Genomic DNA, 56629 nt, shown 5'->3' on the forward strand with positions numbered 1-56629 from the left:
GGACCTGCGGCGCGCCGAATGGCAACTCCCCCGCTGCGCCACGGCTTCTGACCGCTCCCCGTGCCGACCATGTGTACGGGGACGCGAGCCGAAGGCCGGCGCCGTGCCTGAGGCCGGTACGCGGCGCTTCCTGAATGTCGCCTGATGCTGTCACCCATCAGACGCGAGCGGCTCCGCCGGGCGACCCTCCCACTCCCGCTGCCTGGCGGCCAGGGCCCTGGCCAGCATCTTCGCCCGGTAGGGGTTAGCCGTACCGAGGGCCTTCGCCACCGCCACCGCCTCGTCCAACAGGGCCAACCGTCGCTCAGGCAACGCCCGCACCAGGGGCGACGCGCTCGCCTCCACCAGGACGTACGCCAGCTTCGACCCGTACGCCTCCGGCTCGACCTGTGTCAGAAGGCGGTAGATCCACAGCCCCTCTGCCCCGCGCACCACCCGCCGGTTGGCACTGAGCAGCCTGACCCTCGCCAGCACAACCATGTCCTGATCCATCGATCCCCCTACGTCCCGCCACCCCCCGGCCGGTGCACATCACACGGCGAGACAGCACGGCGAACGCACCGACAGCCGATAGAGGCTGCCGACACGTTGGCCGGAGAGTGGATGACGACGAGTCTGGCGCGCGATACCAGCTGCCACAAGGTCGAACGGACGTGCGCTGAGTCCTACCGAAACCGCCTCCGAACAGCCATGATGGACCTGACACTCACTCAAGGATGTCCGCGAACACCACAGCCTGCGCGTGCCGTTCACGCTCCGCGCGCCGCAAGGACGACCAGAGAGCGGGAGCCGAGGGGTTGTCGGCCTCGTTCACCGCGCTCCCACTGAGGCGGTGGATCGCCGACATCACGCACCGGGGCGCCTCCGCGCAGCGGGAAAAGGCTGAGGCACTGGGAACGCGTCCCTCGACAAGGCGCCTCAAGCACGCAGAACAGTGCGTCGCCCGTGAAGGACGGCCCACCGACAGGGGCTTTACGACGGCGGGCGGCGCCTCAGGCTCCCGCCTCCGGGCGTCCGGCAGGTCAGTGGCAGCCGCCGCGGCGGTGGCCCCAGGCCCTCGGGCGCCGCTGCGCCGGCCGCGACACGCCACGGTGGTCGGACAGCACTCAGGCGGAGGCGGAGGCCACGGAAAACGGAGTGGCGATGAGGAAGCGGCCGGTCTCGGCGCGTCGGCGCTGTTCAGCGAGCCACTCGTCCGCCTGGTCGCGGCTGATGGCGCCGCCGCCGCAGGCCGGCTCGGCGAGCCTCTTGAGCAGCGAGAGCCTCGTGGGGTCGGTGATAACGCTGGTATGTACCTCGATCGCGACATCGTCGAAGCCGTCGGCCAGGAGCGGGCTGCGGTACTGACGGGCGGCGCGGGGCGTGCCCAGGAGGTCGGCGCGGTTGATCATTTTCATGTTGTTCAGGGACGACACGGACCCCCGCTCACCTGGTTGCCGTGGGCCCTGGTGCGCGGGGTGGCGGTTGGGCAGGCTAGTTTGCTCGGGTGAGTCTCCTTGATGATGTAGCTGAGCGCGACGGCTGGCGGTGCTGGGTGTGCGACGAACCGGTCGACCCCGACAAGTCGGTGAACGACCCGCAGGGGCCCAGCGTTGACAGCAGGACCGCCGACCGGAAGGCCAAGGTCGCCGAGCGGCTCGCGCACCGCGGGTGCAATTCCCGCAAGGGCGCGGTCAAGGTGGTCATCGCCTGGCCGGACCGCCTGTACGTGGTCGAACCCGCGCCGCTGATCACCGTCGCCGCGAGGCTGGAGCGCAAGGGGGGCCGCGAGATGGTGGGTCGTTGTCCGACCAGGAAGGACGCCCAAGAAGCGGCGGATTGGCTGGTCGACAGGTTCGCCCGACTGACACCGGGGCTGCCGGTGACCGCCGACATCGAGGCGGGGGGCGGCCAGTTCCTCGTCATCCTGGCCACCGGCCGCCGCTGACCTGGCATCACCAGCGCACCCTCGCGTCGATGTGAACCGTCGGCCCACATCGCCTGTCCTGGCACGAGCCGACCCACGGGCGCGCGGCGGGGCGGCTGCCGCCCCGATCCTCGACGGCCTCCCCGGCGACAACGGCCTGCGCGGCCGCGCCCACGGGGCCTCGCTGCTCGGCGCCGGGATGCCGTTCCGGTACATCGCCTCGCTGGAGCTCTCGTAAGGGCGGCGTCGGCCATGCTGTCGGTGAAGGGGGCTGGTCATGCCGCAGAAGAGGAGGACAACAGTGAACTGGACACTTGGCGAGGAGTTCGAGACCCCTGAGGGGATGGTGCGGTGGAAGGTCCTCGGCAGCGGGGACCCGGTCGTGCTGGTGCACGGCACCCCGTATTCCTCGTTTCTCTGGCGGGACATCGCCCCAGCGCTCGCCCGTACCCGCACGGTCTTCGTCTTCGACCACCTCGGCTTCGGCCAGTCGGACCAGCGTGAGGGCCAAGACCTCAGCCTGGCGGCTCACGGGAGAAACTTCGCCCGGCTCCTCGACCACTGGGAGCTGTCCGGCCCCAGCGTCGTCGCCCACGACATCGGCGGGGCCGTGGCGCTCCGCACGCTGCTGCTGGAGGAGCGGAAGTACCGGGACCTGACCCTCTTCGACGCAGTGAGCGGCGGTGAGTGGGAGCGAGGACTCTTCCGGCTCATCCTGGAGCACGCGGACGTCTTCCAGCAGCTTCCGGACTACGCGCACGAAGCACTGGTCGCCAGCCATCTGCGGCACGCGACGCACACCGGCTTCCGGCCGGGGGTCCTCGACGCCTTTCTCGCGCCGTGGCGGGGGGCCGAAGGGCAGGCCGCGTTCTACCGCCAGTACAGCCAGATCAGGCAGGCGGACACCGCCGCGTACGAGAACCTGCTGGGCACCATGTCGCTTCCGGTGCGCATCATCTGGGGCCGCGAGGACCGCATCCTGCCGCCGAAGTACGCGGAGTGGCTGCACGCGCGCATCCCGCACGCCGAGTTGCACTGGATCGACGGGGCGGGTCACCTCCTCCAGGAGGACGCGCCAGGCCGGCTGTCCGCCTACCTTGCCGCCGGGTTTCCCTCCGACAGGTGAGAAGGGACAGCGAGCGGCGCGGGGCCGGCCACTCAACGGGGGGCGGCGCGAGCGTCTGCCGGTCGACGAACGCCGGGCGACGGATGGCGCGGGCGCGAGGAGGCAGGCGGCCGGGTGGTCAGGGGGTCTCTGTCATCATGAGGCCCGGATGCGTGACCACCGGGAGGCGCCATGGCGCGGGAAACAGGACGACGCGGGACGTCCGCCGCGCCGCGCAGCATGGACGTGGCCCGGCTGGCAGGCGTCTCGCAGAAGACGGTGTCCAGGGTCTTCAACAACGAGGCCTACGTCTCCGCGGAGGTGCGCGGACGCGTGCTCGCGGCCGCCGAGGAACTCGGCTACCGGCGCAACAACGCGGCTCGCGCCCTGGCCTCGGGCCGGACACGTTCCATCGGCGTGGTGACGCTGGGCACCGCTCTGTACGGACCCGCGTCGTTGCTCATGGGTGTCGAGCGAGCCGTCCGGGACACGGGATACGCGCTGCGTGTGGTCAACACCGTGGAGGGCGACCCGACGGGCATCGCCGGCGCCGTTGACTCGCTCCTGGACCAGGGTGTCGACGGCATCGTCATCTCCGAGCCGATCGACGAGAGCGGGAACGGGGGCGGGGCCGGGGACGGGGACGGGGACGGGGACGGGTCGAAGGTCTCCGTTCACGTCGACGTACCGGTCCTCGTCTGCGGCGCGCCACCGCCGTTCGCCGCGCCCAAGGTGCTGGCCGCGGGGGTCGGCGCCGACCTGATGGCGCGCACGGTCACCGAGCACCTGCTCGGCCTGGGACACCTCACCGTCCATCACCTCGCCGGCCCGCAGCGGTGGTACGCCGCCCGGGACCGGCTCGACGGATGGCGGGCGGCGCTGGCGGCTCACGACCGGCGCGAGCCGCCGCTGATCGAGGGCGACTGGTCGGCCGCCTCCGGCTACGCCGCGGGCCGTGAACTGGCCTGCGACCCCGACGTGACGGCGGTCTTCGCAGCCAACGACGACATGGCCATCGGCCTGATCCGCGCACTGACCGAGGCCGGCCGACGCGTTCCGGGAGACGTGAGCGTCGTGGGTTTCGACGACATCCCCGTCGCCGCCTATGTCACCCCTCCCCTGACGACGGTGCGCCAGCCGTTCGACGCGGTGGCCCAGGACGGCCTCAAACGCCTCGTGCACGCCATCGAGAACCCGCGAGCCGCCCCCTTGGCGGCGAGTGAACCACCGGTCGACCTCATCGTCCGCGCCTCGACCGCACCTCCGCCGACGGGCCGTGGCGCTCCCGCCGACCACTGAGCGGTGCCGGTCGGCGAGCGCCGTCGCGTCTGTCCGGGCACGATCCGTGTCACCCGGTCTCCAGCTGTCGTCCTACCGGACGAGTTCCCAGTCCTGGGAACCGTCCGTGAGCGCGGTCTGCAGGGTCAGCTGCGCCCCGGCGGTCGCACCGGTCAGGTACAGGCCGGTGTTCTTGACGGACTGGAGCTTGTAGAACCCGTCGGCGCTCCTGACGAGGTTCCAGCTGCCGGTGTCGTTGTTGTCGACCCACTGGCCGATCTTCTGGCCGGCCGTGGCGTTGCCGGTCCAGATCGCCGCCGCGCGGCCGCCCGACTTGTTCAGCAGGCTCACGCCGCCGGTCGGTTCGGTCGTCAGGTGCCAGTACTGGGTGTCCGCGTTGCCCGCCGAGCCCGGGGCCTCGAGCCGGACGTCGGGCACGTCGGCGTTGCCGATGATCGCGTCGTTGGTCTTGTTCCCGGTGCCGATCACCTGGTCGGTCTTGCGGTTGACCAACTGGTGGTAGGGGCCGTCGGAGTGGCCGAGGTCGACCTCGGCGTAGGCGATCGTGGAGGTGCCCTGGTTGTTGAGGATCGCGATGCGGCCGGTGCCGTCGACGTACTGGAGGTTGCGGCTGTAGCCGGCCGGTGAGGTCGTCTGGTACTCCTTCCACGTGCTGTCGCCGCGCCCGCTGTCGTTGACCCAGACGTTGCCGCTGCCGGCCGCGTTGTAGACCAGGCGACCGCCGGGAAGCCGGATGAGGACCGGGCTGCCGCCCGTCGCCAGGGGGTGGGAACCGGCGTCGAGCGGCAGGGTGTCGACACCCGTGCCGGTGGCGGAGCCGGTGTAGAACTTCAGCGGGTCGTCGGCGAGCACGTACCTGGTGTTGGCTCCTCCGCCCCAGTACTCGAAGGTCAGCAGCCAGCTGCCGTCGGTCGTGCGGACGACGTTCGCCATCCCCGGCCGCCCGCCGCCGATCTCCGTCTTGCCGCCGCCCATGTCCTGGATCGCTCCCGCGATGTCGACCACGGGCGCACTCCACGCCGCGCTGAGGCCGTCCCAGGTCTTGTGGGCGAGGATCTGGCCCTGCGAGTCCGCGGCGGTGTCGTTGGCGGGGTCGAGGGTCGGGACACCGGTGGTGGCGTTGAAGCCGGTGTAGTCGTTCTCGTCGGAGTAGTAGCAGACGAGGCGCCCCTTGTGGACCATCAGGTACGGCTCCCAGACGGGGTCCACCTGGTGGTGGGTGTTCGCCTCGGCGATGTTCTGGCCGACCGCGCCGGCACTGCCGCCCTGCCAGCCGCCGGTCGCGACGACGTTCTCGACCTTCCACGTCGTGCCTTCGTCGGTGCTGGAGTACAGGGCGATCGCGAGGTCCTTGCGGTCGCCGTCGTTGGTCGGCGTCCAGTTCGGGTCGGCCGCCTTGTGCTCCCTGTAGTAGTGGTCGTCGCCCGACACGACGCTCGCGAGCAGCAGCGTGCCCTGCTTCAGCTTCCCGACGTCCTGCGGAAGGACGTACAGGTACGGGTTGGTCCAGTTGCTGGTGTACTTCGCGTACTGGGGGTCGCCGGAGAGATACGCCGGAGCCCTGACCTCCGACAGCGGCTGCCACGTCGTTCCGTGGTCGTCGCTCCTGTAGACGGGGAGGGTCTGTTTGTCGGCGCTCCCGGTCGCCGTCACGACCGTGGACTTCTCGAACGACGCGACCAGACGTCCGCTCGGCAGTTCGGCCGACTTCGGGTAGACCGCGCAGTTGCCCCGGCCCTTCAGACACGGCTCGCCGCCGAGCTGGTACATGATCCCGCCCGTCGGGTCGTACGCCTGCGCGTGGACCATGGGTATCGCGAGGATCGCGGATGTCGCGGTGAAGACACCGAATGCTCGTCCGAGCGTTCTTCGTGGCATTGCCCCTCCTCGGGGGATGGATCAGGAACGGTTGGCTGCTTCGGGGCCCGGCGCGCCGTCGGCGTCGGCGTCGGTGGAGACGAGTACGCGTACGTCCCAGGGGCCGAGGTCCAGCGCCGAGCCCGAGTGGACCGAGGTGCCCGTCAGGGCATCGGAGAGGTCCGCCGGGGCGGGAACGCTCACGGGCTCCCAGCTCCAGTTGTGGACGATGTGCACCCGGCGCCCGTCGGTCGAAGTACCCGTGGTCGCGGTGACGGAGGCGGGCAGGTCGCGCCACCCGCTGCCGGCGGCCGGGGCCAGCCACTCGGCCAGCGTCCGGGCCAGTTCGCGGCCGGGCACCGTGCCGACGCAGGTGACGCGGCCCTCGCCGTGGCGCCGCGTGGTGACGGCGGGCGAGCGGCCGTGGTGCGGATGCTCGTACTGGGCGAGGACGTCGGCGTCGACGACCGTGAGGCCCTCGATCCACCGCGTCGCCGTGGCGTTCTCGGGGACGTCGAGCGGCCCGCCGGGCACGGCGCGCACCGGGATGTGGCCCGTGAGGTTGCTGAACTCGTCGTACCGGACACCGGCGGCGAGGACGAGACGCCCGGGTGTCGGCTCGTGGCGGGCCCGGGCCTCGTGGTCGGCATAGGCGGTGCGCGGGCCGAGGACCAGGTGGCCACCTGCCCGGGCGTAGGCCTCCAGCCAGTCGAGCGTGCCGTCGTCGACGACGTACAGGGCGGGGGCGACGAGGACGGGGTGGCGCTGTACCGCCTCCTCGGGCGTCATTCCCCTCTGCTCGCCGCGCGGGTCGTGCAGTTGGCGGGCGTGGACGATGCGGACCTGGCGGCCGGCGTCGAACGCGCCGCGGTAGAAGGGGTCGAAGAACCGGTGGTAGGCGGTGGCGTCCGGTTCGCCGTCGGCGGTCGCGAGGGGCGGGTACTTCTGCATCAGCCACTTGCTCGGCATCGAGTAGACCATCGTGATGTCGGCGTCCGGCTCGAGGCCGGCGACGAGCGGGCCCGCCGCCTCGAACTCCGCTCCGAGAAGGGCGAGTTCGGCGTACGTACGGCCGGGCTGCCCGCTGTGCGGAAGGACGCCGCCCCAGTAGGTCTCCGCGCCGAAGCGCAGGGTCTGCCACTGCCAGTACTCGATCATGCGGGCGCCGCGGCCGACGAGGGCCCAGGCTGCCTGACGCCACTGGCCGTCGTAGCCGGGCCGGTTGTCCCACGGGTAGCCGATGCTCTGGGCGTTGGTCTCGGTGACCAGGAACGGCTCCTGGCGGGAGGAGAACATCCAGTCGGCGGTCTGGTACATCGACCAGACGCCGGTGCTCTTCCACTTCTGCTCGTGGTCGTCGGGGGTGGGGTCGGGCAGGAGCAGGCCGTCCTGCATGTCGTAGTACGGGTTGCCGGAGGCGATGTCGAGGCCGTCCGACAGCTCGTCGTCCTCCACCCCTTGGCGGGTGTAGGAGATACAGGTGGTGACGAAGTGCTCGGGGTGGGCGTACTCGCGGACGATGTCGGCCTGCCAGCCGATGAACTCGGTGACCTGCCGGGCCTGGAACTCCCGCCAGGCGACGTCGTACTGGGGCTGTTCGTTGCCGTCAGGCGTCCACAGGTCGGCCCAGGTCGACAGCCGGTGCGACCAGTAGACCAGACCCCATTCGCGGTTCAGGGTCTCGACGTCGCCGTACTTCTCCCGCAGATGGTCCACGAAGCGCTGGAAGACACCGCGGTTGTGGAAGAGGTGCAGGCCGGGCTCGTTGTCCACCTGCCATCCGATCACCGCCGGGTGGTCGGCGTACCGGGCCACCATCGCGCGGATCACCCGCTCGGCGTGGAACCGGAAGGCGGGGTGGGTGAAGTCGGCCTCCTGCCGGGCGCCCCAGCCGATGCGCTCACCGGTGCGCCGCTCGCCGGTGATCTCCGGGTACTGGCGGGCGAGCCACGGCGGTACGGCGTACGTCGGGGTGCCGATGATGACGGAGATGCCACGCTCGTGGGCGCCGTCGAGGACGGGCCGCAGCCAGTCGAGGTCGAACCGGCCGTTCTCCGGTTCCCAGGTCGACCAGACCGACTCGCCCACCCGGATCACGGTGAAGTGCGCCTCGGCCATCAGGTCCAGGTCGGTCTTGAGCCGTTCGTCGGGCTGCACATGAGGGTCGTAGGCGGGCGTGTACTCGTGGTAGTAAGCGGCGCCGAAGAGGACGCGGGCAGGCAGAGCCGCCATGAGGGGGAACCTCCGAGGAGACGGGAGTGGAACGAGGACCGGGCGCTACTGCTTGACGCCACCGGCGGCCAGGCCGCTCTGCCAGTACCGCTGGAGCATCAGGAACGCCACGACGAGCGGAATGATCGAGATCAGGGAGCCGGTCACGACCAGCGCGAGCATGTCGCTGCTGGAGCCCGCTCCGCCGTTCTGCGCCCGGGCGGCCCAGGAGGAGAGCCCGACCGTGATCGGGTACAGGTCCGGGTCGTTGAGCATGATCAGCGGCAGGAAGTAGTTGTTCCAGGTCGCCACCAGCGTGAACAGCAGGACCGTCACCAGGCCGGGGCCGAGCAGCCGGAGAACGATCCGGAAGAAGATCCGCAGCTCGCCGGCCCCGTCGATACGGGCGGCCTCCAGGAGGCTGTCGGGTACGGCGTCCTCGGCGTAGACCCGCATCAGATAGAGGCCGAACGGGTTGACGAGGGAGGGCAGGATGACCGCCCAGGGGGTGTTGACCAGGCCCGCCTTCGCGAAGAGCAGGTAGGTGGGGATCGCCAGCGCGGTGGCCGGGACCATGACGGCGCCCACGACGAGGTTGAAGGCGGCTCGGTCGCCGCGGAAGCGGAACTTGGCGAACCCGTACCCGCCCGCCGCCGCGAGCAGCGCGGCTCCGAAGGCGCTGACACCCGCGTACACGGCCGTGTTGAGCAGCCAGTGCACGAAGACCCCGTTGTCCTGGGTGAAGGTCTCCCGCACGTTCGTCAGCAGCTGCGGGGCGTGCGAGAACCACAGGCCGAAGCTGTTGAACAGGTCCTGGGTGCTCTTGGTCGAGGCGATCAGCAGCCACAGCAGCGGCAGGAGGAAGTAGGCGAGGGCGGCCAGCATCGCGATGGTCAGCGGGGTGCTGCGGCGGGCCGACGGGGAGCGGCGCCGCTTCGGGGGTGTCGCGGGAGCCACGCCCGCCGAGGAGGCGGCGGAGGCCGTCGGAACGGTGGTCGTCACGAGGTCCTCCTGCGGTTCGCGGTGAGCAGGACGGCATAAGAGACGATCACGATGACGAGGCCGAGCAGGAAGGACACCGTGGCCGCGTAGTTGACCTGCTGGCCGGTGAAAGCGAGCGTGTAGGCGTAGAGGTTGGCGGTGTAGGAGCTGCTGATCACGTCCGGGGCGACCTTCATCAGCAGGTTCGGCTCGTTGAACAGCTGGAAGCTGCCGATCACCGAGAACAGCAGGGTGAGCATCAGCGCCGACCTGAGGGCCGGCAGTTTGATGGACCAGGCGATCCGCCAGGCGCCGGCCCCGTCCATGGCCGCCGCCTCGTACAGCTCGGTGGGGATGGTGCGCAGGACGGCGTACAGGATGATCATGTTGTAGCCGACGAACTCCCAGGTCACGATGTTCGCCAGGCTGCCGAGCATCCAGCCGTCGCTGAGGAAGTCCGGTGCGGGCAGGCCGAGTTCGCGGCTGAACTGGGCGAAGGGGCCGAAGTCCGGCCCGTACAGATAACCCCACATGAGTGCGGCGACCACGCTCGGGACGGCGTACGGGACGAAGATGCCCAGCCGGATCACCCGGGCCAGCCGCAGCAGACCGCTGTCGAGGGCCAGGGCGAACGCCAGCGCCAGCAGCAGCATCACGGGGACCTGGATCACGAAGAACAGCGCGACGCGTCCGACGCCGTGGATGAGCTGGGGGTCATCCAGGGCCCTGACGTAGTTGTCGAGCCCGACGAACGCCGTTCCGCCGACCAGGCGTTCCTGGAAGAGGCTCAGGTAGGCGGCGTAGCCGAGCGGGGCGAGGAAGAGCAGGAGGAACAGCACCATGAAGGGAGCGACGAACAGTGGCCCTGCCGACCGGCGGCGGCGCAGGCCGCCGCGCCGGGGGCGGGTGGGCCCGTCTCGGCGCCGCCCCCTGGGGGAGGCCGCGGTTGTGGCAGTCATCATCGAGCCTTTCCGAGGGAGGGGACGGTGCTTGCGGGCGGCCCCGCGCCGCTGGGCGGAGCCCGATGTGCCGTCAGGACGTGTGGACCGTGAAGCCCTGGGTCTTGGCGTACGTGGTGAGCCGCGACTGCCAGGTGCCGAGCGCGCGAATGGTGTCGGTCCTGTCGGCGAGGGACTTGCCTACGGTCTCCGTCCAGTCCGTCGCCGCCTGGTCGAGGAACGGCGGCCACTGGAACGTCGTGTTGACCGTGCTGCCGATGCCGGCGAAGACCTGGTTGACCTTCTGGCCGCCGTAGAACGGGGATTCCTGGCCGACGAAGGACTTGTCCGCGAGCAGTGCCTTGGTCGCGGGGAAGAAGAACTGCTCGTCGGCGAACATCTTCGCGCTGGCCGGGTCGGTGTTGAGGAACTGCGCGAACACCGCCGCCGCGATCGGGTTCTTGCTCGCCCGGATGACCGCGGTCGTCGAACCGCCCCAGTTGCCCGAGCGGGGCTTGGCGGCGTCCCACTGCGGCAGCGGGGCCGCCCGCCACTTGCCGGCGGTGGACTTGGCCGACCCGGAGAGGAAGACCGGCCCCCAGGCGGCGGTGAGCCAGGTGGCGTACTTGCCCTTGTCCAGCCCGGCGTACCAGGAGTCGGTGAAGTCCGGCTCGACCCCGATGACTCCCTCCTTGGCGAGGGTCCCCCAGTACTCGCCGAGCATCTTGGAGACCTTGTCGTCGACGCTGACGGTGATGTCGCTCTTGCCGGACATCACGTACGGCTTGGCGTCCGCCTGCCAGAGCAGTCCGTGCCAGGCCGCGGCCTGGTTGGCGGCGAGGTTGGTCAGGTAGACGTCCGGGTCGGCCTTGTGCAGCTTGCGGGCCGCCGCGGCGAACTCGTCCCAGGTGCCCGGCACTTCGATGCCGTGCCGGTCGAAGATGTCCTGCCGGTACAGCATGCCCATCGGGCCGGTGTCCTGGGGGATCGCCCAGACCTCGCCCTTGCTGCCGCTGACCTGGCTCCAGGTCCAGTCGACGAACCGGTCCTTCAGCGCGGACGCCCCGTACGGTCGCAGGTCCAGCAGGCTGTTGGTGATCGTGAAGGTGGGGATGGCCTGGTACTCGATCTGCACCATGTCCGGTGCGCCGCTGCCTGCCTTCAGAGCCGTACGGAGCTTCGTGTACTGGGGGGTCCCCTGGCCGGCGTTGACCACCTTGATCTTGACGGCCGGGTACTTCGCCTCGAAGAGCGCGACCTCCTTGTCGATGTTCGGGACCCAGGTCCAGAACGTCAGCTCGGTCGGCGTCTTCATCGCCTTGTCGATGTCGGCCTGGCCGACCGGCTCGGCGGAGGTCCCGCCGCTCGTGTCGTCTCCGCCGCCGCAGGCGGAGAGCGCGGTCGCCAGTGTCAGGGCCCCGGTCGCGGCGAGGAAGCCACGACGGTTCAGGTGGGCCGAGGAGGGGGCTGTGAAGAATCTGGACATGGTGGACTCCGCAGGGGTGCCTAGGGGATGCGCGCGCTGGGCGGCGGCGTGCTGAAGGGATGCCAGGAGGTGGATTCGGGCGTGAGGGGCGGGGCACGGTAGGGCGAGTGCGTTGCTCGCGGAACCAGGACCGAGCACGTCACGCTCGCCGACCGAAGGGGGCCGGCGCCGGTGAGGGCGTGAGACGGGGGCGGAGGCCTGGGCGGTGATCGGCTCATGGGGGCGCCCGGGCCGCGGCGCCGAGTGAGTGGGTGCGACGACCACGTACCGGGGGTCGGCTGGCGCACTCACGGGCGGCGGTCGAAGCGGGTGGCGTGGTGGACGAACTGCCGGTGGACGGACTCCTGGTGGACGAACTGCCGGTGGACGGACTCGTGGTGGGCGAACTCCTGGTGGGGGAACTGCTGGTGGGGGAACTGCTGGTGGACGGAACTCCCCTCGGGGTGGGGGGGAACGGTTTGACGGGGACTCAGGCCGTGGTGCGCCGGGATTCCGGGATCGTCCGGAACGGCGGGGGCGCGGTCGACGCCCGGACGACGAGGTCAACCGGCGGGTCCTGCTCCGGGATCGGGTCCGCGTCCGGATTCTCGATGGCGTGCACGAGCCGCTTGAGGCCGTCCTGCGCCATCGCCTCGAACGACTGCCGCACCGTCGTCAGAGGGGGAGACACGTAGGCCGCGACCGGGACGTCGTCGAGACCGACGACACTGATGTCCTCCGGTACGCGCCGGCCGGCTTCCAGCAGCGCGCGGATCAGACCGATGGCCATGTCGTCGTTGGCGGCGAAGACGGCCGTCACGCTGTCGTCGGCGGCCAGTCGGCGACCGGCCGCGTAACCGGAGGCGGCCGACCAGTCGCCCGTGATGACAGGCGGTTCTCGTCTGCCGTGCGCGGCCAGCGTCGCTCGCCATCCTTCCAGGCGGTCCCTGGCGGCGAACCAGCGTCGGGGACCGGCGAGGTGGTGGACGGTCGTGTGTCCCAGTTCGAGCAGGTGCTCCGTGCCGGCCCGCGCCTGCCGGTGGGCGACGAGGCCCGCGGCCACCACCCGGGAGGCGGCGAACGGCGGCGGTGCGCCGAGGACCAGAACCGGCACGTCGACGCGGACGGAGAGGTCCGCGCCGTTCTCCTCGTCGATCGGCTCGGAGATGACGATGCCGTCCACGCCCTGGTCGAGGAGCGAGTCGACGGCACCGGCGACACCCGAGGCGTCGCCCTCCATCGTGTTGACCACGCGGAGCGCGTAACCGGTGTCCCGGACCGTGCGCTCGATACCCATCAGCAGGGACGCGGGACCGTACAGCGCCGTCCCGAGTGTCACCACCCCGATGGACCGGGTCCGCCCGGAGGCCAGCGCACGGGCGGCGTGATTCAGCCGGTATCCGAGTTCTTCGGCGGCTTCCAGGACACGGCGGCGCACGCCGTCGGAGACGTACTGCTCACCGTTCATGACCCGGGACACCGTCTTCTGCGAGACGCCCGCCAGCTGCGCCACATCAAGGCTGCGTGGTGCGGTGCCGGCGCTGCGGCTTGTCAGTCGTGCCATGGGTGTCTCCCGGTCTCGGGCAGCCGGCGGCTTGGCCTGTTCTCGTCTGACTGCGCTGCCATGACTGCGCAGACATATCTACGCACTGGGCCGAGACACGTCAAGGGTTCGCGCAACATCCCCGTCATCGGCGAACGTGCCGATCGCGCCGGAGAGACCGGTTGCTAGCATCCGGCAACGTGAACGACAGCGTGTACGTGGGCAACGCAGGCAAGGACGCGCCGCTGGACAAGGGGTGGCTTCTCGGCCACTTCAAGGACGTCGGCGATCCGCGTCACAGCGACACCGTAGAGATCAAATGGGGCGTCCACCCCCGCGGTGACGAGCGATCGGAGTGGGTGCGGGGCGAGGAACGCACCGCGCTCCTGGTGCTCGTCAGTGGCCGCTTCCGCGTGGAACTGCCCGGCCGCAGCGTACTTCTGGAAGAGCAGGGTGATTACGTGGTCTGGGGGCACGGGGTCGACCACTCGTGGTTCGCCGAGGAGGAGTCGGTGGTACTGACGGTTCGATGGCCGTCCGTGCCCGGCTACGCAGTGGCCGAGAACGGCCAGGAACGCGTCCAAGGCTGAGCACGCGAGTTTCGCTTTCCTGCTCTCGTAGCGCGTACGTCTGCGCGCCGGGAATCATCGTGTCGACCGAGTCGATGAACTCCATCACTTTTGCCTTGAAGGCCGGGTTGGTGGTCTCGGTTCGCTCGACCTGGTCACGCCCCGTCGCACGGCCGATCCCCCCCCGACCGGACCCGTCGCGAGAAGTCGCTTTCCGATGAGTAATACTCTCCTGATGAACTCAGGCATTACGCCCAGAGGCGGGCCGATCACGATACGCCGGGCCGTGGCGCGGGACGCCAAACGGCTCACGCGGCTCGTGCGTGGCTCACGCGCGTACGAAGGTCAGTACGCGCCCATGGTCGCGGACTACCGGGTGGGTCCCGACTACATCGAGACCCACCGCGTCTTCGTGGCCCTCGCCGCCGACGAGCGGCCCGGCCCTGTCCTCGGGTTCTACTCGCTCGTCCTCGCGCCACCGGAGCTCGACCTGCTGTTCGTGGCGGACGGAGCTCAGGGACGTGGCATCGGACGGCTGCTCGTGGCACATATGAAGTCCGAGGCCCGCGCCGCCGAGCTCGACCGCGTCCTGGTGGTGTCGCATCCTCCCGCCGAGGGCTTCTACCGCAGCGAGGGTGCGGTACGCACCGGGACCGCGTCCGCGAACCCTCCGGCCGTGGCATGGGACCGCCCCGAGTTCGAGTTCCTCATCCCACCCGAGGTGGCGGGGTCGCACGGCAGCGCATTCGAGTGATTCGAGTGAGCTGACGACGCTGCCGGCTCGGCGACCCCATCGGATGGATCTGGCCGACGCCGGATGGCCGGCGGCCCGCCGGCGCACGTCCAGGGTGCGCGGCTCTTCGTCTGTCAGTACGGTGGCGTCCTGGTGTTCGACCTCCGACAGGGTGGGGCTCCGGAAGTCGTCGGCGTTGGATCAACGGGCGGTGGAGGCGGCATGGCCGGCAAGGACGCGGCGCGGCTGCCGCGCAAGGCGTACGAGAAGGAACTGCTGCGGCTGCAGACGGAGTTGGTGAAGCTCCAGGAGTGGGTGCGGGCCAGCGGCACCCGGCTGGTGGTGGTCTTCGAGGGACGGGACGCGGCGGGCAAGGGCGGGACGATCAAGCGGGTCGCCGAGCACCTCAACCCCCGTGTCGCGCGGATCGCGGCGCTCCCGAAGCCGACCGAGCGCGAACGCACCCAGTGGTACTTCCAGCGGTACGCGGAGCATCTGCCGGCGGCCGGGGAGATCGTGCTGTTCGACCGGTCCTGGTACAACCGCGCCGGGGTCGAGCACGTCATGGGCTTCTGCACGAAGGAGGAGCACCAGCTCTTCCTCCGCCAGTGTCCGATCTTCGAACGCATGCTGGTCGAGGCCGGGGTCCTGCTGCGCAAGTACTGGTTCTCGGTGAGCGACACCGAGCAGCAGGAGCGGTTCCGGCGCCGGCTGGAGGACCCGCTGCGGCGGTGGAAGCTCTCGCCGATGGACCTGGAGTCGATCACCCACTGGGAGGCCTACTCCCGCGCCAAGGACGAGATGCTGGTGCACACCGACATCTCCGAGGCGCCCTGGTACGTCGTCGAGAGCGACGACAAGCGCCGGGCGAGGCTGAACATGATCGCCCATCTGCTGTCGTCCGTGCCGTACCGCGAGGTGCCGCCGCCCGTGCTGGAGCTCCCGGAGCGGCCACCGTCCACCGGCTACCAGCGCCCGCCGCGGGATCTCCAGACCTACGTTCCCGACCACGCGGCGAGCCTCTGAGCCGCCGGGCATCCCTCTCGCCCCCGCTCGGCCACGACCGTGACGGCACAGGCTCGGCGGTACGGCGCCGCGTGCGAGACGCGCCCCGGCTGAGCCCGAGCCCGCCGACGTCGGCTACGAGAGTCATCGGGAGTGAGCGGGGGTGGGTGGGTCAGTCAGCCATGGTCGGTGTCTGAGACCCCCCTCACGCCGGTCGCGCAGACCGCGCGGCGACGGATGCCGTAGGTCCATGTCGGGGAGGGACCGAACGGCCCTGCTTTCCAAGGACGTTGAGGCGATTGCGGCACGCCGGGCACCCGGGCTCTCGCCGTAGCTCTCGCGTCCGGTGGATCATGAGGGCAGACGACGGAAGGCGGCACATGTCCAAGGCCTCGGGCAGACACGTCCCGCAGTGGCGCCGGCTGGTGCCCGGTCTCGTCGCGCTCCTCGGCTACCGGCGCGCGTGGCTGACGGGCGATCTGCTCGCCGGGGTGACCGTGGCCGCTTATCTGGTGCCGCAGGTCATGGCCTACGCGGGCGTGGCCGGGCTGCCGCCGGTAGCCGGTCTGTGGGCGATCCTCCCGGCCCTCGCGCTGTACGCGGTGTTCGGTTCCTCGCGGCTGCTGTCGGTCGGCCCCGAGTCCACGACCGCCCTCATGACGGCCGCCGTGGTCGCACCGCTCGCCGCCGGGGACACCGGGCGTTACGCGTCGCTGGCGGCGGCGCTCGCCGTCACGGTCGGGCTGCTCTGTCTGGTCGCCCGGGCGGTGCGGCTGGGCTTCCTCGCGGACCTGCTGTCGCGGCCCGTCCTGATCGGCTATCTCGCGGGCGTGGCGCTCATCATGATGGTGGACCAGCTGCCCAAACTCACCGGCGTGCGGACGACGGGCGCGGAGTTCTTTCCCCAGATGTGGTCCTTCCTCGTCCACCTGCCCGACGCGGACCCGGCGACCGTCGTCTTCTCCGCCGTCGTCCTCCTGTTCCTCTTCGTGACGGCCCGTCACGCCCGCGCCGTGCCCGGCCCGCTGGTCGCCTTCGTCCTCGGGACCGCCGCGGTGGTGGTCTTCGACCTCGACGGGCGGTACGGGCTCAAGGTGATCGGCGAGGTTCCGAGCGGTCTGCCGAGCCCTGCCGTCCCGGACCTGAGCGAGCTGCCGCACCTCGTGCTGCCGGCGCTCGGCGTGCTGCTGGTCGCCTACACCGACTTCATCCTCACCGCGCGGGCGTTCGCCGGCCACGACGACGAAGGCCCCGGGCTCGACGCCGACCAGGAGTTCCTCGCCCTGGGCGCGGCCAATCTGGGCGCCGGGGCACTGCACGGCTTCCCGGTGAGCAGCAGCGCCAGCCGCACCGCCCTCGCCTCCTCGGCGGGCGCCCGCAGCCAGGCGTATTCGCTGGTGGCCGGAGTGGTGGTGCTCGCCGTGCTGCTCTTCCTGAGCTCGCTGCTGGCGCGGACTCCCTCCGCGGTGCTCGGCGCGCTCGTCGTCTACGCGGCGGTCCGCATGATCGACCTCACCGGCTTCCGGCGGCTCGCCTCCTTCCGCCACCGGGAACTGCTCCTGGCGCTCGGCTGTCTCGCCGGCGTGCTCGCCCTCGACATCCTGTACGGGGTGATCGTGGCCGTCGGCCTGTCGGTGGCCGAGCTGCTGACCCGGGTGGCGCGTCCGCACGACGCCGTCGAGGGCCTGGTCCCCGGCGTGGCCGGCATGCACGACGTCGACGACTACCCACAGGCCCGGACGATCCCCGGCCTGCTGGTCTACCGCTACGACTCGCCTCTGTTCTTCGCCAACGCGGAGAACTTCCGGCGCCGGGCCCTGGCCGCCGTCGACGAACAGAGCGACCCCGTCCGCTGGTTCGTCCTCAACACCGAGGCCAATGTCGAGGTCGACATCACCGCCCTCGACGCGGTCGACGCCCTGCGCCGCGAACTGACCCACCGCGGCATCCTGTTCGCCCTCGCGCGGGTGAAGCAGGATCTGCTGGACGACCTGGAGGCGTACGGCCTCGCGGACACGGTCGGCGCGGACCGGATGTTCCCCACGCTCCCGACCGCCGTGGCCGCGTACCACGCGTGGCTCGGCCGGCAGTAGGCGGTCACGCCCTCAGGGGCCGCGGAGGGAAGCGACAGGAGGTGCGGGTGACCGGCGTGCGGCCGTCGTTTCCGGTGCCGCGGCCCGCCCCCGGCCTCGCCCGTGACCCGCCGGACGCACCTCAACGGCGCCCGGTCTCCGCGGCGAAGGCGTCGAGCAGGGAGAAGGTGCGGGCAGGCTGTTCGAGATGGGGCAGGTGGCCCGCTTCCGGCACGACCTCGAAGCGGGCGTTGCCGAACGACGCGGCGTACTCCTTGCCGTATGCCGGGGTCGCGATGCCGTCGCTCTCGCCCCACAGGACGAGGGTGGGGGTGGTGACGGCCGCGAGGCGGGGGCGGAGGGTGGGGTCGCTCATCGCGGGGCCGCCGGAGAAGACGCGCAGGGCCGCCATGTTGGCCTGGAAGGCGGCGAGCCGCTCGGCGGGGACGGTCGCCGGGTCGACGTAGAAGCGCTCGGAGTCGTGGTACGCGTACTCGGCGACGCCGCGCGCGTCGAGGGTGAAGAAGTCCCGGATCGGTTCGCCGTCGACCTCGATGCCGACCGAGTTCACCAGCACGACCCCGCTGATCAGGCCCTGGGTGTCGGCCATGGCCAGTTCGGCGGCGATCCAGCCGCCGAGCGAGGAGCCGATGACCAGGACGTCGGACAGGTGGCGGTCGCGGAGGAGGCGGAGGTAGGCGGCGGCGAGGTCGGCCACGTGGGTGAGGCCGTCGGGCCGGGGAGTGCCGTTCCAGCCCGGGTGGGTGGGCAGCAGGGTGTGGGCCGTGGTGGCGAAGTGCTCGGCGATCGGGGCGACGGTGGCGGGGCCACCGCCACCGTGCAGGACGAGGACGGGGCGGCCGGCGGCGGGGCCGGATTCGATGAGCGTCAGTTCCGGAGTCATGACGAGGACTGTAACTAAGGATATTTAGATAAGCAAGTTTAGTCAGAGTGCTAGCCTGAGGAGCATGTCCGTTGAACCACAGATCCTCGGCAGGGCCGTGAAGGCCGTCCAGTACCGCCAGCACCGAGCGCTCGACAGCCGCCTCGCGTCCGTCGGCAGCACGCTCGCGCAGTGGGACGCGCTACGGGCGATCGGCCGCACGCCGGGCTCCAGCGCACGGGAGCTGGCGGCGGCGACGTTCCAGACCGAGCAGGCGTTCGGCACGCTGGCCGGACGCCTGGTGGCGCAGGGACTGGTGGACCGGCGCCCCGGGCGGGGCCGGCGTTTCGAGCACCACCTCACTCCCGATGGGGAACGGGTGCTGGAGGCGGGCCACGAGGTGGCGGACTCCGTGCTCACGGAGTGCTTCGAGGGTCTGACGGAGACGGAGCGAGAGGCACTGCTGGGACTGCTGCGGAAGATCGAGGAGTGCTGAGACCTCACCGTCCAGGCGGGCAAACGCCGCCTGGACAAGCCTGGGTCGGGCGTCCGGTGCCCAGCCGGGCTCATGCCACGAGGGCGCGGCCCGTCCCGGGCGCCGGAAGGATCAGCTCCCGGTGCCCGCCGACCAGAGCACGGTGTCGCCGGACGTGATCACGACGTTCCCGTCGGCCTGGAACACGAGGACCGCTCCCGGGTGGCCATCGGTCCGTGAGGCCCACACGGGCTGCCCGCCGCTGTTGTAGACGACCAGGTTGCCGTCCGCCTGGAAGCGGGCGGAATTGCCCTCACCGCGGGTCCTCGAAGCCCAACGCGCCTTGTGGTCCTGGTCGTAGATCACGAGGTTGCCGTCCGCCTGCATGACCAGACTCCTGGCCCCGGTCCCCACGGACTCCCCGGTGGCCAGCTCGAACGTCGCCGGTACGACCTTGGGTGCCGCGTCCCCCTCCTGGGGCTCCTGGCTCTTCTGGGCCTCTCGGGACGCCTGGGCCGAGGCGGACGGCTCCTCGCCCGTGGTCGCCGGGGCGGCCGAGCCGGACGGCCGTCCCTGCGCGGACGGAGAGGAGTCGGCCGAGGAACGCTGCGTACCGAAGTGGACGGCGGCCACCACGGCCACCCCGACCGCGACCGCCGCGAGGGCCGTGGTCAGCAGCCAGGCGGGCCGAAGCCGTCGGCGGGGCTCCGCCGGGGCGGCGAGGAGGGTGTCGGACCTCGTCGTCCTCGGGGCTGGGTCCTGACCGGCGGAGACCGCCGTGGCGTGCTGCGCGAGGTCGACCAGGGTGCGCGCCGCATGCTCGGTCTCGGTCAGCTCTCCGGCGAGAACCGTCGGGCATTCGTCAGGCCAACGCCCGGTCCTGCCGCCCCTCTCCTCCAGCCAGGCGCTCAGCCGGGCCGCCGTCGGACGCGCGGCCGGGTCCTTGGCCAGACCCGCGGCCAGCAGCGGCACCAGCTCCGGGGGGACGCCCGCGAGGTCGGCCTCCTCGTGGACCACCCGGTACATCAGGGTGGCCGCGGGGATCTGCTCCCCCGCGCGCGAGAAGGGACCGCGTCCGGTCGCGGCGTACACCAGCGTGGCGGCCAGCGAGAACACGTCGGCGGGTTCGGCGGCGACGCTGCCGATGGCCTGGTCCGGCGCGAGAAAGCCGGGGGAGCCCACGGACACACCGAGGCGGGTGTGGCGACTGTCGTCGGCGGCCCGTGCGACACCGAAGTCGATCAGCCGTGGACGGTCGCGTGCCAGCAGGACGTTGCCGGGCTTGACGTCCCGGTGCGCGAGGCCGGCCTGATGCACGGCCTGCAGGGCGCCGCACAGTTCGGCGGCGAGGGCGAGCAACGCGGACTCGGGCAGCGGGCCATGGGCCGCGACCCATTCGGCGAGCGACGGCGCGGGGACGTACTCGGTGGCCAGCCACTGCGGGCGCCGGCCCGGGGCGCTGTAGTCCACGACGGTCACGGTCCACGGCGAACGGACGCGGTCGCTGTTGCGAATCTCGCGGGCGAACCGCTCCTCGAACCCCGGCTCGGAGCTGAGATCGTCGCGGATCGTCTTCAGCGCGAGCAGCCGCCCCGAACCCGTGCGGGACAGGAACACCTGCCCCATACCGCCCGCGCCGAGCCGGCCGAGCAACGGATAGCCGCCAATGGATGTCGGGTCCGAAGGCTGAAGGTTGTTCATGACGACTGTTCCCCGGAAGTGTGCGTCAGCGCTCGAACCCACGCGCTGGGCCTTGGCTTGCGTGCTGGTGAGCAGGGTGGTCCGCGCTCGCAAGTATGCCGGACGGGTTCACCCTGCGCGTTTCCCTCCAACTCGCCGACGTCGAGCAGAAGTTGCGCCCGGCCGATGGCCTCCCGGAACGGCCGGCGCCGGCCGCGAGGACCGGCGGACATCGCGAAACCGGCAGATATCCGCACGGCAACGGGAGATCGCCCGCCCTCCCCACCCGGCCCCGGGCACCGGATCGCGGGTGACACCGGCCCGGAGGGACGTCTGCGCACACCACTCGCACCCCGCCCGGCTGCCGCCCTTGTGCCCCGGAGCTTCCCCGCTCCTGCCCTTACGGGCCCAGAGGTCATCCCTCAGGCTTCCCTCAGGTCTCCCTGCGACTGCCCGCAGGCCTCTTCCGTCGCGGCCCCGCATTCGGCACGCCGAGGCCCCGGAGAGAGGTCCGGGGCCTCGGCGGAGTGGTTCAGCCCTGTGTGCGGGCCGGAAGCCGCCATCCCGGGCGCGGGAAGTGGCAGGTGTAGCCCTCGGGGTAACGCTCCAGATAGTCCTGGTGCTCGGGCTCGGCCTCCCAGAAGGGGCCCACCGGCTCTACCTCGGTGACGGCCTTGCCCGGCCACAGTCCGGAGGCGTCCACGTCCGCGATGGTGTCCTCGGCGACCCGCTTCTGCTCGTCGTCGACGTAGTAGATCGCCGAGCGGTAGCTGAGGCCGATGTCGTTGCCCTGGCGGTTCTTGGTGCTCGGGTCGTGGATCTGGAAGAAGAACTCCAGAAGCGTGCGGTAGTCGGTCTTCTCGGGGTCGAAGACGATCTCGATGGCCTCCGCGTGGGTGCCGTGGTTGCGGTACGTCGCGTTCGGTACGTCACCCCCGGTGTATCCGACCCGGGTCGCCGTCACGCCCGGGAGCCTGCGGATCAAGTCCTGCATCCCCCAGAAGCATCCGCCCGCGAGCACGGCCCTCTGCGTCTGCGCTGCCATCTCAGCACCTTCCGTATCTCTCGTCTCGGCCACGTGAGCTGCTCGCTCGCGCACCGTCGACGTACCAGCCTCTGTGGATACAACAGCACGTGAGAGGCCCGAACAATTCCGAGCCCGCACAGTCGGCCGCGGCGCCCGCCCTCGAATCGAGGTGCACATCGAAGCGATGCACCCGCTTCCTCACCCTTCACCCTCCGGGCCTTCCCGGAGGAACCGCCTACCGCACCGCTCCCCCGAGCCGTGCCGTGCCTCCCAGGCGGAAGCGGGGATGGGGCTCGGCACGGCCGGTGGCGAGGTCGGCGGCCATCGCGCCGATGAGCGGGGCGAATTTCGCGCCGTGTCCGGAGCACGGGGAGACGATGACGAAGGGGCCCTGGCGGTCCAGGACGAAGTCCTCGTCCGGGGTGCTGGTGTAGAGGCAGGTCGCCTCGGCGACCGGGTCGGGCTCGAGGCCCGGCAGGCGGTCGCGTACGAAGCCGCTCACCCGCGTCCGCGACGACTGATCGACGACCCCGCTGCGGGTACGGGCGGTGGCCGGGGTGCCGCGGTCGTGCTCGGCGACCTTGACCGCCGGGACCGAGCCCCCGTCGCTTCCGGACGGCAGGCCGTAGAGGTGCAGCGCGCCGTCCCAGATCAGGGTCGGCCACCTGACGGACGGATCCCGCTGCCGGAAGTGGAAGACCTGCTGCTGGGTCACCGCCAACGGCGGCAGGGCGAAGGGAAGTTCGAGCTCGGGCAGCCAGGCGCCGGCCGCGATCACCACCGTGTCGGCGACGAGCTCGCGGCCGTCGTCGGTGTGCAGGCGCGCCTTCTCGCTCCCCCGGACGTCGATGCCGGTGACGCGGCTGCCGATGATCGCCTGCGCTCCGTGTTCGATCGCCCGCCGTACACAGGTCCCGACGGTCTCGTCGGCGTCCACCACGCCCGCGTCCGGGTGGTGGAGCACCGGACCGGTGATGCGGATGTACGGCCAGCGCTCGGCGGCGGCTTCGGGGCCGAGGAGTTCGTGGGGCACTCCGGCGGCGCCGAGGAGGTCGGCGAGCGCCTTCAGGTCCTGGTCCTCGCCCATGTCGAGCCCACCGGTCGTGCGCAGCAAGGAGGCCGAACCGTCGTCCTCCAGCTCCCGCCACTGCTCGCGGGCCTGTCCGGTCAGCCGTATGTAGAAGGGGTCGGCGTACACCCGCCGGAAGATCCGTGAGCTGCCGTGCGAACTTCCGTGCCGGTGACCGATGTCGTACGCCTCGACGAGCGTGACCTCGTGGCCTCGGCGGGCCAGTTGCCAGGCGGTGGCCGCGCCCATGAGTCCGGCGCCGACGACGGCGATCACAGTCCCTCCCCGGGGATCCGGTCGGTGCCCGCGAGCGGAACGCGGGCCATGACAGCAACCTCGATCGTAAGGGCGATCAGGTCCTCGGGTTCCAGGTGGGGGTGGGCCGGGGTGGGCCTCGCCGCGGGCGGACGGCGGACGGCGGACGGTTCACCGGAGGTCGGCACGCGAGGCCCTCAGCCCGCGGACGCCCGGTCCTGGGCGAGGCCGAGGTCGGTGGTGTCGCTCACCCGCCGGTCCGCTCGACGGGCGGCGACGATCATCACGGCGAGTCCGCTCAGGACGATGGCGGCGCCGACGTACAGCGGTGCGGTGTAGCCGAGGCCGGCGCTGATGGCGGCGCCGCCGAGCCAGGCGCCCAGGGCGTTGCCGATGTTGGAGGCGGACACGTTGGCGGCGGCGGCGAGCGGCACCCCGTGGGCATGGTCGGTGACCCGGGTGATCATGCCGGGGACGCTCGCGAAGCCGAAGAGCCCCGTGAGGAAGACGAGGACCACCGACGCGGCGGGGTCGGCGGCCAGCAGCCCGAACACGGCGAGCGTGACGGTGAGACCGGCCAGCGAAGCGATCAGGGTGAGGTCGCGATCGCGGTCGGCGGCTCGTCCCCCGACGATGTTGCCGATCACGAGGCCGCTGCCGTACACGACGAGCAGCCAGGCGACATCGGTGCTGGAGAAGCCGGTGACCCGGGTGAAGGTGTAGGCGAGGTAGCTGAACGCGCCGAACATCCCGCCGTAGCCGAGCGCGGTGGCGGCCAGGGTCAGCCAGACCTGCGCCGACCGGAAGGCACGCAGCTGGGTACGCGGCGTGTCCGGCCGGCCGGTGGCCTTCCCGGAGGCCTCGGACGTGTGGGAGGCGTCGGAGGGACGCGGCCGGTTCACCTCGCCGGCCCAGCCCGGTACGCACACGGCGATGGCGACCGCGGCGACGACACCTATGCCGGTGATCGCCCAGAACGTGGCGCGCCAGCCCCAGCGTTCGCCGACGAGGGCGCCGAACGGCACGCCCAGCACGTTCGCGACCGTCAGCCCGGCGAACATCACCGCCACCGCCCGTGACGCCCGCTCGGGGGCGACCATGCGCCGTGCGACGAGCGAGCCGATGCCGAAGAACGAGCCGTGGCACAGCGCCGCGACCACCCGGCCGAGCATCATCAGCGAGTAGTTCGGTGCGACGGCGGACAGCAGGTTGCCGACGACGAACAGGGCCACCAACCCGGTGAGAACCGCCTTGCGGGGCAGCCCGGCGGTGGCGGCGGTCACCACGATCGCGCCGACCGCGACCGTCAGGGCGTAGCCGGAGATCAGCCATCCCGCCGCGGCCTCGGACACCGCAAGGCTGCGGCTCACTTGCGGAAGCAACCCCGCGATCACGAACTCGGTCAGACCGATCCCGAATCCACCGAGAGCGAGTGCGACGAGCCCGGCGGGCATCTGCCGTGCACGGACGGCCGGTTGGATGTTCATGGCACCATCTTCGCGCGGTCCTCGGGCCGCTGATCCGGCGTCGGTTCGCGAACGCGAAAAGGCCCCCGGGATGATTCCGTGGGCCCTTTCGTCGGATCGTCGTGCGGTCGGGTCAGTGTGGGGCGGTCACCGGCGTGCCCGCGGTCACCGTGGCGGGCTCGGGGTGCAGCAGCCGTTCGGCCAGTTCGCCGAAGACGAGGCCGAAGCCTGCCCAGAGCGTGACCTGCATGGCGAGGGCGGACAGACGGAACCGCCACAGCAGGGCGGCCGGGAAGTCGCTCGGCACCTCGTTGACGGCGGGCAGGAACTCGTAGGCCGGCCCGATGACGAGCACGAAGCCGAGGACGGCCGCGACGGTGGCGTTCCAGGTGCCCAGCCTCGGTGCGAGCCGCTTGCCCAGGATCACCGCGGCGACCGCGAGCAGCACACTGAGCACCATCATCAGGAAGTACAGGGTGGTGCGCTTGCCGATGGTGTCGGCGTCGCCGACCGCGGGCGGGTTCGCCGGATACTTCAGGAACGGCACGACGTACACGGCGAGCAGGGCGGTCCCCGACAGCAGAAGTGCCGTGGCCCGGGGGCTGAAACGGCCGACACGGCCGAGGGCGAAGCAGAAGGCGAGGGCGGCGATGCCGCCGAAGGCCACCCCGTAGATCAGCACGCCGGTGGCGAGACCGGCGGTGGACTGCAGGCTGCGGGAGACGAGTTCCACCTCGTGGTGCTCGTGGCCCGCGGCGTGGGACTCCTCGAAGCCGATCGCGCTGTCGACGTTCGGCTCACCGAGGAAGTAGGCGACGATCAGGGCGAGCACGCCGGCACCGAGGCCGGCGAGCATGCCCCGCACGAGGAGGTTTCTTACCGTTGCGGAGTTCATGGGTGTGCCGGGCTTCCCCTCGGGATCAGTGGCAGGGGAAACCGAGCAGGTGGCGGGCGTCGTGCACCCACTCGTGAACGTCCTCGCCGGAGACGACGGCTGTCGCGCCCTGCTCGGCGCCGACGAAGTACAGCAGGACCAGCATCAGGACGCCGAAGAAGACCGCCCACGGGGCGATGTCCTTCAGCGGCAACTTGGCGGGTACGACGGGCGTGGTGGTAGTCGGCTGGGCGACATGCTGCGCCATGGCAGGACCTCCTCTGGGAGTTCGCGTCCCATCTCGGTGGTGCACATGACGACGGCCACGGGTCTGACTCGCGGTGTGTGCCCCATCGGGGTACACCGTCCACAGTGGCGCGACCGTGCCGGGTTCTCACCGGCTTCCGTCTCGCCGTCGTCGATATCAGAGCGACGGTACCGCGTGTCGGGCCCCTGGCCAATACCGCCCCACCTGGCGTGATTCCGCTCTCCACGGCCAGGTGGCCCGGATCACCGCGCCGGTCCCGCCCGGCGGAGCTCCTCCGCGGTGGTGTCGGGTCGGGCGAGGCCGAGTTCGCGCGCGCCGAGCGGGGTGAAGAAGCGCTCGACGTCGGCCTCGGTGACCTCGGCGAGGGTGGCCGGCGACCAACGCGGGTCCCGGTCCTTGTCGATGACCTGGGCGCGGATGCCCTCGACCAGGTCGGGCGTGGTCAGGGCCGCACAGGAGACGCGGTACTCCTGTTCCAACACCCGTTCCAGCGAGCCGAGCCGCCGGGCACGGCGCAGGGCGGCCAGGGTGACCTTGAGCGAGGTGGGCGACCTGGTCAGGAGGGTCTCCGCGGCCTCCTTCGCCGCCGGGTCGCCGTGCGCGAACAGCCGTCGGACGATCTCCTCGACGGTGTCGGCCGCGTAGCAGGTGTCGATCCACGCCCGGTGGCCGGCCAACTCGCCCGCCGGCGAGGGCTGTACCCGCCGGTCCAGGGCTTCCCGTACCGGCAGCTCGGCGAGGTCGTCGGCCAACTGCCGGAGCGAAGCGGACGGTACGTAGTGGTCGGCCAGCCCGCACGACACCGCGTCCCCGGCGCCGATCTGCGCACCCGTCAGGGCGAGATGGGTGCCCAGTTCGCCCGGGGCGCGGGCGAGCAGGTGGGTGCCGCCGACGTCCGGCACGAAGCCGATGCCGGTCTCGGGCATCGCGATCCTCGACCGCTCGGTGACGACCCGGACGCTGCCGTGCGCGGAGACGCCGACGCCGCCTCCCATCACGATGCCGTCCATCAGGGCGACGTAGGGCTTGGGGTAGCGGGCGATGCGGGCGTTGAGGTGGTACTCGTCGCGCCAGAAGGCGGCCGACGCGGTGCCGTCGTCGTCGCGGGCGTCGTCGTGGACGGCGCGGATGTCGCCGCCCGCGCACAGGCCACGCTCCCCCGCACCGGAGAGGACGACGGTCTCGACGGCCGGGTCGCGCTCCCATGCCGTCAGCGCGCCGTCGATGCGGCGCACCATCGCGTGGTTCAGGGCGTTGATGGCCCTGGGTCGGTTGAGCGTGATGTGGGCGGCTCGGCCGGTGGTGTGCAGCAGGACGGGTTCCTCGATGTCGTTCATCCGGATGCCTCCGTCAGGCCGCGGGCCACGATGACGCGCATGATCTCGTTGCTTCCTTCCAGGATCCGCTGGACGCACAGGTCATGGACGATCTTCCCTACTCCATGGTCGCCGCGGTAGCGCCGGCCCCTGCCGTCGAAGCCGGCCGCTTACGGAGTGAGCGGTGGCGCGTGGACCGGCGCTCGCGGCGGCACCCTGCCGCTGGACACCCCGCGGCCCCGCTGGGTCGAGCGGGACAGGGACGACGGGCGGAGGGCCGCTTACCAGGCCATCGCCGCCTGGCTCGCCCGGGTGGGCCCGGACGCGGGGCGGTCCGTCCCCCTCGAGGGGCCGGCCGGGCACGGCGACGGACCGTACGCCACCGACGGGCGGGGCAGGCCCGTGCGGGCCGCGGTCGTGGCGATGGACACGCGCGCCGTCACCGCCGCGCAAGCGGTCGCAGGACGCGACGGACAGGGCTCGCCCCGACGCGGATGGAGAGCGAGCCCTGTCCACCGGCTCCGATTCTCGGGTCCCGGAGGCGAGTGGGCCCATGAGTGCGCGGGTACCGGCCGTGGTGCACGGCACACACCCCGTACGAGTGGCGCACACCCCCCGCACGGACCGTCGGCCCGTGGCCGGATCCGCATGCGTGACCCGTGTCGCGCCGGGGAAGGCGCGTCCCGGCGAGGCACCTCCGGGTGCCCGCGCCACCGACCCGCTTGATCGCGTACCCGCCGCGGCGAGCGATACTGGCCTTCGCACGTCGTCGCCACGTCGTCACCGCCCTCACGAATGGACTCACCCTCATCTCCGCGACCGTTCCGCCCACGACGCCCTCCACGGTGTGGCAGACCCGTGGCCGTCACACCGGCCCCACCGCTCCGGACGTCCTGCGCAAGCACCTTCAGGCACTCAAGGACGCCGAGACCGTCCAGGACTTCATGGAGCTGCCGGACGCCGACACCCCCGAGGGGGAGACGGCTTTCGAAGCCCGGTGGCTGGTCGCGGAGGAGGTGACCGTCCGTGCCCGGCTCTGGCTCGCCGAGTGGTCGGGCCAGGGCCAGGAATGGACGCTGACGGCGGAGGCGGAGCGGCCGTGGGACCAGCGGTGGCCCTCGCCCGCCGGGATGTTCTGGTCCTGGGAGGCGGACACCCCCTGGGGCAACGAGACCGTCACCGGTGAGCGGTTCCTCACCGCGAACCCGCTCCCGGCGGACGACAAGGAGCTGCGGCGCGCGCTCCGGTCCGCCCTGCGGGACACCTGGACCGTCCACCTCGTCGTGCACGAGGCCATGACACCCGACGAGCTGGGCCGGCGGTCGCTGGTCCCGTTGCTGCCGCCCGGCCTGCACCACCGGGTCGTCGAGCACCGCGCGGCCCCGCACCAGCTGCGCACCGTGAACTGGGCCCTCAAGGAGGCCCGGGTGGAGGTGCCGCGCGGCGGGGCGCTGGTGCTGCCGGGCGCCCCCGCCCCGGCCGACTACGACGCCGCCGACTACTCGGTGCGCAGCGTGTTCCTGGACGGCACGCATCCCACCGAGCTGCTGGACGCGGTACGGCGCTTCGCGGCGCTGCCCAGGCCGCTGCCGGAGGACGCCGACGCGGCGCTCACCGCGCTGCGGGAGGAGTGGCAGCTGCTGACCCCGGAGGAGGAGCTCGCGCGGGAACGCAAGCTCGTGGTGATGTACAAGGAGGCGCTGGAGGCGATGACGGAGTCCCGGGACCTGTACCGGGAGGCCGCCGAACACGCCCACGAGGCGCTGGCCGCGTACCGGGAGGCGGCGGCCGAGGCCGGGGAACCGCGGCAGGCGCCGGCCAGGAAGGGCGGTTCGCCGTTCCAGCAGCTGGGCCGGACCCTGGAGCGGTTCAGGGAGACGACCAAGGGTCTGCGCCCGGTGGCGTCCGCCGCTCCCGCGGGTCGGGGCGAGGCGCCGGAACAGGACCGCACCGGCGCCGCCGGCGGTACCGCCGGCCCCCTCGGCGGCGACGAGCCCGAGGTGACCGACCGGTAGAGAGTCGGCAGGCCGGTAGCCGGCCGGCGTCACGGTAGGCGGCCGGCAGGCGCCCGTGGCCGAAATACCTCGTACCGGGACGTGTCACACGCGCCTGTCTGGATACGCGGTCCCCACGGCATCACGGACCGCCCCGGAAGGGACCAGCACATGGGCAGCGAGCACGGCCCCCGGTCATCGCCCCACCGATCCGACACGACGCTGCGTGTCAACGGCAAGCCGCACACCCTCACCGTCGACCATCGGCGCGTGCTGCTGGACCTGCTGCGGGAGGATCTGGACCTCACCGGAGCGAAGAAGGGCTGCGACCACGGTCAGTGCGGCGCGTGCACCGTCCTCGTCGACGGGCGGCGCGTCAACAGCTGCCTGCTGCTCGCCGTCACCCTGGACGGCAGCGACATCACGACCGTCGAGGGCCTGTCCGGCGACGGCGAGGATCCGCATCCGCTCCAGCGGGCCTTCCTGGAGCGTGACGCCTTCCAGTGCGGGTACTGCACGCCCGGACAGATCTGCTCGGCGGTGGGCGCGCTCGCCGAGGCGGAGTCGGGCCATCCCTCGCACGTCACGGACCCGGCGACGCCCTCCGGACGGCCGGTCGCGCTGGACCGCGACGAGATCCGCGAGCGGCTCAGCGGCAATCTCTGCCGCTGCGGCGCGTACCCGCGCATCGTCGACGCGGTCGAGGACGTGACCGGGGCGGGCAGCACATGACCGGGCCGGCGGCCCAAACGCACGACCGGGGCAACCAGAGGACGTGATCCGGTGGAAACCTTCGCCTACGTACGGGCCGGCAGCCTCGCGGAGGCCGCCGAAGCCTTCGCCGCGCACCCGGGCGCTCACTATCTCGGCGGCGGCACCAACCTCGTCGACCTGATGAAGCTCGGCGTGGAACGGCCGACCGCCCTCGTCGACGTCACCCGGCTGCCGCTGGACGAGGTGACGGAGCTGCCGGACGGGTCGCTGCGGATCGGCGCCCTGGTGCGGAACAGCGACCTCGCGGCGCATCCACGCGTGCGTGACCGCTACCCCGTGCTCTCCCAGGCGGTGCTCGCGGGCGCCTCGGGCCAGCTCCGCAACGCCGCCACGACCGGCGGGAACCTGCTCCAGCGCACCCGCTGCCCGTACTTCCAGGACGTCTCCAAGCCGTGCAACAAACGGGAGCCGGGCAGCGGCTGCGCCGCCCGGGATGGCGTGCACCGCGATCACGCGGTGCTCGGGTACTCCGAGCACTGCATCGCCACCCACCCGTCGGACATGGCGGTGGCGCTGGCCGCGCTGGACGCCGAGGTCGAGCTGTACGGCACGGCGGGCGTGCGCCGGGTGGCGGCGGCCGAGTTCCACCGGCTGCCCGGCGAGGAACCGGAGCGGGACGCGGTGATCGAACCCGGCGAGCTCATCACGGCCGTCCTGCTGCCGGCCGCCACGGCCGGGCTGCCGTCCGCCTACCGCAAGGCGCGCGACCGCGCCTCGTACGCCTTCGCGCTTGCCTCCGTCGCCGTGGTCCTGGAGGTCGCCGACGGTGTCGTCGCGCAGGTGGGGATCGCCTTCGGGGCGTTGGCCCACCGCCCGTGGCGGGCCCGGCGGGCCGAGGAGGCACTGCTGGGCGCGGCTCCCACCCGGGCGGCCTTCGAACGCGCCGCCGAGCTGGAACTGTCCGAGGCCCGGCCGCTGCGCGACAACGCGTACAAGGTGCCGCTGGCCCGCAACCTCGCCGTCGACGTCCTGACCCGACTCGTACCGCACGCGCCCGGACCGGAGGGGCCGCCACCGCACGCGCCCGGATCGCAAGAGGAGGACTCATGACCGCCGTGGGCGCTCCCGCCGAGCGCAGGGAGGGCCGGGAGAAGGTCACCGGAACCGCCCGCTACGCCGCCGAACAGCCCCTTCCCGGGCGGCTGTTCGCCCGTCCCGTGCCGGCGGCGATCGTGCGCGGCCGGGTGACCGACATCGACGACACGGCGGCGCTGGCACTGCCCGGGGTCGTCACCGTGCTCACCCATCGCAACGCGCCCCGCCTCGCCTCGGCGGACGACGCGACCCTCTCCGTGCTCCAGGATCCCGAGGTGCCGAACCGGGGGTGGTTCGTCGCCCTGGTGGTGGCCGACAGCCCGGAGGCCGCCCGGGCCGGCGCCGCCGCCGTACGGGTCACCTTCGCCGAGGAGACGCACGACATCACGCTCACCGCCACGCATCCGCAGGCGTACGTCCCCGAGAAGGTCGCCGGTGCGTTTCCCGGCGCACGGGAACTGGGCGACCCCGACGGCGCGTTCGCCGAAGCGGACGTGCGGGTCGACGTCGGTTACCGGGTGCCGCCCCTGCACAACCACCCCATGGAACCGCACGCCAGCACCGCGCACTGGGACGGCGAACGGCTCACCGTGCACACGTCGAGCCAGGGCACCACGACCGTGCGGAGCGTGCTCGGCACGATGTTCGGGCTGGCGAACGAGCGGGTCACGGTCCTCTCCGAGCATGTCGGCGGTGGCTTCGGGTCCAAGGGCACGCCCCGGCCGGACGTGGTGCTCGCCGCGATGGCCACCTGGCACACCGGACGCCCGGTGACCGTGGTCCTCCCCCGCCGCGTGCTGCCCACCTCCGTCGGTCACCGGGCGTCCACCCTGCACCGGCTGCGCCTGGGAGCGGACTCCGACGGCCGGCTGACGTCGCTCGTGCACGAGGTGAGCACGTACACGTCCCGCATCGAGGAGTTCGTCGAGTACGCGGGCATTCCTGCCCGCGTCATGTACGCCTCCCCGAATCTGCGCAGCCGGCATCACGTGGTCCGGCTCGACGTGCCGACGCCGTCCTGGATGCGGGCCCCCGGTGAGGCGCCGGGCATGTACGCCCTGGAGTCGGCGATGGACGAGCTGGCCGAGGCGCTCGGGATGGATCCGGTCGAGGTGCGGGTCCGTAACGAGCCGGACGCCGAACCGGACAGCGGCAAGCCGTTCAGCAGCCGGCACCTCGTCGAGTGCCTGCGGGAGGGCGCCCGCCGGTTCGGGTGGTCCGACCGGGACCCCCGTCCACGCACGCGTTCCGCCGGCCCGCTGCTGCTCGGGACGGGCGTGGCCGCCGCCACGTACCCGGTGCAGGTGTATCCGTCGAGGGCGGCGGCGCGTGCCCTGCCGGACGGGTCCTTCCTCGTCGAGGTGAACGCCGCGGACATCGGCACCGGCGCCCGTACGGTCCTTGCGCAGGTCGCGGCGGACGCCCTGAAGGCACCCCTGGAGCGGGTGCGGATCCAGGTGGGCAACAGCGATCTGCCACCGGCCCCGCTGGCGGGCGGTTCCTCGGGTACCGCCTCCTGGGGCTGGGCGGTGCACGAGGCCTGCACGCAGCTCGCCGTACAGCTGGCGGAACATCAGGGTCCGTTGCCCGCACAGGGGTTGGAGGTGCGGGCCGACACCAAGGGAGCGGCCGACGCCGAAAGTCCCTTCGCGCGGCACGCGTTCGGAGCGCACTTCGCGGATGTCTCCGTGGACACGGTGACCGGGGAGGTGCGGGTGCGCCGACTGCTCGGGGTGTACGCGGCCGGACGCATCCTCAACCCCCGTACCGCGCGCTCCCAGTTCGTCGGCGGGATGACCATGGGCCTGGGCATGGCGCTGACCGAGGGCAGCACCCTGGACCCCGCCTTCGGCGACTTCACGGAGTCGGATCTCGCGGCCTATCACGTGCCCGCGCACGCCGACGTGCCGGACATCGAGGCGCACTGGCTCGACGAGGACGATCCGCATCTCAACCCGCTGGGCGGCAAGGGGATCGGCGAGATCGGCATCGTGGGCACGGCGGCCGCCCTCGGCAACGCCGTGCACCACGCCACGGGCGTCCGCTTCCGCGAACTGCCCCTCACCCCCGACCGGGTACTGACGGGCCTGCTGGAGGCCCCTCAGCACCCGGTACCGGCCGGCTAGCCGCCGCTGAGCGGACGTCGGGCCGGAGTGCTCGGCGCCACGCGCGTCCGCCGCCCGCCCAGCAGGCTGACGAGGAGTGCGAGGAGCGCCGTCAGCGCGGCGGCGGCGGCTGTCGGGGCGGCGAGCCAGGCCGGCGCGAGGGTCGCCTCTGTGATCCCGGTCCATTCCGTCAACTCGACCCGTGGGGCGAGCAGTCGGGCGCCGACCAGCGCCGCCGGCACCAGGACGGCCGCCAAGAGCAGCGTCGGCGTGGGCCCGCGGACCAGCAGCAGGGCCAGCAGGAGGCAGCCGCCGGCCGACGCGAGAGCGGCCGCCAGGACGCCCGCGGGGACACCGTCATGATGCACCGCACCGGGACGTACGCGGTGGCGCACAGGGCCAGTGCCACGGCGGTGGCCCACGCCGTCCACGGTACGACCGCCGCCGGCCGGTCCGGTGGCGCGTCGGGTGCCTGAGCCAGTGTCTGCGCCTGCGGCGGTCGGGCGGGCCGGAGTTCGGCTCCTGCCGGATCGGCGGGGGACGGCGCGGGCAGCCCCTCCCCCTGCGGGACGGACGACGGCGGCGCCACGAGCCCCGCCCGCTCCCGCGCGAGCCGTTCGACGAGTTCCACGACCTCCTCGACCGGCCGGTGGGTGGCCGCGGTGCGGACCGCCTCCTCGCCGCAGTGCGGCTCGAGGGGCTCGCGGTACAGCAGCGCCATGAGCCGGGTGACCTCCTCCACGGAGCGGCTCTCGGCCGCGGCGCGGATCATGTGACCGGCGTGCTCCGCGTGGTGCGGCGGCCGGGACAGCACGGTCACCAGCCGGGGTACGTCCTCCAGGGGCCGGTCGGTGCCGACCACGCGCAGTACGCCGGCGGCCGCGTCCTCGCCCCCCTCGGACTGTTCGAGCAGGGTGATGAGCCGGGCGACGTCCTCCAGCGGCCGGTTGGCCGCCGCGGCGTGGAGGAGGCCGTCGACGGGGTCGGGGTAGACGGCTGCGGCCTCGCTCGGCGGGCCGGCGTCGGGCCCGTGCACGGGAGCGGCCGGTGGGACCGGGGCAGTGCGGTGGCGGCGGAAGCGTCGGGGAGGGGTGGGACGGAACGGTCCGTGAGGGACCGTGTGGAGCGGGTGATCATGCTGAGCTCTCTCTGGAGGGTGCGGTCGCCCCTGCATCCCCGAGATGCGACACGCGACGTGACCCTGCCCATTACACGGGCCGTCCGGCGCGCTGCGCCACTCGGACGCGGCAGCCGTGTGAGCCTCGCCCGATGCGGTATTCACGCCGGAAAGGGGAATCCGGAAACCGAAAGCGGGGAAATCGAGTAAGGGCAGACGTCGCGCGACGGACCATATGGGAGGGCCCGTGGATGCGCCAACCACGCTCGTCGTCGTCGCGGTGCTGGCGGCCGCGGCGCTGTTCGCCGTGGCCGCCGCCGTGCTCGTGCGTCTGGTCCGCGCCCGCCGGGGCCTGAGACGAGCGGGGCTTCCCACCGGGCCGCGCTGGGTGTTCTGGGGGGCGGTCCTGTACTTCGTGCTGCCCACCGACGTACTGCCGGACCCCGTCTATCTCGACGACATCGGTGTCCTCCTGCTGGCTCTGCGTTCCCTGCGCCGTACCCCCGGTGACACCGCGCGCCTCCCCGACTGACCGTCCGGGAAGAGGTTTTCACCCCTGCTCGACCCGATCTCCCCTGCTCCGCGCCCTGTTCGGTGCCCGACCGCGCGATGATCACGGAGAGTAAGGAAACCAACCACCCGTTCGATTCGTATAAGTGACTGAAGGACGCACCTATCCAGCACCACGCAGCGGGCCCGAGTGACGTCGCACAGCGGCACCGCTTGATCGAAGCAGTACCGACGAGGGAGAGACGATGCAACCGTTCACGCTCAACTACGCACGCCCAGCGGCCGAGTTGGAGTTCAGCACTCCGTACGCCTATGACCCCGGAATGCAGTTGAACGTAACTCTCGACGGCCGGATCGCCGCTCGTGACCACGCCCTCCTGAGAGAACTCGGGACAACGACCTCGACGGCGGGCTCCAAGACCCACTTCGACGACTGAACACGGGCCGACGAAAATGACCGTGCTCATCCTTACCTGTGAAGAGGACGTCACGGCGGACATGGTGGTCGTGCACCTGAACGCCGCGGGCGTCCCCGTCGTCCGGCTGGACCCGGCCGACCTGACCCACTCCGTCGCGCTCTCCGGCGAGTACGTGCACGGTGCCTTCCGGGGCCACCTGTCGTCCGCCGGACGGCTGGTGAGCCTCGACGGGCTGCGGTCGGTGTGGGTCCGGCGGCCCGGCGAGGCGGCGGCCCGGGCGGCCCAGCCGTCCGCGTGGCTCACGGAGGAGGCCTCGCAGGCGCTGTACGGCATGCTCCGCGGTACCGGGGCACGCTGGATGAACCACCCGGACGCGTCCCGGCGCGCCCGGTACAAGCCCTGGCAGCTGCGGCTCGCGCAACTCAGCGGGCTGCCCGTGCCGGCCACGATCGTCACGACGTTCCCGCAGGCGGCCCGGGAGTTCGCGGACCGCTACCCGGATCTGGTGGTCAAGCCGGTGTCCGGGGTACATCCGCAGGACCCGCCCCGGGCCGTGCCCACCACCCGGGTCCCGCCGGGCGCGGACTTCGCCGCCGTCGCCTACGGGCCGACGCTGCTCCAGCGCCGGGTGGCCAAGCGCGCCGACATACGGCTGACCGCGGTCGGCGACCACATCCTGGCCGCCCGCAAGGAGACGACCCCCGGCGGCGACCCCGACGTGGTGGACGTGCGCTATTCGCCCTCCACCACACCGTGGCGTCCCGCCGAGGTCCCGCCACGCCTCGCCGAGGCCGTGCGGAGATATCTGCGGGAGGCGGAACTGGCCTACGGAGCCTTCGACTTCGCGGAGGACGCGGACGGGACGTGGTGGTTCCTGGAGTGCAACCAGTCCGGCCAGTTCGGCTTCGTGGAGGTGGACACCGGGCAGCCGATCGCCCGCACCATCGCGGAGTGGCTGGCCGGCGCGCCCCCGGAGCCCGATGCCCGGCAACCCGACCGGTGCGGCTCCACCGCCTCCTGAGACATCCGGGCGCGGCGGGCACCGCGGGGGCGCACCGCCGCACCGGGTCCGGCTCAGGGCCGCCTCAGACGGCCAGGGACAGTCCGCTCTCCGGGTCGCGCGCCGGCACCGCCGCAGCGGACTCGAGCAGGGCGTCCGCCGCGGCGACCGCCTCCCGGACGTCGGGCGTGTCCATCAGCACGCACAAGGTGTACGTCACGTCCTGTAGTTCACGAGCCGTCTGCGGCCTGTCCCACTCCGCCTGAGCGATCCTCAGCGTCGCGTACCGGGTCAGCAACGTCCTGGCGACCTTCGGGTCCGGAACGATCACGAGCGCCCCTCTCTCCTGTTTGCGCTGCGTGTGCCCGGACCTGGGCGAATCATGCACGGCGAGCGGGAATGTCACCCGCCGGGGTCATGATCCGGCCACCTGCGCTCACGCGACCTGCCCGCTGTGCAGCTCCGTGTACGCGCCGCCCCGGTGCAGGAGCTCGTCGTGCGTGCCGGTCTCCAGGATCCGCCCCTCCCCCATCACCACGATCCGGTCAGCGCCGCGCACGGTGGACAGCCGGTGCGCGACCACGAAGGTGGTGCGGCCGCGCAGCAGCCGGGCGAGGGCCTGCTGGACGAGCGCCTCGGACCGGGTGTCGAGGGCGGACGTCGCCTCGTCCAGGACCAGCACCTTCGGGTCCCGGATCAGGGCGCGGGCGATGGCCAGCCGCTGCTTCTGCCCGCCCGACAGCCGGGCCCCGCGCTCGCCGACGAGGGTGTGCAGACCGTCCGGGAGCCGTTCGACGAACTCCAGCGCGTTGGCGTCGCGCAGGGCGGTTCGGACCGTCTCCTCGTCGGCCTCGTCCTCCATGCCGTAGGCGACGTTCTCAAGGATCGTGCCGTCGAAGAGGATCGACTCCTGGGGCACGACCGACACGAACCGCCGGTAGGTGCGCAGGTCCAGGCTGTTCATGTCGGTCCCGTCCAGCAGTACCCGGCCCGAGGTCGGCCGGATGAAGCCGATGACGAGGCTGAGCACCGTGGACTTGCCCGCGCCGGACGCTCCCACGAGGGCGACCGTCTCCCCGGGAGTGACGGCGAGGGTGAAGTCGCGCACCGCCGGGCTGCCGTCGTCGTAGGCGTAGCCGACGTCCTCGAAGGTCACGGAGCCGTGCAGCGCGGTGAGTTCGGACTTGCCCTCGTTGTCCTCCAGCTCGGGTGCCTGGAGGACCTCGCCGACCGAGCGGACCGACTCCAGGCCCTTGGTGATGATGGGGGCCAGCCCGGTCAGGGTGGTGGTGGAGTTGGTGAGGGTGGTCAGGAACGCGCTCAGCATGACGACGTCGCCGGCGGTGACGCCCCAGACGCCGTAGTACGAGATCAGCGCGGCGCCGGTGAGGACGAGCACCCCGATCACGTTGAGCAGCACCCAGGCCAGGGAGCCGAAGCGGCCGTTGAGCAGGTCGAGGCGCATCCCGGAGGTGAGCAGCCGGCTCAGGGTGCCGTCCATGCGGCGCAGCGCCTTGCCCTCCAGCCCGTGGGCGCGGGTGACCGGGATCAGGCGGGTCATCTCGGTGACGCGCGAGGACAGGGTCTCCACCTCGTGCCGGAAGTCCTCGTTGTGGGCGCGCAGCCGGGCCCTGAGGCGGTCCACCAGGACGGCGGCGACCGGCACGACGACGAGGAAGACCGGCACGAACTCGGGGGTGCGCACGGCGATGATGACCAGGCCGCCGGTGAGCACGGTCAGCGCGCCGAGCCCCTGCTCGGCGGTCTGCTGCACCATCTGCTCCACGGTCTCCACGTCCCGCACCACCTTGGCCTGGAGCACGCCGGCGCTGACCCGGGAGTGGTAGCCGATGGACAGCTGCTGCATACGGGTGCACAGCGCGGACCGCAGGGTGGTGCCCATGCGGCGGACGCTGCCGTAGAGCAGCCGCACGTAGAGGAGGTGCAGGGGGTAGTTGACCAGCAGGATGAACAGGATGACGCCGGTGCTCGTCCAGAGTCTGCCGATCGGCTGGTGCTGGACGACGATGTCGATGATGGACGCGGTGATCAGGGGCAGCAGCCACACCGGGCTGTGCTTGACCGTGAACACGCCGACCGCGCCGGCGAGGCTGCGCCGGTCGGCGCGCAGGAGGTAGGCGAGGGTGCGGATCGGGTGCTCGCCCCGGTAACGGTGGTCGAGCGGTCTTTCGTACGACGACGCCATGGACGGCGGTCCTCCCGGTGGTCGTGTCAGAGGACGGCGTCCAGCTCGGCGAGTTCGGCGTCGGTGAGGACGAGGTCCGTCGCGGCGAGGGAGTCGAGGATCGTCTCGGGGCGGCTCGCGCCGGGAATGGGCACCACGACCGGTGACCTGGCGAGCATCCAGGCCAGGCACACCCGCTGCGGGCTGACCCCGTGGGCCTCGGCCACATGGGCGAACGGGGCGTAGGAGGAGCCCAGTTCGCGGGCCCGGGAGATGCCGCCGAGCGGGCTCCACGGCAGGAAGGCGATGCCGAGTTCGTCGCACAGGCGCAGTTCGGGCTCGCTGGAGCGGAAGGCCGGGGAGAACTGGTTCTGTACGGCGACCAGGCGCCCGCCGAGGATGTCGTTCGCCTGCCTGATCTGCTCGGGGTTCGCGTTGGAGATGCCCGCGGCGCGGATCTTGCCCTCGTCCAGCAGGTCCCGGACCGCGCCGACGGACTCCGCGTAGGGGATCCGCGGGTCGGGGCGGTGGAACTGGTACAGGCCGATGGCGTCCACGCCGAGCCTGCGCAGCGACGCCTCGCAGGCCGCCCTGAGGTGTGCGGGGCTGCCGTCCAGGGTCCAGCTGCCGTCGCCGGGGCGCAGATGGCCGCCCTTGGTGGCGACCAGGACGTCCCGTCCCCGGTCGTGGCCGGCGAGGGCCTTGGCGATCAGGGTCTCGTTGTGGCCGACCTCGTCGGCGTGGAGGTGGTAGGCGTCCGCGGTGTCGATCAGGGTGACACCTGCGTCGAGTGCGGCGTGGATCGTGGCGAGGGACCGGGCCTCGTCCGGTCGTCCTTCGATCGACATGGGCATGGCGCCGAGGCCGATCGCGCTGATGTCCAGGTCACCGATACGGCGGGTCTGCATGGGCTCGCGACCTCTTTCGGATGCGGGCGGGCAGGGCGAAGTCCGGTGCACCGGGAGGTGATCGCGGTGCACCGGACGTCCTCCAGCCTGGCCCCGCCGTCACCCGCGGGTCCAATGGAGATAAGCGAACGCATTCAGCAGCACGGCCGCTGAATCACGGGAGTGCGGGTCAGGAGCGGCTCGCCAGGTACTCCGTCACGCCCGGCGCCTCGTGCGCGTCCTCGACACCCACCAGGCCGCCGACCGCCTTCGCGTCCGGCTTGAGCACATAGGTCGACAGGGCGGCGGGCCGGGACACGTCGGAGAAGTTCTGCGGGGAGCCGAGTCCGGTGTCGACGCTCTTCTGCCCACGGTGCGCCTTCACCACGTCCTCCCGGGCGAGGCTGCCGGCCGCGCAGGCCTTCTTCAGGTCGGCGCCCAGCAGTTGGGCGGCGTTGTAGCCGGACAGCACCCCGGAGTCCACCGGGGAGGCCGGGTACTTCTTCCCGTACGCGGTCACCATCTTCTGGACGCCGGGCAGGTCCGAGCTGACGGCGGGCGCCGCACTGACCACGCTCAGCATGCCCAGCAGGGCCGGTGCCGCGGGCGTCTTCAACAACTGCGGCGCGTAGCCGGGCGCGCTGCTGACGACGGGCACCTTCAGTCCCCGGGAGGCGGCGACCCCGACCAGGGAGGCGGTCTGGGCCGGGCCCGCGCTGATCAGGACGGCCTTCACGCCTGCCTTGCTCAGCGCCGACACCTGCGCGGTGAGGTCCGTGTCCGTCGCCTTGATCTTCTGCGGGACGATCTTCAGCCCGGCCTTCTCGGCCGCCCAGGTCGACCCCTCCAGGGCGTTGGCGCCGTAGTCGCCCTCGAAGTAGACGTGTCCGATGGAGTCACCCTTGGCGAGGCCCTTGGTGCGGGTGAGGAAGTCGACGGCCGTGATCATGTCGACGTCGTAGGTGGTGCCCATGACCTGGACGGAGTCCTTGCCCAGCAGGGAGGCCGCCCATGCCTGCGGGAAGGTGAGCAGGTGGTCGCGCTCGATGTCGTCGAGGAGGGCGGCGACCACGGGGGATCCGATGACCTGCGGCAGCGCGACCACGTCCGGGGAGAGGTCGGCGTAGGCGGTGACCGCCTTCTGCACGTCGTAGCCGTGGTCCTTGACGACGATCTCGACCTTGCGGTCGCAGATGCCGCCGGCGGCGTTGGTCTCGTCGGCCCACAGCTGCTGAGCCTGCACGATGCTCTTGCCGAGGGTGGCGTAGGGGCCGGTCAGGTCGGTGAGGGCGCCGAGCCTGATGGTCTTCGCCGTCACTCCCGGGCCGGACTTGACGCCGTCGGCGCTGTCGGAGCCGCTGTCGCCGTCCGCCTTGGAGCTGCAGCCGGTGGCCGCGACGAGCAGGGCCGCGAGCGCGGCGGCGAGGAAGGTTCCGGGGACGCGGTGTCTGTGGTGCGTGCGGTTCACGGGGTGGGCTCCTTGGTTCGGACGGCGGAGGCGGTGGGACGGGTGGCGGGCGCCGGTGCCGGGGAGGCGGGGCGCAGTCGGGTGCGGACACGGCGGGTGATGCCGCGCAGTCCGTCGGGGGCATACAGCAGGACCAGGACGATCGCCGCGCCGTAGAGGTAGCGGGCCGCCTCGGTCGGGCCCACCCCGCCGTCGGTGGTGCCGGGGGCGGTCACCAGGGGCAGCTGGTCGGCGTAGCGGGTCATCAGCAGGGGCAGCGCGGTCACGAAGACGGCGCCCGCGGCGGCCCCGGCCACCGAGCCGAGGCCGCCGATCACGATCATCGCCAGGTAGTCGACCGAGAGGGCCAGGCCGAAGTAGTCGGGGACGACCCGCCGGAAGGCCAGCGCGAGCAGCACCCCCGCCAGGCCGGCGTACATCGACGACACGACGAAGGCCGACGCGCGGTGGCGGGCGACGTCGACGCCCATCACCGCGGCCGCCGTCTCGCTGTCGCGCAGGGCCGCGAGGGCGCGCCCCGGACGTCCGCGCAGGAGACCGCGCGCGGTCCACCAGGTGCCGGCCAGCAGGGCAAGACCGAGGAACCACAGGCGTTCCTCGGCGCCGAACGGTATGCCGAGGACGACGAGTCCCGGACCGTCGTCGCTGAAGGAGAACCCGCCGAGGCTCAGCGGGGGTACGGAACGGCCGTTGAACCCGCCGGTGACGGAGTCGGCGGTGAGCAGCACGTGGTGGCCCAGGAAGACCAGGGCGAGCGTGGCGACGCCCAGGTAGATGCCGCGCACCCGGCCGGCCACGGGACTGAACAGTCCGCCCGCCACCCCGGCGAGCAGCACGGCGAGGAGGGCGGCGAGCGCGGTCGGCAGTCCGGGGCCGGGTTCTCCGGCCAGCCAGGTGTAGCCGTAGGCGCCCACCGCGAGGAAGAAGGCGTGCCCCAGGGAGAGCTGGCCGGCGGTACCGGTGAGCAGGCCGAGGCCGACGGCGCCGATGGCGGCGGCCATCGAGAACAGGCCGATGCGCAGCCAGAAGGCGTCCAGGTAGAAGGGCGGCGCGCACAGCAGGAGGGCGGCCAGGAGCACGACGGCGCCCTTGGGGATCCGCTCAGACACGAGCCGCTCCCTTCGCGCCGAACAGTCCGGTGGGCCGCACCAGCAGGACGGCCACCATCACGGCGTACGGCGCGACGTCGCCGAACCCCTCGCCCAGTACGTGCAGTTCGGACTGGTAGCCGGCCGCCAGGGCCTCGGTCAGGCCGATCAGCAGGCTGCCGGCCAGGGCGCCGGGCGGGGAGGTCAGGCCGCCTAGGATCGCGGCCGGGAAGGCCTTGAGGGCGATCTGACCGGTGGTCCGTTCCAGTCCGGGGGCGGGGAACGCGGCGAGGAACACGGCGGCCAGCGCGGCCAGCGCGCCGGCCAGGCACCAGGCGAGCATCCGCACCCGGCTCAGCCGTACGCCCATCAGGGCGGCCGCCTCCGTGTCCTCCGCGGCGGCCCGCAGGGACAGACCCCAGGACGTGTGGCGGAACAGGGCGAAGACGGCGCCGATGGCGAGCGCGGAGACGGCGATCGCGGCGAGCCGGCTGTCCGCGACGGTCACGGAGCCCAGGCGGGTCACCGAATCGCCCCACGGGTCGCCGAGGGTCAGCAGGTCGCCGCCGATGCGCCGGGAGAGGTCGGTGAGCAGCACGATGTCCACGCCGATGGTGACGATGGTCTGCACATGGGCGGCCTTGGGGTCGGGGTCGCCGCGCTGGAGCAGCAGCCGGTCGAGGGCTCCGGCGAGCGCCGCGGTGGCCAGGACGGACACCGCGAGGGCACCGGCGAAACCGAGGTCGTCGTGCAGGACGGCGACGAGGTAGCCGCCGAACAGGAGCAGCGACCCGTGGGCGAAGTTGAGCACCCCCGACGCCTTGAAGATCACGACGAAGCCGAGCGCGACCAGGGCGTAGACCGCGCCGAGCGCGAGCCCGGTGAGGATGCTGTCGAGGAAGGCGGTCATACGGAGTCCCCTTCGGAGTCGGTTACCTCTTCGAGGGCGGCGCCCTGTGCGGTGGTGTCCTGTGCGGTGGTGTCCTGTGCGGTGGTGTCCTCGCCGGGGGTGTCCTCGCCGGGGGTGTCCTCGCCGGGGGTCCCGAGGTAGGCGCGCAGCACTTCGGGATGGCGGCGGACCTCGTCGGGGGTGCCGTGGGCGATGCACCGGCCGAAGTCGAGCACCGTGACCTCGTCGGCCAGCCGCATCACGAGGCCCATGTCGTGCTCCACCAGCAGGACGGACAGGCCGAGTTCCGCGCGGACGGTGTGGATCACCTCGACCGTCCGAGCGCGTTCGGCGCCGTTCATCCCGGCCACGGGCTCGTCGAGCAACAGGACACGCGGCTCGAGACAGAGCGCTCGGGCGAGCTCCACCCGCTTGCGGTCGCCGTACGACAGCAGGGCTACGGGTGTCTCGAAGCGGGACGCCAGTCCGGTGAGTTCGGCGATCTCCCGGGCCCGCGCGAGGTGGGCGCGCTGTTCGCGCACCGCTCGGGGCAGACGCAGTGCGGTCGCGGCGAAGCCCGCGCGGGAGAGGACGTGCCGGCCGAGCATGAGGTTGTCGGCGACGGTGCCCTTGGTGGTGACGATGTTCTGGAAGGTACGGGCCACGCCGAGGGCGGCGATCCGGTGGGGCGCGAGTCCGGTGAGTGTCTCGTCGCCGAGCCGGACCTCTCCGGACACCGGGCGGTACAGGCCCGACAGAACGTTGAAGCAGGTGGACTTCCCGGCGCCGTTGGGGCCGATCAGGGCGTGCACGGACCCCGGGGCGACGGTGAACGACACCGTGTCCAGCGCGGTCAGGCCGGCGAAGCGCACGGTCACGTCCCGGACACGGAGTTCGGGGGGTGCTGCCGCGAGAGGTCCGGGAGCGGTGGCGGTGGTGGGGCGCAGGCTCACGCGGCCCCCTGGTCGCCTGCGGCGTCACCGAGGTAGAGGCGCCGTACCGCGTCCGTGCTCGCGAGGTCGTCGGCCGGGCCGGACAGCCGGACCTCGCCCACTTCCAGGACGTAGGCGTGGTCGGCGAGGGACAGCGCCATGCCCGCGTTCTGTTCGACCAGCAGGACGGCCGTCCCCTGGGCGTTGATCTCACGGATCACCTCGGCGATCCGGAACACCATGCGCGGGGCCAGGCCGAGGGACGGCTCGTCGAGCAGGAGCAGCCGGGGCGCGGCCATCAGGGCCCGGCCGATGGCCAGCATCTGCTGCTCTCCCCCGGACAGCAGACCGGCCGCCTGCCGACCGCGCTCGGCGAGCACGGGAAACAGCGTGTACACGCGGTCGCGGGCCTCCCGGACCTGTTCGGGCGCCCGTCGGCCGAGGCCGAGGCCGCCGGTGCGCAGGTTCTCCTCCACGGTGAGGCCGGCGAAGACCCGGCGGCCCTCCGGGACCTGGACGACGCCGGCCCGCACCGCCGCCACCGGGTCACGGCCGTCCAGGACCGTGTCTCCGTAGCGGACGAGGCCGGCCGTGACGGTGCCGCGGTGCAGGCGCAGGGTGCCCGACACGGCCCGCAGCAGCGTGGACTTGCCGGCGCCGTTGGCGCCCAGCAGCGCCACGACCGCACCGTGCGGGACGGTCAGGGACACGGAGCGCAGGGCTGACAAGGCCCGCCCGTACGTCACGTCGAGACCCTCGACGTGCAGCGCGGGCTGCTCCTGCGGGGGTACTCCGGGCATCGCGGCTCCTCGGGTCCGTGCCGGCGGGCACGGAGTTTCGGGGGAAGGGGAGCTCACGACAACACGACGGAGGACGGCCGGTACAGGCACGGACGCGGGGTCGCTGCGCCACCCCAACGGGAGGTCGGCGGGGTTGTGCGGCTGCCCAGGCCGGCGGGCCAACGGTGCCCGTCAGAGGCGGGACGCGAGGGGGCCGAGGGCAGGCCGGGGTCTCCGGGGGAGGTGAGACGCCGATGGCCCGAGGGCAGGCCGCAGGCACCGTGGGTCGGCTGTCGGCGGCGGTCTCGGCTGGACGACCTGATCGCTGAGGACGCTGGCGCGGACGTGGAGAGCGCGGGCGGCGGGGGCACCTTCTTCCAGGACATCCTGAGCGAGGAAAGTGGCAGAAGCGGCTCACCGACGCCGACCGGCGGGCCCTGTCCCCACTGTTCTGGCCCCACCTGAACCCCTACGGCCGGTTCGGGCTGGACATGAACAGCCGCCTCGATCTGGACCTGTCCCTCCGGACGACGGTGCCCGGCCCGCGCATCCCGCGGGGAGAGACAGCCGCAGCCCCGGCTCGACGCCTCGGGCCCTGGGCCTGGCCGGATCCCGAGGGGCCTCGGCCGCGTCCATGTGAACCGATCGCCACCCTCGCCCACCCCGATGCGTTTCGGGTGGTGCCGTCCGGGTGGTCAGTTGTGGTGTTCGCGGGCGGGCATGTCCCCTCGCGTGGCCCGTCGTTCAGTCGGGTGTCTCGGTCGAGTCGGCGTGTTCGGAGTCGTTGGCCGGCACGGACCGCTCGATGTCCTCGTTGGCCGTGGCCCAGCTGGCCAGCAGGTTCAGGGCGTCCTGCGAGGGTGAGTGGGGCTCGGCGGTGTAGGTGAGGAGGAACCGGCTGGGGCCGTCGGGGAGCGGGAAGGTTTCGAAGGGCAGGTCGAGGTCGCCGACGACCGGGTGGTGGAGGAGCTTCACGCCCGTGGTGTGCATCCGGACGTTGTGGGCCGCCCAGCGGCGACGGAATTCCTCGCTGCGGGTGGACAGCTCCCCGATCAGGTCCGTCAGCCGCCGATCGTAGAGATCGCGGCCGGCCTCGGCGCGCAGCATGGCGACCGTGTCGTTGGCGACTTCGTCCCAGCGGCGGAAGAACTCGGTCGCGTGCGGGCCGAGGAAGACGAACCGGGCGTTGTTCGGCGGCCGTACCGGGTCGGCGTAGACGGGGGAGAACAGGGCGCGCCCGAGGTGGTTGGCGGCCAGGATGTCCCCGCGTCCGCTGAGGATGAACGCGGGTGTGCCGCTCATCGAGTCGAGGACGCGCTGCACCGTGGGCCGGACACGCTGCTGGGCCGGGCGGCGGCGCGGCGGGCGGGTCGTGCCGGCGCCGCGCAGGAGGTCGAGCAGGTGGATGCGTTCGGCCTCGTCGAGCTGAAGTGCTTGCGCGATGCCGTCGATGACGCTCTCGGAGACTCCGGTGGCGTTGCCGCGCTCCAGCCGGGTGTAGTACTCGCTGGAGATGCCCGCGAGGAGGGCGACTTCCTCGCGGCGCAGCCCGGTGACCCGCCGACGTTCTCCGCCGTACACGGGCAGTCCGGCCTGCTCGGGGGTGACCCTGGCCCGTCGCGTGCCGAGGAATTCCCGGATCTCTGCTCGGAAATCATCGCGCATGTCGCGGTTTGTGCCGTTGGGGTCGTTTCTGCCTGCCATGCGCTTCACTCTACGAGCGCATCCGCCGGGTTGGGGGTCCCTGTCAGTGACCCCCTCATCAGGGACTCCCACCCTCGCGTGACAGCCGGTTCTGTTGGTGGTGCACCGCCCACGGCGGTGTCAACCGTCCAGACAGACGGTGCTCGTGCCGCCGGTCCCAGCCCCCTCTGAGGCGCCGTCGGTGCGGCATGCATCACCCCCGCACACAGCGGGTGCCGGAGCACGGCGCCTGAAAGGAAGCCCCCATGAGCAAGGTCATTCTCGTCACCGGTGCCGGACGCGGTCTGGGCACGGACATCGCCCGCGAGGCCCTCGCCGCCGGCCACCAGGTCGTCGCCACCGGCCGCCGCCCCGCAGAGGTCGAGAAGACCCTGGGCGGGCCGCAGGACAATCTGCTGGTCACCAGGCTCGATGTCACCAGCCTGGAGGACGCCGAGGCCGCCGCGCAGGCCGCCGTCGACCGCTTCGGCCGCATCGACGTCCTGATCAACAACGCCGGGAACCTCTTCACCGGCTACTTCGAGGAGATCTCGCCCGCGCAGATGCGCCGCCAGTTCGAGACCAACCTCTTCGGCCCGATGAACGTCACCCGCGCCGTCCTGCCGATCATGCGCCGGCGGCGCGCCGGCCACGTCATCACCATCACCTCGACCGCCGGACTGGTCGGCATGGAGTTCACCTCCGCCTACGCCGCCTCCAAGTTCGCGGAAGAGGGCTGGATGGAGTCCCTGCGCTACGACGTCGAGCCGTACAACATCCACACCACGATCGTGGAGCCCGGCTACTTCCGCACCGAACTCCTCGTGGACGGCTCCACCACCTGGCCCGAGCTGTCCATCGACGACTACGCCCCGCGCACCGCCCCCTGGATCGAGGGCATGAAGAGCATGAACGGTCAGCAGCCCGGCGACCCCGCCAAGCTCGCCCGCGCCCTGCTCACCATCGCCGGCCAGGAGAAGCCGCTGCTGCGCTTCGTCGCCGGTGCGGACGCCATCGAGGCCGCCGAGGCCAAGGCGAAGGAGCTCCTCGCCCAGGCCGAGGCATCCCGCGAGCTGGGCGGCGCCCTGGCCTACGACGACGCCCACGCCTGAGCACCACGCCCCGCGCCCCGGCCAGGACGGAGGACCGCGCCGGGTGCGCGTTTCGACAGCACGGAGAGAGTCAACATGCCCCTCAAAGGCGAGTACGAGCCGAGCAAGGCGCAGTTTGTGCGTGACCAGGTGGAGCTGTACGAAAGCTCCGGCGGTACGCAGGGAACGACGCTGAGTGTCCTGGTCGCACGGGAGGAAGACGAGAGGCTGCGGGACCTGCCCGTCGTCATCCTGACCACCCGGGGCGCGAAGAGCGGCAAGATCCGCAAGACCCCGGTCATGCGGGTGGAGCACGACGGCGTCTACGCCGTGGTCGCCTCCATGGCAGGAGCCCCCAAGCACCCCGTCTGGTACCACAACGCGGTGGCCGACCCCCGGGTCGAGCTACAGGACGGCCCGGTGCGCCAGGACATGCTGGCACGCGAGGTGACCGGGGACGAGAAGGCCCTGTGGTGGGCCCGAGCCGTCGAAGCGTTCCCCGACTACGCCGAGTACCAGAAGAACACGGACCGTGAGATCCCGGTCCTCGTTCTGGAGCCGGCGGCCCACGAGCACTGACCCGGCGCAGCCGGTTCAGCCCGCGGACCCACCGCGGCCTGGCCCTGGCCACACCAGCGTCGGACCACCCCACCTGACAGCAGCCGGCTCGAATCCCCCATGGTCGGCCCGCCTGACTGCCTGGACGAAGCACATCACAGACGACCGCGGCATCGATGTCCTCGGCAGCCTGACCTACGACGACACCCACGCCTGAGCACCATGCCCGGCCGAGGCCGGAAGCCGCCGGGTGCACCTACGGCGCTGACCCGCTACCCGGCAACGGCGCCCGCGCCCGCGCCCGCGCCGACAGAGTGCGGACCACCGAAGCACGGTCCGCCGGCTGGTGGCGCACCCCGTTGATCAGACCGGCCTGACGGCCGTCACGAAAAGGAGTACCTGATGAAGCACGTATCACTGGGCGGGCTCGATGTCTCCCGCATCGGCCTGGGAGCCATGACCATGGCCGGCACGTACACCACGGGCGGGGGGCTCGACGACGCCGAGTCGATCCGCACCATCCACCGAGCGCTGGACCTCGGGGTCACCCACATCGACACCGCCGAGATCTACGGCCCCTTCCACAGCGAGGAAGTCGTCGGCAAGGCCATCAAGGGCCGCCGGGACGACGTCGTCGTGGCGACGAAGTTCGGTCTCGTCTCCCACTCCGGTGGCGGCCCCGGCGTCATCGACAGCAGCGCCGGCAACGTGAAGGCCGCGGTCGAAGGCTCGCTCCTGCGGCTCGGCACCGACCACATCGACCTCTACTACCAGCACCGCGTCGACCCGAACACGCCCATCGAGGAGACCACCGGCGCGCTGGCCGAGCTGGTCGCCGAAGGCAAGGTGCGCCACATCGGCCTCTCGGAAGCCGGACCCGAGACGATCCGCCGGGCGCACGCCGTGCACCCGGTGGCCGCGCTGCAGACCGAATACTCCCTGTGGACCCGCGACGTCGAGGCCGAGATCCTCCCGCTGCTGCGCGAGCTCGGTATCGGATTCGTGCCCTACTCGCCGCTCGGCCACGGCTTGCTGACCGGGCAGATCCGCACCGTCGACGACTTCGCCGACGACGACTGGCGCAAGACCAACCCGCGCTTCACCGGCGAGAACTTCCAGCGCAACCTGCGCATCGTCGACGAAGTACAGGCCATCGGCGCAGAGATCGGCGCCACCCCGGCCCAGACCGCGCTGGCCTGGCTGCTGACCCGCGGCGCCGACATCGCCCCCATCCCCGGAACCCGGCGGGTCGCACGCGTCGAAGAGAACACCGCCGCCGACGCCATCGAACTCAGCGCCGCTCAGCTCGACCGCCTGAACAACCTCACACCGGCCGCGGGCGAGCGCCACGACGAGGCGAACATGGCCACCATCGACCGGTGATCTGACGCCCCGGCGACGTACTGACCCGTCGCACCCGACCAACCCGCATCCGTTCACCCATTTCACTGATCACTGAAGAGGCTTTCTCATCATGTCCAAGGTTCTCCTTGTCGTGGGCCACCCCGACCTGTCCCGGTCGAAGGCCAACAAGGCTCTGGTGGACGCCGTCCGCGAGCTGGCCCATGTCACCGTGCACGACCTCTACGCCACCTACCCCGACTTCCAGATCGACGTCGACGCCGAGCAGTCACTGCTGGCCGAACACGACGTGATCGTCTTCCAGCACCCGGTGTTCTGGTACAACACCACCCCTCTGCTCAAGCAGTGGCAGGACAAGGTCTTCACCCTCGGCTGGGCCTTCACCATGGACGGCTCTCCCTCCAAGCTGGCCGGCAAGAAGGCCGTCGTCGCCGTCACCGCCGGCGTCCCCGCCGAGCACTACACCCCCGAAGGCGCGAACCAGACCACCCTTGAGACGCTCCTTGGCAACTGGCACGCAACCCTGCGGCTGTGCCAGTTCGACATCCAGCCGATGGTCAAGCTGTACGGCACCGCCTTCGGCCTCTCCGACGAGGACCTGTCCACCGCCGCCAAGCAGTACAACGAACTGCTCGCCTCCTACGCCGCCTGACGCGCTCTCACAACAACAGCCGCCCCCGCTGATCGCAGCGCAGCGGTGATGGCCCGGCCAGTCTCCGATCACTCTTCGCCGGATCAGTGCCAAGCGACTGGAGACTGGTAGGACCACCCGCCCCGCGGAGATCTACGAGGAACTTGCGGCAACCCTCCCCGACCGCTGAGCCCGGGTGCCGCCGCCGGGCTCGGCGGCGGCACCCGGGTCTGCGGGCCCGCCCTCGTGTCACTTCGCGCGTCGTGCCCTGCTCCTGCGGCCGTCGGGCCACAGGCGTGGCTTCCTCTTCGCCGCGATGTCCTCGATCCAGCCGGTCGCGAGGATCATCAGCGCGATGAGGGGCCAGACCAGCATGAACATCCACAGCATGTAGCTGGAGTCGAGGCCGGCCGTGAGGCTCCGGCTCTCCATGAAGGGGAGTCCGTACGCCAGGTCGATGATCGGGACCGTGGCCATGATCAGCAGGTTGTGCCACAGGTAGATCGTGACGGCGCGGTTGTTGGAGAGCGTGATCAGCCTGTCCCAACGGGCCAGTGCGCCCGGGAGTTCCTGCCACGAGGGCGAGTACTGGAGCAGGATCACCACGAACCCGAAGGACCAGGCCGCCTGGGCGAGCGGGATGTCGTTGAGGTCCCAGCCGTCCGGTCCCAGGTGCCCGGAGGCCCACCACAGGCCGAAGGCCATGACGAGTGCGGAGCCGGAGACCGCCGCGTAGCGGGGTACGCGCGCGAGCACCCCCTCCTGGTGGGCGAAGCCCAGCACCCAGCAGCTGCCGTAGACGGCGAAGTCACTGACCGCGTTGCCGGTCTCGCCGGGTATGGACACCAGGCCCGTGCCCACCACCGCCGTCAGCGCCAGCGGCGCGAACAGCGTGACCCAGGGCGCCCGGCGGAACGCCCACAGCAGCAGCGGCGAGGCGAGCACGAACCACAGGTAGGCCCGCAGGTACCAGAGCACACCCGCCGCCTGGACCGCCCAGGTGTTCTCCAGCAGGCCGGACTTGGAGCCGATGTCCCAGGGGAACGGAGGCGCGCCGAGCGGGACGACGTAGTTGAGCAGTTCCACGACGCCCAGGGCGCCCCCGTGGTCGGGATCCTTCAGCGGGTTCCAGCCGGCCGCGAACATCAGCGTCAGGACGGCCGCGCCGAACAGCCACAGCGGCGGCAGCAGCCGCCGGACGCGGTCCCGGATCACGCCGAGCGGCGGACGCTTCAGCGAGCGCGCCATCAGGGAGCCCGCCAGGGCGAACATGACGCCCATGGACGGGAACAGCACGGTGAGCCAGGCCCAGCCGAACAGGTGGTAGACGACCACACGGACCAGAGCGATCGTGCGCAGCAGGTCGAGGTAGCGGTCGCGTCCCGGCTTCTTCGCGGCGGTAGGCCCCTCGGCCCCGGCCGTGGCGGACGGTTCCGGGAGGGCTTGCGCGGTCCGCTGCCGGGGGACGCCGAACGCCGGAGTCCGCTCGGGACCCGTGTTCGTCCCGCTCGGGTGACGCTGGGTCATGCGACAGGCCTCCGGTCGTTGGTGCTGCCGGTGTGCTGACGCGGCGCGGGACCGCCCGGCGCCTCGACCGCGCCGGTGCGGCGCAGTTTCTGCCAGCGCAGCCGGCCGCCGGTGAGGGCGGTGATCCAGGACTGGAGCAGCACGACGTACATGAGCTGGCGGTAGAGGATCTGCTGGAGGGGCAGCGAGATCAGGTGGGTCATGCGTTCACGGTCGAGCCGGAAGGCGTAGGCCGCGCAGACGGCCTGGACGGCGAGGACGCCCAGCCAGGCCACGATCGTCTTCTGGGTGGGGCCGAAGACGACTCCGTAGAGGAGGAAGACGTCGATGAGCGGGGCCAGCAGCGGGGCCAGGACCATGAACAGCGAGACGAACGGCAGACCCACGCGGCCGAACCGGCCGGACGGGCCGCGCTCGAAGACCGCCCGGCGGTGCTTCCAGATCGCCTGCATGGTGCCGTACGACCAGCGGTAGCGCTGGGACCACAGCTGCTGCACGGTCTCCGGGGCCTCGGTCCAGGCGCGGGCCTTCTCCGCGTACACCACCTTCCAGTTGTCGCGGTGCATGGCCATGGTGATGTCGGTGTCCTCGGCGAGCGTGTCGTCGCTCATGCCGCCGACCCGCTCCAGGGCCGAGCGGCGGAAGGCGCCGACCGCGCCGGGGATGGTGGGCATGCAGCCCAGGACGTCGTACATCCGGCGGTCGAGGTTGAAGCCCATCACGTACTCGATGTGCTGCCAGGCGCCGATCAGCGAGTCCCGGTTGCCGACCTTGGCGTTGCCGGCCACGGCGCCGACCTTCGGGTCGCCGAAGGGCTGCACCAGTTCGCGGACGGTGGACGGCTCGAAGACGGTGTCGCCGTCCATCATCACGATGAGGTCGTACCGGGCGTTGGCGATACCCCGGTTGAGGGCCGCGGGCTTGCCGGCGTTGTGCTGGCGGACGACCCGGACGTTCGGCAGGCCCATGTCCTCGACGATCCGCGCGGTGCCGTCGGAGGAGCCGTCGTCGATGACGAGCACCTCGATGGGGTGCTCACTCGCCATCAGCGAGCGGACGGTGTTCTCGATGCACTTGGCCTCGTTGTACGCCGGGACCAGCACCGAGACCGGTTCGGTGACCGGCGGGCCCCAGCCGAATCCGGGCCGGCGCACCCTGCGGGCGTGCAGGGCGGACAGCAACAGCATGAGCCCGAACCGGCTGATGACCAGGACGCCGATCACCGCGAGGCCGACCATCAGCACCCCGGTGACGTTCTCGGCGGCCTGGACGAGGAAGATCCACGCGTTGCCCTTCCACAGGTCGAGGCCGGTGACCGAGGTGTGCGCGCTGGGCGCGCCGAGGGCGGCGGTGAGGTTCTCGAACTCGTAGCCCCGGGACTGCAGCTCGGGCAGGAACCGCTCCAGCGCCTGGACCGTCTGGTGGCGGTCACCGCCGGAGTCGTGCATCAGGACGATCGCGCCCTTGCCGCCCTTGGGCGTGGCGCGCCTGATGATCTCCTCGACGCCGGGCTTCTTCCAGTCCTCGCTGTCGGTGTTGTTGACGACGGTCAGATAGCCGAGTGAGCCGATGTACTCGGTGACCGGCCAGGACTTGTCGTCCATCGCGTCGGCGAAGGACGAGTACGGCGGGCGGAACAGCGAGGTGCGGATGCCCGCCGCGCCGGCCAGCGCGAGCTGGTTCTGCGACAGCTCCCAGGAGATACGTTTCTTCGACTGGAAGGACAGGTCGGGGTGGTTGAAGGTGTGCAGGCCGACCTCGTGGCCCTCGTCGACCATGCGCTGGACCAGGTCCGGGTAACGGGAGGCCATGGTGCCGGTGACGAAGAAGACGGCGTGCGCGTGGTGCTTCTTGAGCACGTCCAGGACCTTGGGGGTCCAGACCGGGTCGGGTCCGTCGTCGAAGGTCAGGACCAGCCGGTGGTCGGGCACCTCGCGGCTGGTGCTGCGGCCGTTGCGGCTGTCGATGACCGGGCCGCCGTCCAGGATCTCGTCGGGCACCTTGTCGGTGGCCGCCTCGGTCTGGACGCGGTGGTCGGCGAGGATCTCGCTGTGGACGTAACCGCGCACCATCAGCATCGCCATCATGGCGACGAGGACGAGGCTGGGCAGCATCAGGCGCATCGGTACGCGGCGGCGCCGGGCGGCGCTGTCACGGGCCGCGGCTGCGGCCCGGCGACGGCGGGCGGGGAATGCCATCGGAAGGTGTGCTCCAGAACGGGACAGGAAGGGAGATGAGCGGGGCTGAGCAAGGACTGAGCGCCAGCTGAGCGGGAGCGCCGAGCGGGGACTGAGCGGGAGCCGGGCGGAAGGGACGTCAGCCGACGGAGGACACGGAGTTCGCCTCGCCGACGATCTCGCCGATTCCCCCGGTGTCGTCGACGGCGCTCGGCGAGGCGCTCGCGCCGCTGTCGGGCTGGCTCGCCTCGGGCGAGGCGACGGCGGAGTCCGACACGGCGGGGCTGGCCGCGGGCGCCGAGGCGGTGGGGTTCACGGGAGTGGTCCCGGTGGACGCCTCGGGCAGCGCGGACGCGGCCGGCCGACCGGCGCTCGCGGTGGCTCCGGGCACGTCGGTGACGCCGCCGGCCGTGGACGACGCCGACACCGCGGCATCCGACGAGCCGGCGTTCGGCGCGGCGCTGTCCGAACCCGAGGGGCTCGCCGAGACCGAGGGCACGGACGAGGTCTCGACCTTCTCGGCGGGCGTGTCGCCGCCCAGCCCCGGCAGGGGCAGCCAGGGTGCGCTGGAGTTGCCGGACACGAGGGTGGCGACGATGACGAGGGCGTACACGGCGCAGGCGATGCCGACGGCCACGCCGAGCAGCCGCAACCGGCGGCTGCGGCGGCCCGACTCGTCGACGAAGACGGGGGTGCCGGGGGCGCTGTGGGAATCGGGCCGACCGCCGGAGGCACCTGAAGTGGACGCCGGGTCGATGCCCGCGAGCTGCACCGTCAGTTCGTCGGCGTCGTGGACGGGCTCGGCCGGGGCGGCTTCCGTGAAGGTGTCCGCGAAGGCGGGGTACATCGCGGTGCCGCCGAGCAGAGGGGCCGTCGCCTCGGTGCGCGCGGAACCGGGTTCCTCCGCTGCCTCCCAGAAGCTCCCGGCTCTTGGCGTCCTCGTCTGAAGGCCGGTTCCGCGCCCGGCGAACGCGGCGCCGTCGGGCCCGGATGCGTCTTCCGACCCTTCAGGTTGGGCGCCATCCAGCCAATGTTCCACTTACCCAACCCCCACGAGACCGCTGCGGGGGTGCGCAGACGATGCCAAGCACACGTCGACCGAACCAAGCCCCCACCTGGTCCGAGCGCCCCCCAAGTAGTTGATGCTTGGACGGTGACTATAACTCACCTAGTGAAAGCGTGAAATTTGTGTCAGAAGTGTGAAGAAGTTGGCCCACCGGCGATGACTGAAAATGATCCTCGCACAATCGTCCGACACGGACGCATACATCTCACGAGGCGGACGAGACGCCTGACTGACGCATCGACGACTCATCGGTGATTCGCGCCATCGGCCACTTGTCGCGCCAAAACGACGCGCCACGGCGCCGTGTCACCACACCGGCGGCCGGTGCTCAGCGGGTGCGCAGGCCCCGTGCCGTCAGGGCGAGGCTGATCTCCACCAGGTCGGCCGGCCGGGACAGGGAACGGCCCGTCAACTGCTCGTAGCGGCGCAGCCGGTTGAGGACGGTGTTGCGGTGGCAGTACAGCCGCTCCCCCGCCCGCTGGGCGGAGCCGTCGCAGGCCAGCCAGGTGGCCAGGGTGTCGAGCAGGACGGCCTCGTCGGCCGGTTCCAGACCGCTCAGCGGGCCGAGCACCCGCTCGACCAGCGCCGTACCCAGGTCGGGGGTCGAGACCACCAGCGCGGCCGGGAGGTGCTCGGTCAGCCGGATCGTGCCGCCGGTCAGCGGGCACATGTCCAGCGCGATGTCCGCGAGGCGACGGGCGTCCCCGACCGCGGCCAGCCCCGACACCGCCGTGCTGACCCCGGTGCGCGCGCTGCCGAAGGCCGGCGGGACGGCCGACGTCGGGCCCGGCGAGCCGACGTCCCGACTCCCCCTGGTGCTCCCGCCCTCGCTTCCGCCCTCGATCTCGATCTCGCTCTCCGTCTCGCCCAGGAGGACGATGCCGTAGTCCACCTCCGCACCGGTGTGCCAGTACACGCGCCTGCCCCGGCCGTGCGCGGCCCGCGCCCCGGCGCCGTCGGAAGGACAGCCTGCCGTCACCGCCACGACGACGTACCGGCCCTCCTCGGGGAGGTCCAACGCCTGGGCGGTCTCGGGCAGGTCCGCGATCCGGCTGGCGCCGTCGAGCAGGGCGCCGGCCACCACCCGCAGGCGGTTCTCGCGCCGCCAGGCGAGCTGCCGCTCGACCTGCCGGTAGGCGTCCGCGACGAGAGTGCAGTGCTCGTCGACGAAGTTCCACACGTCGGTGGCGATGTGCACGAGCAGCCGCACGTCCTCGGGAGCCGTGCGGCAGGTCTCCTCGATGAGGCCCTGCCACACCAGGGACCCGCCCAGGCGGAACGCGTGCAGCAGCGCGTCCAGCGGGAGGCCCTGTTCCGCGCGGGTGGCGCCGATCTTCCACGAGCAACGGCGGGCCGCGTCCCGGCTGCCGCGCGGGTCGATCAGCGAGGACACGCTGTGCCGCAGCGAGCGGTGCACCTCCTGCCAGATGGCGGCGGGGTCGCTCGTCACGGCCGCGCGGTAGGCGGGCTCCTGGTCCTGGAGCGCGGCCACCAGCCGGTCGGTGAGGTCGGGCAGGTCCGCCAGGAGCACCCGGGCGGCACGGTGCAGGACCCGGAGGGCGTCGGCGTCGATCAGCGACCGGACGTGCTGGGGATGCGGCCGGGGACCGGGAGCCGCCGGTGCGCCGGGCGCGGGACGGAACACGGTCCGTGACCGTAGGGCCTGATGCATCGCGGTCCTCCCCCGGGGCAGTGTCCAGCCGTCCGACTCGTCCTGCCACGAAGGATGGCATACCGTCCGGTCGGTCCCTAGGGGTGTGCAGCATTGTTTTCTCTCCGGTCAACCCTCCTGTCCGGCCTTCTCGACCATGCGCACCAGTTCGACGCGGGAGCGGACGCCCAGCGCCGCGAAGACCTTCCGCAGGTGGTAGTCGACGGTTCGGGTGCTGACCGAGAGGGTCAGCGCCACCTCCCGGTTGGTGGCGCCCTCGGCGACGCACCGGGCGATCCGCAGCTGCTGCGGGGTCAGTCCGTCCAGCCCCAGGCCCGGCCCCGTCGCTCTCCCGCCGCCCCCAGGCGCCACGCCCCCCGCGCGCAGCTCGGCGCGGGCCTGCTCCGCCCAGGCGCGCGCACCGCAGCGTTCGAACCCGACCAGCGCGGCGCCGAGACGGTCGCGGGCCTCGCTCAGCCGGCGGCGCCTGCGCAGCCACTTGCCGTGCAGCAGCTCGGTGCGGGCCCGTTCGAAGTCGCCGCCTGCGGCCACGTCGTGCAGGTCGAGCGCACGGCGGAACAGGGCGTCGGGCCGGTCCGCCGGAGCCAGCAGCGCACGGCAGCGGGTCAGTTGGGCGGGGGCCTGGGGATCGGCGCCGAATCCGGCCCATCGGGCGAACTCCTCGACGACCTCGGCGACGCCGT

52 protein-coding genes and 1 riboswitch (1 of these 53 cut by a window edge) are annotated in these 56629 nt (G+C 71.7%); of the genes, 20 read left to right on the plus strand and 32 right to left on the minus strand.

All coding sequences use genetic code 11. The annotated features are described in order from the left end of the window. Positions 1-150 precede the first annotated feature (150 nt). Positions 151-480 carry a hypothetical protein gene (locus ACFVYS_RS04095; protein ID WP_389498631.1) on the minus strand — a complete coding sequence of 110 codons (330 nt, stop codon included), beginning with the start codon at positions 478-480 and terminating at the stop codon, positions 151-153. 626 nt (positions 481-1106) lie between these two features. After that, entirely contained in the window at positions 1107-1415 is a 309-nt protein-coding gene (locus ACFVYS_RS04100; protein ID WP_389498632.1) for a hypothetical protein, read from the minus strand. Positions 1416-1486: 71 nt separating this feature from the next. Between ACFVYS_RS04100 and ACFVYS_RS04105 the strand changes: the two genes are divergently transcribed. The 4 genes from ACFVYS_RS04105 to ACFVYS_RS04120 all read left to right on the plus strand — a co-directional run bounded on the left by ACFVYS_RS04105 (position 1487) and on the right by ACFVYS_RS04120 (position 4310). Further along, positions 1487-1927, plus strand: coding sequence for a hypothetical protein (locus ACFVYS_RS04105; protein WP_389498633.1), 441 nt, complete (start codon positions 1487-1489; stop codon positions 1925-1927). Between the two features lie 31 nt (positions 1928-1958). Next, positions 1959-2144 carry a hypothetical protein gene (locus tag ACFVYS_RS04110; RefSeq protein ID WP_389498634.1) on the plus strand — a complete coding sequence of 62 codons (186 nt, stop codon included), beginning with the start codon at positions 1959-1961 and terminating at the stop codon, positions 2142-2144. Between the two features lie 63 nt (positions 2145-2207). Further along, positions 2208-3032: an alpha/beta fold hydrolase gene (locus ACFVYS_RS04115; RefSeq protein WP_389498635.1), complete on the plus strand. Its 825-nt coding sequence runs from the start codon at positions 2208-2210 to the stop codon at positions 3030-3032. A gap of 219 nt (positions 3033-3251) precedes the next feature. Further along, positions 3252-4310: a LacI family DNA-binding transcriptional regulator gene (locus tag ACFVYS_RS04120; RefSeq protein ID WP_389499085.1), complete on the plus strand. Its 1059-nt coding sequence runs from the start codon at positions 3252-3254 to the stop codon at positions 4308-4310. A 72-nt stretch (positions 4311-4382) separates the two neighbouring features. Here the strand turns inward: ACFVYS_RS04120 and ACFVYS_RS04125 are convergent, their stop codons facing one another. From ACFVYS_RS04125 to ACFVYS_RS04150, 6 genes are all read right to left on the minus strand, one after another. Beyond that, positions 4383-6188, minus strand: a complete 1806-nt coding sequence (locus ACFVYS_RS04125; RefSeq protein WP_389498637.1) for an RICIN domain-containing protein — start codon at positions 6186-6188, stop codon at positions 4383-4385. Between the two features lie 21 nt (positions 6189-6209). Beyond that, positions 6210-8399 (minus strand): beta-galactosidase, encoded by a 2190-nt coding sequence (locus ACFVYS_RS04130; protein ID WP_389498638.1) that lies wholly within the window; start codon positions 8397-8399, stop codon positions 6210-6212. 45 nt (positions 8400-8444) lie between these two features. Beyond that, positions 8445-9380 carry a carbohydrate ABC transporter permease gene (locus tag ACFVYS_RS04135; protein WP_389498640.1) on the minus strand — a complete coding sequence of 312 codons (936 nt, stop codon included), beginning with the start codon at positions 9378-9380 and terminating at the stop codon, positions 8445-8447. Then, positions 9377-10321 carry a carbohydrate ABC transporter permease gene (locus ACFVYS_RS04140; RefSeq protein WP_389498642.1) on the minus strand — a complete coding sequence of 315 codons (945 nt, stop codon included), beginning with the start codon at positions 10319-10321 and terminating at the stop codon, positions 9377-9379. Before ACFVYS_RS04140 ends, ACFVYS_RS04135 begins: the two co-directional genes overlap by 4 nt. 70 nt (positions 10322-10391) lie before the next feature. After that, on the minus strand, positions 10392-11783 hold the full coding sequence (locus tag ACFVYS_RS04145) for an ABC transporter substrate-binding protein (protein ID WP_389498644.1): 1392 nt from the start codon (positions 11781-11783) through the stop codon (positions 10392-10394). Positions 11784-12252: 469 nt separating this feature from the next. Beyond that, complete coding sequence (locus ACFVYS_RS04150; RefSeq protein WP_389498646.1) at positions 12253-13326, minus strand: LacI family DNA-binding transcriptional regulator; 1074 nt, start codon at positions 13324-13326, stop codon at positions 12253-12255. A 179-nt stretch (positions 13327-13505) separates the two neighbouring features. Between ACFVYS_RS04150 and ACFVYS_RS04155 the strand changes: the two genes are divergently transcribed. From ACFVYS_RS04155 to ACFVYS_RS04170, 4 genes are all read left to right on the plus strand, one after another. Beyond that, positions 13506-13895 (plus strand): signal peptidase I, encoded by a 390-nt coding sequence (locus ACFVYS_RS04155; protein WP_389498648.1) that lies wholly within the window; start codon positions 13506-13508, stop codon positions 13893-13895. 214 nt (positions 13896-14109) lie between these two features. Next, complete coding sequence (locus tag ACFVYS_RS04160; RefSeq protein ID WP_389498650.1) at positions 14110-14628, plus strand: GNAT family N-acetyltransferase; 519 nt, start codon at positions 14110-14112, stop codon at positions 14626-14628. A 201-nt stretch (positions 14629-14829) separates the two neighbouring features. After that, entirely contained in the window at positions 14830-15633 is an 804-nt protein-coding gene (gene ppk2, locus ACFVYS_RS04165) for a polyphosphate kinase 2 (protein ID WP_389498652.1), read from the plus strand. A gap of 359 nt (positions 15634-15992) precedes the next feature. Then, on the plus strand, positions 15993-17705 hold the full coding sequence (locus tag ACFVYS_RS04170) for a SulP family inorganic anion transporter (protein WP_389498654.1): 1713 nt from the start codon (positions 15993-15995) through the stop codon (positions 17703-17705). Between the two features lie 121 nt (positions 17706-17826). Here the strand turns inward: ACFVYS_RS04170 and ACFVYS_RS04175 are convergent, their stop codons facing one another. Next, the gene (locus ACFVYS_RS04175; protein ID WP_389498656.1) at positions 17827-18588 is read right to left on the minus strand and encodes an alpha/beta fold hydrolase; all 762 of its coding nucleotides are present in this window, start codon (positions 18586-18588) and stop codon (positions 17827-17829) included. Positions 18589-18652: 64 nt separating this feature from the next. Between ACFVYS_RS04175 and ACFVYS_RS04180 the strand changes: the two genes are divergently transcribed. Continuing rightward, entirely contained in the window at positions 18653-19063 is a 411-nt protein-coding gene (locus tag ACFVYS_RS04180) for a MarR family winged helix-turn-helix transcriptional regulator (protein ID WP_389498658.1), read from the plus strand. Positions 19064-19174: 111 nt separating this feature from the next. Here ACFVYS_RS04180 and ACFVYS_RS04185 read toward each other — a convergent pair whose 3' ends face one another. The 7 genes from ACFVYS_RS04185 to ACFVYS_RS04215 form a co-directional block, all read right to left on the minus strand. Further along, positions 19175-20743: a protein kinase gene (locus ACFVYS_RS04185; protein WP_389498660.1), complete on the minus strand. Its 1569-nt coding sequence runs from the start codon at positions 20741-20743 to the stop codon at positions 19175-19177. 511 nt (positions 20744-21254) lie between these two features. Then, positions 21255-21767, minus strand: a complete 513-nt coding sequence (gene msrA / locus ACFVYS_RS04190; RefSeq protein WP_389498662.1) for a peptide-methionine (S)-S-oxide reductase MsrA — start codon at positions 21765-21767, stop codon at positions 21255-21257. 217 nt (positions 21768-21984) lie between these two features. Beyond that, positions 21985-23094: an FAD-dependent oxidoreductase gene (locus tag ACFVYS_RS04195; protein WP_389498664.1), complete on the minus strand. Its 1110-nt coding sequence runs from the start codon at positions 23092-23094 to the stop codon at positions 21985-21987. 176 nt (positions 23095-23270) lie between these two features. Continuing rightward, positions 23271-24527 (minus strand): MFS transporter, encoded by a 1257-nt coding sequence (locus ACFVYS_RS04200; RefSeq protein WP_389499087.1) that lies wholly within the window; start codon positions 24525-24527, stop codon positions 23271-23273. Between the two features lie 145 nt (positions 24528-24672). Beyond that, positions 24673-25434, minus strand: a complete 762-nt coding sequence (locus ACFVYS_RS04205; protein WP_389498666.1) for a CbtA family protein — start codon at positions 25432-25434, stop codon at positions 24673-24675. 25 nt (positions 25435-25459) lie between these two features. After that, the gene (locus ACFVYS_RS04210; RefSeq protein ID WP_020129103.1) at positions 25460-25681 is read right to left on the minus strand and encodes a CbtB-domain containing protein; all 222 of its coding nucleotides are present in this window, start codon (positions 25679-25681) and stop codon (positions 25460-25462) included. A 36-nt stretch (positions 25682-25717) separates the two neighbouring features. Further along, positions 25718-25865, minus strand: a riboswitch (cobalamin riboswitch). Positions 25866-25923: 58 nt separating this feature from the next. Beyond that, on the minus strand, positions 25924-27018 hold the full coding sequence (locus ACFVYS_RS04215) for an enoyl-CoA hydratase/isomerase family protein (protein ID WP_389498668.1): 1095 nt from the start codon (positions 27016-27018) through the stop codon (positions 25924-25926). Positions 27019-27842: 824 nt separating this feature from the next. On the opposite strand from ACFVYS_RS04215, the gene ACFVYS_RS04220 reads away from it, so the two are divergent. The 4 genes from ACFVYS_RS04220 (at position 27843) to ACFVYS_RS04235 (ending at position 32926) form a co-directional block, all read left to right on the plus strand. Beyond that, the gene (locus tag ACFVYS_RS04220) at positions 27843-29012 is read left to right on the plus strand and encodes a hypothetical protein (protein WP_389498670.1); all 1170 of its coding nucleotides are present in this window, start codon (positions 27843-27845) and stop codon (positions 29010-29012) included. A gap of 150 nt (positions 29013-29162) precedes the next feature. Next, complete coding sequence (locus ACFVYS_RS04225) at positions 29163-29723, plus strand: 2Fe-2S iron-sulfur cluster-binding protein (RefSeq protein WP_267022963.1); 561 nt, start codon at positions 29163-29165, stop codon at positions 29721-29723. A gap of 51 nt (positions 29724-29774) precedes the next feature. Continuing rightward, positions 29775-30815: an FAD binding domain-containing protein gene (locus ACFVYS_RS04230; protein WP_389498672.1), complete on the plus strand. Its 1041-nt coding sequence runs from the start codon at positions 29775-29777 to the stop codon at positions 30813-30815. Further along, complete coding sequence (locus ACFVYS_RS04235) at positions 30812-32926, plus strand: xanthine dehydrogenase family protein molybdopterin-binding subunit (RefSeq protein ID WP_389498674.1); 2115 nt, start codon at positions 30812-30814, stop codon at positions 32924-32926. Before ACFVYS_RS04230 ends, ACFVYS_RS04235 begins: the two co-directional genes overlap by 4 nt. Here the strand turns inward: ACFVYS_RS04235 and ACFVYS_RS04240 are convergent. Together ACFVYS_RS04240 and ACFVYS_RS04245 are read right to left on the minus strand one after the other, a co-directional pair. Continuing rightward, the gene (locus ACFVYS_RS04240; RefSeq protein WP_389498676.1) at positions 32923-33099 is read right to left on the minus strand and encodes a hypothetical protein; all 177 of its coding nucleotides are present in this window, start codon (positions 33097-33099) and stop codon (positions 32923-32925) included. The two genes, ACFVYS_RS04235 and ACFVYS_RS04240, sit on opposite strands and share 4 nt — an antisense overlap. Beyond that, positions 33096-33941 (minus strand): hypothetical protein, encoded by an 846-nt coding sequence (locus tag ACFVYS_RS04245; protein ID WP_389498678.1) that lies wholly within the window; start codon positions 33939-33941, stop codon positions 33096-33098. The genes ACFVYS_RS04240 and ACFVYS_RS04245 overlap by 4 nt, the downstream gene beginning before the upstream one ends. A 328-nt stretch (positions 33942-34269) precedes the next feature. On the opposite strand from ACFVYS_RS04245, the gene ACFVYS_RS04250 reads away from it, so the two are divergent. The 3 genes from ACFVYS_RS04250 (at position 34270) to tgmB (ending at position 35972) form a co-directional block, all read left to right on the plus strand. Next, on the plus strand, positions 34270-34554 hold the full coding sequence (locus ACFVYS_RS04250; RefSeq protein WP_200839884.1) for a DUF1232 domain-containing protein: 285 nt from the start codon (positions 34270-34272) through the stop codon (positions 34552-34554). A gap of 223 nt (positions 34555-34777) precedes the next feature. Beyond that, on the plus strand, positions 34778-34969 hold the full coding sequence (tgmA, locus tag ACFVYS_RS04255; protein ID WP_020129087.1) for a putative ATP-grasp-modified RiPP: 192 nt from the start codon (positions 34778-34780) through the stop codon (positions 34967-34969). Between the two features lie 16 nt (positions 34970-34985). Further along, on the plus strand, positions 34986-35972 hold the full coding sequence (gene tgmB, locus ACFVYS_RS04260; RefSeq protein WP_389498680.1) for an ATP-grasp ribosomal peptide maturase: 987 nt from the start codon (positions 34986-34988) through the stop codon (positions 35970-35972). Between the two features lie 64 nt (positions 35973-36036). Here tgmB and ACFVYS_RS04265 read toward each other — a convergent pair whose 3' ends face one another. The 9 genes from ACFVYS_RS04265 to ACFVYS_RS04305 all read right to left on the minus strand — a co-directional run bounded on the left by ACFVYS_RS04265 (position 36037) and on the right by ACFVYS_RS04305 (position 45883). Beyond that, positions 36037-36282 (minus strand): DUF5133 domain-containing protein, encoded by a 246-nt coding sequence (locus ACFVYS_RS04265; RefSeq protein WP_327186695.1) that lies wholly within the window; start codon positions 36280-36282, stop codon positions 36037-36039. A gap of 105 nt (positions 36283-36387) precedes the next feature. Beyond that, entirely contained in the window at positions 36388-38157 is a 1770-nt protein-coding gene (locus tag ACFVYS_RS04270) for an ABC transporter ATP-binding protein (protein WP_389498682.1), read from the minus strand. A 26-nt stretch (positions 38158-38183) separates the two neighbouring features. Then, entirely contained in the window at positions 38184-39044 is an 861-nt protein-coding gene (locus tag ACFVYS_RS04275) for an aldo/keto reductase (protein WP_389498684.1), read from the minus strand. 169 nt (positions 39045-39213) lie between these two features. Then, on the minus strand, positions 39214-40491 hold the full coding sequence (locus ACFVYS_RS04280; protein ID WP_389498686.1) for an ABC transporter substrate-binding protein: 1278 nt from the start codon (positions 40489-40491) through the stop codon (positions 39214-39216). Beyond that, a complete protein-coding gene (locus tag ACFVYS_RS04285) occupies positions 40488-41600 on the minus strand; it encodes a branched-chain amino acid ABC transporter permease (RefSeq protein WP_389498688.1) in 1113 nt (370 codons plus the stop codon). The genes ACFVYS_RS04280 and ACFVYS_RS04285 overlap by 4 nt, the downstream gene beginning before the upstream one ends. Beyond that, positions 41593-42489, minus strand: coding sequence for a branched-chain amino acid ABC transporter permease (locus tag ACFVYS_RS04290; protein WP_389498690.1), 897 nt, complete (start codon positions 42487-42489; stop codon positions 41593-41595). The genes ACFVYS_RS04285 and ACFVYS_RS04290 overlap by 8 nt, the downstream gene beginning before the upstream one ends. Then, entirely contained in the window at positions 42486-43421 is a 936-nt protein-coding gene (locus ACFVYS_RS04295; protein ID WP_389498692.1) for an ABC transporter ATP-binding protein, read from the minus strand. Before ACFVYS_RS04295 ends, ACFVYS_RS04290 begins: the two co-directional genes overlap by 4 nt. After that, a complete protein-coding gene (locus ACFVYS_RS04300) occupies positions 43418-44200 on the minus strand; it encodes an ABC transporter ATP-binding protein (RefSeq protein WP_389498694.1) in 783 nt (260 codons plus the stop codon). The genes ACFVYS_RS04295 and ACFVYS_RS04300 overlap by 4 nt, the downstream gene beginning before the upstream one ends. A 723-nt stretch (positions 44201-44923) precedes the next feature. Continuing rightward, positions 44924-45883: a helix-turn-helix domain-containing protein gene (locus ACFVYS_RS04305; protein ID WP_389498696.1), complete on the minus strand. Its 960-nt coding sequence runs from the start codon at positions 45881-45883 to the stop codon at positions 44924-44926. Positions 45884-46128: 245 nt separating this feature from the next. On the opposite strand from ACFVYS_RS04305, the gene ACFVYS_RS04310 reads away from it, so the two are divergent. The 4 genes from ACFVYS_RS04310 to ACFVYS_RS04325 all read left to right on the plus strand — a co-directional run bounded on the left by ACFVYS_RS04310 (position 46129) and on the right by ACFVYS_RS04325 (position 49525). Continuing rightward, positions 46129-46974 (plus strand): SDR family oxidoreductase, encoded by an 846-nt coding sequence (locus tag ACFVYS_RS04310; RefSeq protein WP_389498698.1) that lies wholly within the window; start codon positions 46129-46131, stop codon positions 46972-46974. 75 nt (positions 46975-47049) lie between these two features. After that, positions 47050-47532, plus strand: a complete 483-nt coding sequence (locus tag ACFVYS_RS04315; RefSeq protein WP_389498700.1) for a nitroreductase family deazaflavin-dependent oxidoreductase — start codon at positions 47050-47052, stop codon at positions 47530-47532. Between the two features lie 381 nt (positions 47533-47913). Further along, entirely contained in the window at positions 47914-48894 is a 981-nt protein-coding gene (locus tag ACFVYS_RS04320; RefSeq protein WP_389498702.1) for an aldo/keto reductase, read from the plus strand. 91 nt (positions 48895-48985) lie between these two features. Further along, positions 48986-49525: an NAD(P)H-dependent oxidoreductase gene (locus ACFVYS_RS04325; RefSeq protein WP_389498704.1), complete on the plus strand. Its 540-nt coding sequence runs from the start codon at positions 48986-48988 to the stop codon at positions 49523-49525. Between the two features lie 228 nt (positions 49526-49753). Here ACFVYS_RS04325 and ACFVYS_RS04330 read toward each other — a convergent pair whose 3' ends face one another. From ACFVYS_RS04330 to ACFVYS_RS04350, 5 genes are all read right to left on the minus strand, one after another. Then, positions 49754-51031 carry an acyltransferase gene (locus tag ACFVYS_RS04330; protein WP_389498706.1) on the minus strand — a complete coding sequence of 426 codons (1278 nt, stop codon included), beginning with the start codon at positions 51029-51031 and terminating at the stop codon, positions 49754-49756. After that, positions 51028-53154, minus strand: coding sequence for a glycosyltransferase (locus ACFVYS_RS04335; protein WP_389499089.1), 2127 nt, complete (start codon positions 53152-53154; stop codon positions 51028-51030). The genes ACFVYS_RS04330 and ACFVYS_RS04335 overlap by 4 nt, the downstream gene beginning before the upstream one ends. 193 nt (positions 53155-53347) lie before the next feature. Next, entirely contained in the window at positions 53348-54055 is a 708-nt protein-coding gene (locus ACFVYS_RS04340; RefSeq protein ID WP_389498708.1) for a hypothetical protein, read from the minus strand. Between the two features lie 547 nt (positions 54056-54602). Beyond that, positions 54603-55946, minus strand: coding sequence for a helix-turn-helix domain-containing protein (locus ACFVYS_RS04345; RefSeq protein WP_389498709.1), 1344 nt, complete (start codon positions 55944-55946; stop codon positions 54603-54605). Positions 55947-56054: 108 nt separating this feature from the next. Then, on the minus strand, positions 56055-56629 hold the 3' end of the coding sequence (locus tag ACFVYS_RS04350) for a LuxR C-terminal-related transcriptional regulator (RefSeq protein ID WP_389498711.1). 2311 nt of this gene lie beyond the right edge of the window; 575 of the gene's 2886 nt are visible here — the last part of the coding sequence; the start codon falls outside the window, past its right edge; the stop codon is at positions 56055-56057.

Source organism: Streptomyces sp. NPDC058295 (assembly GCF_042880655.1).
GTDB lineage: Bacteria > Actinomycetota > Actinomycetes > Streptomycetales > Streptomycetaceae > Streptomyces > Streptomyces coriariae.

Coding starts and splice junctions, on each gene's coding strand:
- ACFVYS_RS04125 (WP_389498637.1), bottom strand. CDS start 6,188: ATGCCACGAAGAACGCTCGGACGAGCATTCGGTGTCTTCACCGCGACA.
- ACFVYS_RS04215 (WP_389498668.1), bottom strand. CDS start 27,018: ATGAACGACATCGAGGAACCCGTCCTGCTGCACACCACCGGCCGAGCC.
- tgmA (WP_020129087.1), top strand. CDS start 34,778: ATGCAACCGTTCACGCTCAACTACGCACGCCCAGCGGCCGAGTTGGAG.
- ACFVYS_RS04300 (WP_389498694.1), bottom strand. CDS start 44,200: ATGCCCGGAGTACCCCCGCAGGAGCAGCCCGCGCTGCACGTCGAGGGT.
- ACFVYS_RS04310 (WP_389498698.1), top strand. CDS start 46,129: ATGAGCAAGGTCATTCTCGTCACCGGTGCCGGACGCGGTCTGGGCACG.
- ACFVYS_RS04170 (WP_389498654.1), top strand. CDS start 15,993: ATGTCCAAGGCCTCGGGCAGACACGTCCCGCAGTGGCGCCGGCTGGTG.
- ACFVYS_RS04270 (WP_389498682.1), bottom strand. CDS start 38,157: ATGGCGTCGTCGTACGAAAGACCGCTCGACCACCGTTACCGGGGCGAG.
- ACFVYS_RS04290 (WP_389498690.1), bottom strand. CDS start 42,489: ATGACCGCCTTCCTCGACAGCATCCTCACCGGGCTCGCGCTCGGCGCG.
- ACFVYS_RS04185 (WP_389498660.1), bottom strand. CDS start 20,743: ATGAACAACCTTCAGCCTTCGGACCCGACATCCATTGGCGGCTATCCG.
- ACFVYS_RS04180 (WP_389498658.1), top strand. CDS start 18,653: ATGTCCGTTGAACCACAGATCCTCGGCAGGGCCGTGAAGGCCGTCCAG.
- tgmB (WP_389498680.1), top strand. CDS start 34,986: ATGACCGTGCTCATCCTTACCTGTGAAGAGGACGTCACGGCGGACATG.
- ACFVYS_RS04175 (WP_389498656.1), bottom strand. CDS start 18,588: ATGACTCCGGAACTGACGCTCATCGAATCCGGCCCCGCCGCCGGCCGC.
- ACFVYS_RS04160 (WP_389498650.1), top strand. CDS start 14,110: ATGAACTCAGGCATTACGCCCAGAGGCGGGCCGATCACGATACGCCGG.
- ppk2 (WP_389498652.1), top strand. CDS start 14,830: ATGGCCGGCAAGGACGCGGCGCGGCTGCCGCGCAAGGCGTACGAGAAG.
- ACFVYS_RS04200 (WP_389499087.1), bottom strand. CDS start 24,527: ATGCCCGCCGGGCTCGTCGCACTCGCTCTCGGTGGATTCGGGATCGGT.
- ACFVYS_RS04335 (WP_389499089.1), bottom strand. CDS start 53,154: ATGCGCCTGATGCTGCCCAGCCTCGTCCTCGTCGCCATGATGGCGATG.
- ACFVYS_RS04145 (WP_389498644.1), bottom strand. CDS start 11,783: ATGTCCAGATTCTTCACAGCCCCCTCCTCGGCCCACCTGAACCGTCGT.
- ACFVYS_RS04305 (WP_389498696.1), bottom strand. CDS start 45,883: ATGGCAGGCAGAAACGACCCCAACGGCACAAACCGCGACATGCGCGAT.
- ACFVYS_RS04140 (WP_389498642.1), bottom strand. CDS start 10,321: ATGATGACTGCCACAACCGCGGCCTCCCCCAGGGGGCGGCGCCGAGAC.
- ACFVYS_RS04225 (WP_267022963.1), top strand. CDS start 29,163: ATGGGCAGCGAGCACGGCCCCCGGTCATCGCCCCACCGATCCGACACG.
- ACFVYS_RS04210 (WP_020129103.1), bottom strand. CDS start 25,681: ATGGCGCAGCATGTCGCCCAGCCGACTACCACCACGCCCGTCGTACCC.
- ACFVYS_RS04120 (WP_389499085.1), top strand. CDS start 3,252: ATGGACGTGGCCCGGCTGGCAGGCGTCTCGCAGAAGACGGTGTCCAGG.
- ACFVYS_RS04330 (WP_389498706.1), bottom strand. CDS start 51,031: ATGACCCAGCGTCACCCGAGCGGGACGAACACGGGTCCCGAGCGGACT.
- ACFVYS_RS04315 (WP_389498700.1), top strand. CDS start 47,050: ATGCCCCTCAAAGGCGAGTACGAGCCGAGCAAGGCGCAGTTTGTGCGT.
- ACFVYS_RS04320 (WP_389498702.1), top strand. CDS start 47,914: ATGAAGCACGTATCACTGGGCGGGCTCGATGTCTCCCGCATCGGCCTG.
- ACFVYS_RS04235 (WP_389498674.1), top strand. CDS start 30,812: ATGACCGCCGTGGGCGCTCCCGCCGAGCGCAGGGAGGGCCGGGAGAAG.
- ACFVYS_RS04095 (WP_389498631.1), bottom strand. CDS start 480: ATGGTTGTGCTGGCGAGGGTCAGGCTGCTCAGTGCCAACCGGCGGGTG.
- ACFVYS_RS04275 (WP_389498684.1), bottom strand. CDS start 39,044: ATGCAGACCCGCCGTATCGGTGACCTGGACATCAGCGCGATCGGCCTC.
- ACFVYS_RS04205 (WP_389498666.1), bottom strand. CDS start 25,434: ATGAACTCCGCAACGGTAAGAAACCTCCTCGTGCGGGGCATGCTCGCC.
- ACFVYS_RS04130 (WP_389498638.1), bottom strand. CDS start 8,399: ATGGCGGCTCTGCCTGCCCGCGTCCTCTTCGGCGCCGCTTACTACCAC.
- ACFVYS_RS04325 (WP_389498704.1), top strand. CDS start 48,986: ATGTCCAAGGTTCTCCTTGTCGTGGGCCACCCCGACCTGTCCCGGTCG.
- ACFVYS_RS04340 (WP_389498708.1), bottom strand. CDS start 54,055: ATGTACCCCGCCTTCGCGGACACCTTCACGGAAGCCGCCCCGGCCGAG.
- ACFVYS_RS04345 (WP_389498709.1), bottom strand. CDS start 55,946: ATGCATCAGGCCCTACGGTCACGGACCGTGTTCCGTCCCGCGCCCGGC.
- msrA (WP_389498662.1), bottom strand. CDS start 21,767: ATGGCAGCGCAGACGCAGAGGGCCGTGCTCGCGGGCGGATGCTTCTGG.
- ACFVYS_RS04150 (WP_389498646.1), bottom strand. CDS start 13,326: ATGGCACGACTGACAAGCCGCAGCGCCGGCACCGCACCACGCAGCCTT.